Raw genomic sequence first — 41,972 nt, forward strand, 5'->3', positions numbered from 1 at the left:
GCCCGAGATCGCGCCGCAGGGCTGTGAGCTGTGGCTCGACGGCGGGCACAACATCGATGGCGGGCGCGTACTGGCCGCGGCCATGGCCGATCAGAGCGAGCGCAGCGATGCGCCGCTGGTGCTGATCACCGGAATGCTCGGTACCAAGGATTCCCAGGCCTTCTTCAAGAATTTCTCAGGCCTCGCCCGCGAGGTGATCGCGGTGCCGATCGCAGGCCAGATCGCCGCGCGCCCTGCCGAGGAAGTGGCTGCCATTGCTGCGAGTGTGGGACTCACCACTTCCGTCGCGCCGAGCGTGGAATCCGCCCTGGCCTCGCTGCACGACTACGTTTGGGACCGCCCACCCCGTGTCCTGATCTGCGGTTCGCTCTATCTGGCAGGTGAGGTGCTGGCAGCCAATGGAACGCTGCCCGAATAAGGAAAGCGGCCATGGCCACCAAAATCTACGTCAACCTGCCGGTGAAGGACCTGCAGCGGTCGGTGCGCTTTTTTCAAGGGGTGGGTTTCGGCTTCAACCCGCAACTCAGCGACGAGAGCGCCGCGTGCATGGCGATCTCGGACGAGATCTTCGCTCTGCTGCTCACGGAGGCGAGGTTCCGGGAGATCGCCCGCAGGCCGGTCGCAGACACCACGCGGACGACCGAGGTGATCACCTGCCTCTCGGTGGAGAGCAGGACACGGGTGAACCAGCTCGTCGACAGAGCCCTGGCGCAGGGCGGCCGGGAGGTGCGGGAGCCGGAGGATCACGGCTTCATGTTCGGCCGCAGCTTCAGCGACCTGGACGGGCATATCTGGGAGATCATCTACATGAACCAGAACGCCATGGGCCGGGTGTAGAGCATCGGACGTGAAAAGGGCCCCTGAGGGCCCCTTTCGAATCCCGTACTGAGCCGATCAGGCGGAAGCCTGGATCCACTTCGTGAGGTCGCCCTTGGGGGCGGCGCCGATCTTCTGGGCCACTACCTGACCGCCCTTGAACATCATGAGGGCCGGAATCGAGCGGATGCCGAGCTGGGAGGCGATCTGCGGGTTCTCGTCAACGTTGACCTTCGCGATCTTCACTTTGCCGGCCATTTCGTTGGAAATCTCTTCCAGGGCCGGGCCGATCATGCGGCAGGGGCCGCACCATTCGGCCCAGAAATCGACCACGACGGGCTCGGAGGATTGCAGGACGTCCTGCTCGAAGCTCGCGTCGGTCACCTTAACGGTCGCCATCACATCACCTTTGAACTTTTGATACAGCGACTCAGTGCAGAGCCGCTCGACGATAGGGCCAAGGTAAGAACGGCCCGTCCGGGAATCAAGCAAGGGCTGTCCTTCGCTCACGCCGCTTTGATGAGGGTAAGCGCCGTCTCCAGTTCGGGTTCCATCAGTTCGTGGATCACCGGACCCGCGGTCCAGACCAGGAAAGTGCGGATACGCTTGTTCGGATAGATCTCGGACAGCAGCGCCCGATAGAGCGCAAGCTGAGCCACATAGGATTGCGGCGGCATCTGGCCAGACCTCGGCGCCCGGGCCGTGGTCTTGAAATCGGCCACCAGAACTTCCCTGTCCAGCACGGCGAGGCGGTCGATCTGGCCGGAGACTAGGAGTTCCCCATGGGCCGTCAGAACCTTGCCTGCAATGGGAGCCTCGGCCCGGGAGCCCGGTCCGAAGAGCGCCTTGAGATCTTCGTGCTCCAGGACGCCGAGTGCATTGGCGATCACCGTTTCGCAGACCGCAGGCGCCAAACGCGGGGCCCGCGCCCGCACATAGGCGCGCGCCATGGCTTCCCGGTGCTCCGGACTCAAGGCGGGCAGGCGTTCCAGCAGAGCATGGACCAGAGTGCCGCGAAGCCGCGCCTCGGGCGCATAGGGGCCATCGCCCGGCCGCGTCATGCGCTCGGCTGCGCCCAAGGCGCTCGAGGGGCGGACCGGGGGAAGGGGCTCGGGCTCGGGCTTCGCCGGAAGCGCCAGCCAGTCCGGCACATCGAAGGCTTCCAGCGGCGCGATATCGGATTCCGCCGCCAGCGTACGGGCGAGCGGCGATCCTTCGCGCCAGATGTCGATGGGGCCATAGGGCGCTTTGCTGGGCTCCAGGCCGCCTGCCTTCTGCACGAGCCCGTGGCGGATCATTTCGCACCAGGCATCCTGCGGGTTCTCCTTGCCGCTGGTGCGGTATGGAGCGATCACCAGCCGATCCTTGGCGCGGGTCATCGCCACGTAGAGAAGCCGATTGTGCTCCTCGTAACCCTTGGCGTGCAGAAGATCGCGCGCCTCTTCCATCACGCTGCAATCGGCGCTCTTGCCCGGAGCCCAGACGGGAATCGCGTCGCCCGTTTTCGTCTGCAATTGCAGCAGCGGCGGATCGCGGCCCAGCACTTCACAGCCGTCGATGAGAATGACGACGGGCGCCTCCAGCCCCTTGGCTCCATGCACCGTCATCACGCGCACTTCGCTGTTCACCGAATCGAGGTCGCGCTTGATGGTGTGCGAGGCGGATTCGAATCGGTTGATGAAAACCGTGAGCGAAGGCGTCTCCGTCATTTCCGATTGATGCGCGAAGCAAAGAAAGGCGTCGATGGCGTCGCCCGCCTCGCTGCCAAGCCGCGCCACGAGTTTCGAGCGTCCCCCGCGCGGGCCAAGCAGCGTGGCGAAGAAGCCGAAGGGGCCATGCTGCGCGGCGAGGTCGCGCCACGCCTGCAACGCCTCGCATCCGGCCTTCGCCTTCGTGTCGCCCGCTGCACCGTGGCGCTGCAAGGCGGCGTGGAGCGACTCGTCGTCGGCGCGAGTGGCGGCGAGGCGGACCAGATCGTCGTCGTTGAGGCCGACGAGAGGCGATTTGAGCGCGGTGGCGAGCGTGAGGTCGTCGTCCGGCAGAAGCGCCGCGCGTCCCGCCGCCACGAGATCGAGCACGGCAATGTGCTCGCCGATGTTCAGCCGGTCCGCGCCAGCCACCGGCACGCCCGCTCCCTTCAGGGCGCGGATCACCGCCTCGAAGGCAGCACCCCGCTTGCGCACGAGAACGAGCACGTCGCCTGGCGTCCAGACGCGTCCGCTCTCGTCACCCTTGGTGGTCCAGCACTTCACGGCCTGCGCGATGCGCTGCGCCACCACGACCGGTGGCGATTGCTGCTCGGGCTCGTCCACGGGAAGCACCCAGGCCTCCGGCTCCTCGTCCTCGGCGGGCGTTTCCGTCGGCCAGAGTTCCACGAGACCCGGCGCGTGCGGACGCGCGCTCTCGTGGACGGTGCCGATCGCCTTGTCCTCGAAGGACAATCCCTTGAAGTTCCTCTCGACCGCGAAGGTGGCGTCCACCGCCGAGAGAACGGCTTTCGTGGAGCGGAAGGACATGGTGAGCGACACGTCCTCGAAATGAAGCTGCGCGTCTCGCGCCTCCTTCATCCAGCTCTTGCGCGTCAGTTCGAATTCCAGCGGAACCGCGCCCTGGAAGCCGTAGATCGACTGCTTGGGATCACCCACGGCGAAGCGCGTGCGGATGCGGCTCCCACCAGCACCCTCGCCGGCGGTGAAATCCTCCGTGATCTTGCGCAGGATCTCCCATTGCTGCGGATTCGTATCCTGCGCCTCGTCGATCAGCACATGATCGATGCCGCGATCGAGCTTGTAGAGCACCCAGGCCGTATCGCCGCGCGAAAGCAGCGCTAGCGTCTTGTCGATGAGATCCTGGAAGTCGAGGGCACCGAGCCGCATCTTCTGATTTTCGACGCGGTCGTGGATTTCGGCGGCGAGGAGGAAGAGCGCCTGCGTGCGTTCCACGGCGCGCGCGGCTTTGCGCTTGTCGATGAGGTTCCAGAGCCGGCTTTGCTCATCGAGCAGCCTCTCTTTCAAACCGTCATCGATGTCCTTCGTCAGGAAAGCGGATCCCTTGCGGGGCGTCCCGGCATCGGTGAAGAAGACAGAAAGGTAGTGCTCCAGTTTGGCGGAGGGATCGAGTGCCTCCGACGCTGCAATGAGAGAAGCGGCCCGCTTCTGGTCGGTGCTCTTTCCCTGCAAGAGCTCCTGCGCGACGGCAGGCCATTCTTTCGGCGCAATCCCACTCTCCAGCATCGCCCCTTCGATGCTTTCGAGCGTCTCATCAGGCTGCAGCCCGAGCTCCTTCCGCAGGCGCACGATGCCGGCGTCGTCGTGCAGAAAGTCCTTGCAGCGAAGAGCGGCGTTGAGGGCAGCGGTGAGCGCATCGCCCACTGCGTCGACGCTGATGATGTCGAGCGCGTCCTTCAGGTGAGGGAAGTTGCCGTTGGATGCGTCAGCAAGCACGTTCTTCACGGCCTGCGACAGCATCTCGTCGGTCTGGTTCTCGTCCAGCACGGCAAAGCGCGCGGGCACGTTGGCCTCGAAGGGCACGAGATGCAGAAGCCGCTCGCAGAAGGCGTGAATGGTGTCGATCTTCAGGCCGCCCGGCGTCTCGACCGCGCGGGCGAAGAGCGTGCGGGCGAGCTTCAGCTGCTGGCGCGTGGGCTTGAGGCCCTCCAGCTCCGTGAGTTCGGCGACGAGGCTTTCCTCGTCCATGGTCACCCACCGCCCCAGCCTTTCGAACACGCGGATCGCCATATTGGCGGCGGCGGCCTTGGTGAAGGTGAGGCACAGGATGCGGCCGGGCAGCGAGCCCGAGAGCAGCAGGCGCACCACGCGGTCGGTCAGCACCTTCGTCTTGCCCGCGCCCGCATTGGCCGACACCCAGGCCGAGGCGCGCGGGTTGGCGGCGCGTCGCTGCGCCTCCCGGGTATAGTCGGGTATGACGAGATCGTTGCTCATTCGCCGCCCTCGGCCCCGCCGGCGCTCGCCAGCGACCATTCCTTCACGCGCGCCAGATGATCATAGTCGGAGAAGCGCCGCGCATATTTCGGGAAAGGCCGCGAGACATAGGCCGCCTCGCCCTTCACGAAGCGCGTGATCATCCCCTCGAAGCGGCGGCGATGCTCTTCCACGATCTCAGGCACGGAGCGCTCCTCGTCCCGTGTCTGCTTGATCTCGCGCGGCCTGATCGGTTCGCGTCCGCCGGTGGTGTGAACGTAGATCAGATCCGGCGTCTCCTTCGCCATGGGCAGGCCCTTGAAGGCGCCCTTCATCAGCATCACCGCTTCCAGCGTCAGCTGCGGCGAGAAGCCCGCATAGACCTCGCGGATTCCCGGCGGCTGGCCGGTCTTGAAATCGATGATGGTGAAGCCCCCGTCGCGGCGCTGCTCGATACGGTCCGCGCGGGCGCGAAGGTTGAACACCGAGCCGTCCGGCAGCGGGATCGAGAGCCTGCCGGAGCGCTCGGCATGGATTTGCGCGAGGCCGGGGCGGCGCTCCTGCTCCCAGTTCACGAACGCGATGGCGAGCCGCTCGAAACGCGGCCACCATTCGGCATAGAGTTCGGGATAGGCCCGCGCGATCTCGGCGAAGGCCGCCTCGCCAAGACCCAGCAGGATCTCCTGCGCGTGCGCGGGCAGATCCTTCGGGTAGCGCTCGGCGAACTGGCCGATCACATCGTGAATGATCGTGCCTCGCTCGGCCGCGCTCGGCGCGACGGCGATCGCCTCCAGCGCATCGAGCTTCAGGACGTGGCGCGCGAAGATGGAATAGGGGTCGCGCACCAGCGTCTCCACTTCCGTGACGCTCAGAGAGCGCGGGAAGAGAGCGGGATCGGGCTTCGGACGCGGGCGCGGAAGGGCTGGCGCCGGCGCCGGCGTATCGAGGGTGCGCGCGAGGCGGCGGTAATATTCGCCGGACTTCACCATCGTCTCCCACACCGGCTTGCCGGTAAAGGCCTTGAGGCGCTGCAGAAAGCGCGAGGGCACCATAGGCGAACCATCACGCTTCTGCGCGCGGGTGATCACCACGTCGTGCGTGCCGAGCGCCTGCACGAAATCGTGCGCCGTCTGGCCGATGCGCCGCTCCGGCGGCATCAGGCCGACGCGGGCGCGCATGGGACGGTTGAGGAACGCATCCGTCACCGTGCGCGGCGGCCAGGTGCCCTCGTCCAATCCGCCGAGCACGACGCGATCGACGGTCAGAAGACGCGCTTCGAGAAGGCCGAGGATCTTCAGGCGGCGATGCGTGGAGCGCGGGGATGGGCTTAAACTGCGCTGCTTGGCCAGCGCCGTGAAGAAGGCGGGATAATCCACGAAGCGGCCGAGGAGCGGATGGCCTTCCTCCTCGCGGATGTCCGAGTTCTCGAGATCGTCGAAGAGAGCGGCCAGCGGCTCGAGGGACGGTTCGTTGTCGCTCTCGTCGTCCTCCGGCAGTGCGCAGAGGAGTTCGAAGCTCCGGCGATGGTGCTCCACAAGCGCCATGAGATCGAGGCGCCCCTCGCCGTGGGCGGCGGGCGTGAAGGTCTGGAACGCGAGGGCGAGACGCTGCAGCAGCGTGTCGGCGAGGTCCCAATCCGCGTCGGTGAGGCGCGCGCGCGGGCGGGGCGTACGATGGTCCTTCCCGTGACGGCGGGCGGCGAGGGCCGCGCGTATGCCCTCGATGCCGGGGGCCGGCGCGGGGCCGCGCAGCACGCCGATTTCGAGAACGCTGGCAGCATGTTCGATCGCGGAGCGCGTAAAGCCCAGGCGCACGAGCGGATGCGCGACGAGCGAGAGCAGGCGCACGGGGCTCAGGTCCTCGGCCGCCGCCTCCGCCGTCAATCGCGCGAGGCGTCCGGCGGGCGTGTCGGAGAGCGGGATGCCCGCCGAATCCTCCACGCTCAATCCCCAGCGGGCGAGTTCCGCCGTCACGCGGGCCGCGAGAGCGCGGTCGGGCGTGACGAGCGCCGCGGTCCTGTCCGGATGGGCAAGCGTTTCGCGCAGGGCAATTGCGATGGTGAGGGCTTCTTCGCGCTCGTCCGCGGCCTCGATGATCACCAGTCCTTCGCAGCCGCTGCGGCTCATGGCTAGGCGTTCTTCCGGCGTGATGAGCGCCCAGCGGTCCGTGGTATCGGCCGGACGGAGTGCCTCGGAGAGCAGGTGATTGCGCGCGCGCGCCTGTTCCGGCGGCTCGCCGAGGATCACGACCTCGGAGCGCGGAATACGTAGGTGCTTGTCCATGAGACGGCGAAGGGACGCCTGCGGATGGCCGTGCACCGGATCGGTCTCGTCGTCGCCCGCGCCCCCGATGGTGGACCAACTCGCCTCGTCGAGATCCGTGTCGAGGCCGGGGAGCACGATCGCGCCGCGCGGCAGGCGCGCGATGGCGGCCATCAGGCTGGCGGTGGCGGGCACGGAGCCGGTGGAGCCCGCCACGATGATCGGATGGCCCGGCCGCTCGCGGGTGAGCCTGCGCGCTTCCGCCTCGATGAGCGCCGTGCGCCGCTGCGCCGGATCGCTCGCTTGGCGTTCGGCGAGGATCTTCGGCCAGTTCTCGCTCGCGATCTGCACGAAATGGCGCGTGATCTCGAAATACTTCGAGTAATCCGAATCCACGGCGAGTTCGAGCGCGTGCCAATCGACGCCTTCCGTTGTGAAGGCATCCATGAGAGTCTCGAGATCGCCCGCGAGATTGACTGCATCTGCGGGGGAAGCGGGCACCATGAAGGGCACTTCGGGGCCGAGCTGCAGCAGAGCGCGGTCTACTTCCGCCGACCAGCGCTGCACCAGGCGCGTGAGGATGAGGCGGCGCTCCAGCGGCGGAATGGGGGGCTTCAGGCTCGCGGCTTCCGCCAGGGGCGTTCCCTCCAGGCCCGTGAGCTCGAATTCGGCCTCGTCCGCCTCGCCCAGAGGCACGATGCGCGGCAGAAGCTGTGCGCGGCCCGCGCCACGCTCCGCCAGGAGCGCAATCAGCGCGCGGGTGGCGCGGCGGGTCGGAACGTAGATGGTGACGTCGGCGAGCGCGGCTGGATCTTCGGACAGAGGGCCGACGAGGCGGCCATCGAGCAGCGCGTCCACTAGGGCAGGCAGAAAGGCGCAACCCGGAGGGATCGAGAAAACACGCGGCAGGCTCGGCACAACAACACCTCAGCGCTTGCTGGCGGCAAGGCACCTCTCCGCCTCAGCAATCGTGTGAGGCTCTCCAACATGCAGCCATTGGCCCTCCAGAGGCAAGCCGTAGAGGCGGCCCTTCACGATGGCGCGGTCATAGAAAACGTTCGCCGAGAAGGGCCCGTCCGGCGTTCCCGCCACGAGTTCCGGCTTCACGACGGCCACGCCCGCATAGACGAAATCGGCGTGCGGATCGCTCCCGCGGCGTCGCAGACGGCCATCGGCATCGCAGTGAAAATCGCCGAGCCCCTCGTAACCGACACTTGTGGATAACGGGGCGACGAGCATCAGGATGTCCATGCGCCCGGGCTCCCAGGCGGCCACGAGGCGCTTGAGATTCGGGTTCTCGCCCTCGATCCACATGGAGTCGGAGTTGAAGGTGACGAAGGGATCGCTTCCTAGAAGCGGCAGCGCCTTCTTCACGCCGCCGCCGGTTTCGAGCAGCTGGTCGCGCTCGTCGGAGATCTCGATCTGCGGAAAGGTGCGGGTGCGCAGATGCGCTTCCAGCATGTCCGCGAAGTGGTGCACATTGACCACCACCCTGCCGATGCCGGCCTCATGCAGCTTGTCGAGCGCGAAGTCGATCAGGCTTTCGCCCGCCACCTTGACGAGCGGCTTCGGCATGGTCGCCGTGATCGGCAGCATGCGCTTGCCGAGGCCCGCTGCGAGAACGATGGCGGTGTGGGGCTGACGCTGAGGAGAATCGGACACTGAAATGGCTCAAGCGGAAGGAGGCGTCTCATCCTCGAGCGGGATGAGCCGTGGGAGATAGCTCTCATACCAGACCTTGAGCTTCGCCAAAGCGGGATGCGCCAGGTTGCGGGTGAGGTAGGTTTCGACCCGGGGCAGGTGCCTCAGGTAGTGAGGCTTGCGGTCGCGCCTGTCGAGCCGTGCGAAGATGCCGAGGATCTTGGTGGCGCGCTGTGCCGCCATGATTGCGTAGGCGCGGGCGAAGGTCGACACGTCGAAGGCGGGATCCGCGCTCTTCCGCTCGCGGGCATAGAGGCCGATGAGTTTCAGTTCGAGATCGGCCGGCACAGTCACGCGCGCGTCCTGCAGGAGCGAGGCGACGTCGTAGGCCGGGGGGCCCAGAACCGCGTCCTGGAAATCGATGAGACCCACGCGCTGCAAGCCTTCGCGCTGTGACATCCATATCAGGTTGGGCGAGTGGTAATCGCGCAGGGTCCACGTGGTGGGACCTGCGAGAATCTCGCCGAGCGCTTCGGTCCAGAGGTTGAGGAATTCCGCGCGCGCAGAGCCCGAGAGCTGGGTACCGATGATGTGCGGCACATACCAGTCGGCGAGAAGCTCAACCTCGATCAGGAGCGCTTCGAGATCGTAGCGAGGAATCGCGTGCTCGATCCCCTCCGTCACCGGCAGCACCTGCGGCAGCTCGGTAGTGTGGAGCTTGACGAGAAGGCGCGTGGCCTCCGCATAGCGCTCCGGGATCGGGCCGCTCTCGTCTGTGACGGGATCCACGCCGAGATCCTCGATCAGCAGGAGGCCCGTATCAAGGTCCTCGCCGTAGATGTAGGGCGCGCTGAGACCTAACGCGCGCAGACCCTTGTCCATGGCCACGAAGGCATGAACGGTCTCCGCGAGCTTGGCGATGGTCGTGTAGGGCTTGCCGCGCCGCACGGGCGGACCTGCGGGTCGTGGCGGCGATATCATGAGCAGCGCAGTCTCGCCGGTCATCTTGATCAGCCGCTCGTAGGAGCGGATCACGGACGCGTCGCTCGGCATCGGCAGGCGGACCGCATTGGACCAGCCGCAGCTCTCCACCAGGTTGCGGAAGGCCTTGATGCGCTGGAGGCGCGAGGCGAAGGTGCCCGTGCCGGTGAGCATGGCGATGCGCCCTTGGCCTCCGGGCCCGAAATCGAGCCGGATGTCCAGGTGGTCGGGATTCAGCGCACCCTCGGCGCGCTCCGGCCATTCCACGAGCGAGACGGCGTTCTCCGTCACCTCCTCCCAGCCCAGCTCCACCAATTCGTAGCCGCCGGAGAGCCGATAGAAATCCGCATGGACGATGGGACAGAGCGGGCCGTCATAAACCTGCATCAGGGTGAAGGTGGGGCTCGGAACCTCGAGCTCCGGCTCACTTGTCAGGGCGCGGACGAGCGCGCGGGCGAAGGTAGTCTTGCCCGCGCCCAGGCCGCCCGAGAGGGTCACGAGATCGCCGGGCTTCAACTCCTCCGCGAGCTTGCGCGCGAAATCCTCCGTGGCTTCGTGATCGGAAAGCGTCACGATCCACGCGGCTTGGGAAACATCCTGCTCGGACATGAGGGCCAATCCATTCACCATCGCTGCGATCCTACTCGGCAGCCATAGGAGTTAACGCAGATGAGGCCGATCGGCCATCGGAAGGCGATTCCTGCCGCTCATTGGGGAAGATGCAGGTCACCGTGGTGCCCTCACCCGGCGTGGAGGTGAGCTCGATTCGCCCACCATGCAGTTCCACGAAGGAGCGGACGATAGACAGGCCCAGGCCGACGCCCCGGTGGCGGGTGCCGAGCGTATGGCTCTCAAACCGTTCAAAGATGCGCGCCTTGATCTCCGGCGGAATGCCGCGGCCCTGGTCCTTCACGTCGAAGACCACCTCGCTGCCGCGCTTGCGCGCCGAGACCGTGATGGTCTGCCCCGGCGAGGAGAAGCCGACCGCGTTGGAGAGCAGGTTGAACAGGATCTGCCGCACGCGCTTGCCGTCCGCCACGAAGGTGCCGATGTCGTCGGGCGTATCAATGACGAGATGGAGCGAGGATTCCGCCAGCCGGTCCTCGAGCCCGCGCATGGCGGCTTCGATGGTGGAGCGGATATCGACGATTTCCGGCGTGAGTTCGAGTGATCCCGTATCGATGGAAGCAAGGTCGAGAATGTCGTTGAGGATGGCGAGCAGCGCCGCCGAAGAGCGCATGATGTGATCCGCGTAATCACGTTGGCGCGGATTGAGCGCGCCCACGGTCTCGTCGCCGAGCAGCTGCGTGAAGCCGATGATGTTGGTGAGCGGCGAGCGGAGCTCGTAGGATACGTGATGCACGAATTCGTCGCGCAGGCGCGAGGCGCGCTCCAGCGCGTCGTTGCGCTCGGTGAGGGCGCGTTCCACGTTCACGCTCGCGGTCACGTCGGTGAAGCTGAGCAGCGTCGCGCCGTCGGGCAGGGGCTGCGCCGTGCAATCGAGCGCCGTGCCGTCGCGGCGTTCGAAGCGGCATGAATGACCCATGCGCATGTCGGCCAGGCCCACCACGGCACCGCGGATGTCGATCCACGGCTCCTCCTGGGGCGCGAGCTGGCGGCAAATCTTGATGATAGCGTCGACATGCGGGTTCTGCGCCGGCATGTCGGGTGGCAGATCCCACATATCCGCGAAGGCGCGGTTGTGCAGCTTGAGGCGGCCGTCCGAGCCGAACACGGCGACGCCCTCTTTCAGCGTGTTGAGCGTCTCACCCTGAACCTGGGTCAGCGAGTTGACTTGCGAAGCGAGCTCGAAGCGCTCGCTCACGTCGTCGAAAAGATAGGTCACGCCGCCCTGCGGATTGGGATTGATAACGACGCGCAAGGTGCGGCGGTCGGGGAGATGCCACCAGGTTTCCTGCTGCTCGACCGAGCGGTAGCCCGCGAGGAAATCCGCCTTCCATGCGCGAAAATCCGCCTGTTCCGGCAATTTACGCGCAGCACGCAGGCGATCGAGCACCTCGCTGTCCGTCGGGCGCGAGGCGAGGAACGCCGGGTCGAGTCCCCAGAGCTGCTGATAGGCGGCGTTGCTGAAGATCAGGGTCTGTGCGGCATCGAAGATCGCCACCGCCGTCGGCAGCTGATCGAGCGTGCGCACATGCGCATCCATCTGTCGCTGCAGATCGTTGCGCACGGCCTCAAGTTCGGAGACGTCCACCGCGATGCCGGCGCTGCCGCCGGATGTCGGCCGCTCGATCACGTCGAGCACGGCGCGCTGACCCGCGACGACCGCCGTCACGCGTGCGGCGTATGCCGCGCCGTTCTTGCGCTGGCGCTTCGCCTCGTCGCGCGCTCGCTCGCTCAGGAGCTCAACGGAGCGGGAGATCGCATCGTCCAGGCCCGACGCCTCGACGGCCCGCAAGTAGGCCTGGTTCGCCCAGATGAGCTTGTCGTCCGCATCGCGAATCCAGAGCGGATAGGCCACGTCGTCCAGCAGCATGGTCATGGAGCGCAGGTCGCTGCGCGCCGTGGCAAGCTCGCCGCGGGTCTTCAGCAACTCGGCCCTGTCGCCCGTCACGTCGCGCAGGCGCAGGATCGCGCGGCCGCCGATGGTGCGGCCTTCCACGTCGATGAAGCGGTCGAACAGCGTGCGCACCACCTGGCGGAAAGCTTCGCCGCGCTGTTTCAGCTGCTCGAGAGACGCATCCACCGCAGCGGCATCGCCCGGCTGCATCCATGTCCCGAAGGCGAGCGCACGCCGCGCGGGCGCTCCCTCGCCGATGATGGACGGATCACCCTGGAAACGCGGCTCGCTGTCGCGGCCCTGCCAGCTCACCAGCAATTGCCGCTCGGAACCCATGAGCAGGGCCGCGAGATCGTCCGATCCCCGCAGGGCCGCAAGCTCCTTCCTCAGGGCGCGCTCCACGCGCGCGGAGCGGCGGCGTTCCACCATCAGCAGCAGGGAGGTGATGGTGGTGAGCGAAACGAGCCCCATGAAGAGCCCGAAGGCGGCGGCGCTGTGCAGATTCAGGCCATAAAAGTAATCGAGAAGATCGGAGGTCTGGTCCAGAAGCGGAAAGGACGCCTCGGCGCCGAGGGCCGCTTCCGAGGTTCCGGAGAGCAGCATCAGGCTCAAGGGAACATGGGGGAATCCCGCAAGGATTCCTGGCTTGCCCTCGCCCTGTGTCCTGCGCTCCCCTTGCCCGGCCATGCCGCGCGGTCCTCCCGAAGTTGTCCAAGGCCTGCTGCAAGGCCAAATGTGTTCACGCCTCGGGAGCATCGTGAGGGCTCCAGAGGAGATACCGCCTACGCATGAACGGAACTTCCGGCATGGCTTTACGGAAAGCCGCGGTACCGCCGGTCGAATCGCATTCACTCTAGACCACGCTCGACTCCGCCAGGAAGAGGGTTAACGCCGCCTTAATCTTCCTTTGGAGAAGCTGTGAGCAATTGGTGGATGCGTATTGCAATCGCGACACACACATGCCGCTGCGGCATTCTGTCGATTCGAGCGCGGACACCATGAAAAAGCCCGGCGCGACGCCGGGCTTTCAGAGGGCCTTCCGTAGTGGAAGCAGCGATCAGTAACGGTAGTGATCCGGCTTGAACGGGCCGGTTTCGGATACGCCGATATAGGCCGCCTGATCGGGGCGGAGCTTGGTGAGCTTCACGCCGATCTTCTCGAGATGGAGCGAGGCTACCTTCTCGTCCAGGTGCTTGGGCAGGGTGTAGACCTTGCGCTCGTACTTGCCCTGATTCGTGAAGAGCTCGATCTGGGCGAGGGTCTGGTTCGTGAAGGAGGCCGACATTACGAAGGAGGGATGGCCCATGGCGTTGCCGAGGTTCACCAGTCGGCCTTCCGAGAGCAGGATGATGCGGTGCCCGTCAGGGAACTCGATCTCGTCCACCTGCGGCTTGACGTTGTTCCACTTGAGGTTCTTGAGGGCCGCGACCTGGATCTCGTTGTCGAAGTGGCCGATGTTGCAGACGATGGCGCGATCCTTCATCGCGCGCATGTGCTCGATGGTGATCACGTCCTTGTTGCCGGTGGCCGTGACGAAGATGTCGGCGCGGGGAGCGGCGTCCTCCATCGTCGTGACCTCGTAGCCTTCCATGGCGGCCTGGAGCGCGCAGATCGGATCGACTTCCGACACCAGCACGCGGCAGCCGGCCTGACGGAGCGAAGCGGCCGAGCCCTTGCCCACGTCGCCGAAGCCGGCGACCATGGCGACCTTGCCGGCCATCATCACGTCTGTGCCGCGGCGGATGCCGTCGACCAGAGATTCGCGGCAGCCGTAGAGATTGTCGAACTTCGACTTCGTCACGGAGTCGTTCACGTTGATCGCCGGGAAGAGGAGCTTGCCCTCCTTCTCCATGATGTAGAGGCGGTGAACCCCGGTGGTGGTCTCTTCCGACACGCCCTTGATCGCGGCGGCGAGCTCGGCGAACCAGCCCTTCGGCTTTTCCGAGAGCAGGCGCTTGATGAGGGCGAAGAAGACCTCTTCCTCCTCGGAGCCGGGCTTGTCGAGGAAGGCCGCGTCGCCCTGCTCGGCCCGCAGGCCCATGTGGACGAGCATCGTGGCGTCGCCGCCGTCATCGAGAATCATGTTCGGCATGCCGCCGTCGTGCCAGTCGAACAGCTTGGCGGTGAAATCCCAGTACTCCTTCAAGGTCTCGCCCTTGTAGGCGAAGACCGGGATGCCGGCGGCGGCGATGGCGGCGGCGGCGTGGTCCTGGGTGGAGTAGATGTTGCAGGACACCCAGCGGAGGTCGGCGCCGAGAGCCTTCAAGGTCTCGATCAGCACCGCGGTCTGGATGGTCATGTGGAGCGAGCCGGCGATGCGGGCGCCCTTCAGGGGCTGCCTGGACCCGTATTCCTCGCGCACGGCCATGAGGCCCGGCATCTCGGTCTCGGCGATCGAGATCTCCTTCCGGCCGAAATCGGCCAGACCGATGTCTTTGACGATGTAGTCCTGAGCCATGATGGCCTCCTGCACCCGTGGGGTTTCCGTTGGCGCTGTCTCTACCAGAGAGCCGCCCTGGAGGCAATCAAGATATAAAGATGTCTTTATATGTCTCGGCGGCGCCGGAAGGGAGGTTCACTCCTCCTCGCCGAAACGGTTGGCGAGAAGATCGTCGATGGCTTGGAGGCACGCCTGGGCGTCGCGCCCCTTGGCGGTCACGGTAATGGTCGTGCCCTGGGCCGCGGCCAGGGTCAGCAGGCCCATGATAGAGCGCCCGCCCACGGTCTCGCCGCAGCGGGTCACCGTCACGTCGGAGTCGAAGCGCTCCACCGTCTGCACGAACTTGGCCGAGGCACGGGCATGCAGGCCGCGGCGGTTGATGATCGGGAGCTCCCGGACCTCGGCTCCCTCGGGAACAGGAGCAGGGGGGCAATCCTGGTCGAGAGACTGATCCATGGTTCCTATTTTCCCGACAGAACGCGCGAGGCGATGTTGATGTATTTCCGCCCGGCCTCCTGCGCGTGGGAGACCGCGTCGTTCAGGGGCTCCTCATCGCGGACGGAAGCCAGCTTGATGAGCATGGGCAGGTTGATGCCGGCCACCACCTCGACGGAGCCGCCATTCATGCAGGACAGGGCGAGATTCGAGGGCGTGCCCCCGAACATGTCGGTCAGAACCACGACTCCCTGGCCCGAATTGACCCGGCACACGGCGGCCATGATGTCCTTGCGCCGTGTCTCCATGTCGTCATCGGGGCCGATCGTGATCGTCTCAAGCTGCTCCTGAGGGCCCACGACATGCTCAAGCGCGGCTTTGAATTCCGTCGCGAGCTGCCCGTGGGTGACGAGCACCATTCCAATCATAATGTTCCAGGTCCGAATGCTCCGAGAGCGGAGCCGCTATTTTGTGCACCGCGAAGCCAAGCGCAAGAGCATTGAGAGGAAAAGTTCATCACAGTGTCATGACCGTGTCGCAAACACCACTCAGGCGCCCCAGGGCGATGCTCGCGAAACTAGCCCCGGCCCGCATGCGGATGCGAGGGATCATGACGCCGCACAGAACGATATTATCATCCCCGGCCTCCGGGAAGCGTGGAGGGTCTTCGCTCAGGTCGATCACGAGGCGGATCACGGCGGCGGGTTCGTAGGGCTGGCGGGTGATGCCGAGGCCGTGGATCTCCAGGTGACCGGCAAGGGGCTCCACCGGGCTTCCCAAGAGGCGGCCGTGCGCGGCCCGGAGACTGGTCCTGTCGTCGCTAACGAGGCAGCCGAACCGGCCGGCCTGGATCGCATGAAGTACCATCTCGCGCGTCAGCGTCGACTTGCCGGAGCCCGAGCGACCCCGAATCAGGACGCCGGCCTCGCCGATGACGACACAGGACGCGTGGACGGTCTCAGGCGCGCTCAAGGGATTTTCTCTCCTTGGGCTTTTCTCGCCTGCTCCCGCCTTCCGTTCTCTTTCCGTCCCTGGTCCTTCCTGCCCTTCGGGCTCTCCGCCGTGGGGAGGCGGATGATGAAGCGGGCGCCTCGACGGGTCGGCTCGCCGGTCTCGTCGGGCGGGCCGGGACGATTCTCGGCGCGAATGGTGCCGCGGTGAGCCTCCACGATCTGGCGCGAGATGGACAGCCCCAGGCCCGAGTTCTGCCCGAATCCCTGCTCGGGACGATCCGTGTAGAAGCGCTCGAAGATCCGGTCGAGGGCATCCGGCTCGATGCCGGGACCGCTGTCCTCCACGAGGATCTCCACCTCGTTCTTGCGCCGCCGCAGGGTCACGCGCACGGGAGAATCGGGCGGCGAGAAGGAGCGGGCATTGTCGATGAGGTTGTTGAACACCTGCCCGAGGCGGCTGTCGTGGCCCAGCACCATGAAGGCATCGCGGCCGCGCGCGTGGTTTTCAAGGCTGAGCTCGATGAGGGGATCGTGCTCCTGCCGGCGCTCGTTGGCCACCGACACCACCGCCTCCAGCAGGCGCGCCATGTCAACCGGCTCCGCATCGGCGCGGGCGAGTTCCGCGTCGAGGCGCGAGGCGTCGGAAATGTCGCTGATAAGGCGGTCGAGACGCCGCACGTCGTGCTGGATGATCGACATGAGCCGCCCGCGGGATTCGTCGCTGCGGGCGAGCGGCAGCGTCTCCACGGCACTGCGAAGAGAGGTGAGGGGGTTCTTCAGCTCGTGCGCCACGTCCGCCGCGAAGCTCTCGATGGCGTCGATGCGGTTGTAGAGCGCCTTCGTCATGTCGCGCAGCGCGCCGGAGAGGTGGCCGATCTCGTCGGAGCGGTTGGTGAAATCAGGGATCTCCTGGCGGGACTTGGTGCCCCAGCGGACGCGCTCGGCCGCTTCCGCGAGGCGGCGGACGGGGCCTGCGATCGCACCCGCCAGGAAGAGCGAGAGAACGATCATGACCAAAGCCGCCACCAGGAAGACCTGGAGCAGGGCGAAGCGCTCGGAGGCGATGATGGCGTCGATGTCGCCTTCCTGGGTGGAGAGCAGCAGCACGCCCTGGACGGTGCGGAAGCGCTGGACCGGAACCGCCACGGACACGATGGTCTCACCACGCGTGTTCACGCGTACCACGCTCGACTGCTGGCCCGCGAAGGCCTGCTGCACTTCAGGCAGGGTCTTTCCGTTGACGGGGCCGGCCTCCTCCTTCACGGGCCGTTTCGTGCGCCGGAACATCTTGCGGACGCTGTTCCAGGTACGCTCGATGAAGCTTGCGGTGTCTTCCACGTTTCCCACCGGCGGCAGATCCATGCGCAGAATGTCGCCGCGGGAGTAGAAGTTGCGGGAATCGAGCAGGAGCATGCCGTCCCTGTCGAAGATGCGGGCGCGGGTCTGCGTGGGCGTCACGAGACGTCGCAGCAGAGGCGCCACCCGCTCCGGATTGATGGAGAATTCCAGCGAGGAGAGGCCCTCGTCGTGCAGGCGCTCCGTCTCGCCGGCCTGCATCTGCAGGAGCTGGTCGGGATCGAGGGTGATGGTGTTGGTTTCCACCGTCGCGGAGCTGGCGATGGCGCCAGCGATGATCTCTCCCTGGGTAAGCAGGCTTTGCACCCGGGCCTCGATGAGGCCTTCGCGGAACTGGTTGAGGTAGAGAAAGCCCACAAGCAAGGCTACGAGGCCGGCGAGATTGAGCACCACGATGCGCCGCGTCAGGCTCGATGAGGCGCGCTGGGAGAGCATGCGGCCGAAATGCCTCAGCCGTGCCAGGATGCCGCGAGGAGCGGGCGGATCGTCTGTCGCCGCCTCGGTGTGGATGGGATCAGCCTTCATGCCACTCATTCAGTCGCGACCTGCGAGCCCGTCCCGGAACATGGCCTTCTTTCCTGGTTGTCCTTTGCCGCCATGGGGCAGGCATCCCGGCCCATGGGGCGGAAAAGCGGATCCGGTTTTCGCCGGTGCGAGCCCTCGGCCCCGCCTCGAACGCCTTCCATGTCCGATGCTCCGGGATCAGGCTTCCTTAAAGCGATAACCCACACCGTACAGGGTCTCGATCATTTCGAAACTCGGGTCAACCGCTTTGAACTTCTTGCGCAGGCGCTTGATGTGGCTGTCGATGGTGCGATCGTCGACATAGACCTGGTCGTCATAGGCCGCGTCCATGAGGGCATTGCGGCTTTTCACCACCCCGGGACGGGTGGCGAGCGCCTGCAGGATCAGGAACTCGGTGACCGTGAGGGTGACAGGCTCGCCCTTCCACGTGCAGGCGTGGCGCTCCGGGTCCATCTTGAGCTGGCCGCGCTCCAGGGCTTTCGGGTCCGTTTCCTTGGGCGTGCTCTGGTCCTTGGGCGCGAAGCGGCGCAGCACCGCCTTTACGCGCTCCACTAGGAGACGCTGGGAGAAAGGTTTCCGGATGAAGTCGTCCGCCCCCATTTTCAGGCCGAACAACTCGTCGATCTCCTCGTCCTTGGAGGTCAGGAAGATCACGGGCAGGTCCGACTTCTGGCGCAGGCGGCGCAGAAGCTCCATACCATCCATGCGCGGCATCTTGATGTCGAAGATGGCAAGATCCGGAGGTGCATGCTTCAGGCCGTCGAGGGCGGATGCCCCGTCGGTATAGGTCTGAATGCGGTAGCCTTCTGCCTCAAGGGCAATCGAAACGGAGGTCAGGATGTTGCGATCGTCGTCGACAAGAGCGATCGTGGGCATGAACTCTTCCCTATCTTACACGGACGATGGTCGCGTGACGTATCGTTCGATAAACGCAGACGGCCATAAATCGTGCCCAACTGCGCCTTACTAGTGGCATAAATATGGTTGCCCAGAGCCCGAGACCAGGAATGGGCCACCCGATAGTGGTATTTAGGGAGCGTCGGTTCAACGGGGAATGAACAAGGCAGGAGCTCGCCAGACTCCATCCGGCCGCATTTGAAGGGGCGGGCCCGGAGACTTCAAGCCTTGCACGAGACGCCGGTCACCCGTCAGTTCTCCCAAAGAGTCGCAGCGAATGCGAAAAAAAATCCGCGCACGCCATGGCGTGCGCCCTAGCCCTCTCCAAAATAGAATGTCATGGAATGCCTCGGTTGACGGCTTGGCTGTCTGACCTAAACATCCTTGGTTCAGGCGGTTTCGCCGGTAAGTGACACTGGCACCATCTGAATGTAACATTGTAACGGCCATCGGAAAGCGGCGTTTCCGACCGCACGACGATCGGCGACCAGGAGAAGTCTTCCGTGGATAACATCGGCGTCTTCAACAGCGCTCAAGGCGCGGAGGTCATCGGCTTCCGCAATCTCAAGAAAGTCTACTGGAACCTCGAAGCTCCCGCACTCTATGAGCATTCCCTCATCCGGGGCGAAACCAAGCTCGTGAAGGGAGGCGCGCTCCTGGCCGAGACCGGCGTGCATACGGGCCGCTCGCCCAAGGACAAGTTTGTGGTGCGCGACGGGACCACAGAGAGTACGGTCTGGTGGGACAACAACGGCTCCATCACGCCTGCGAATTTCGATGCGCTCCTGCACGACTTCCTGGAGCATGCGAAAGGCAAGGAGCTGTTCGCCCAGGATCTCTACGGCGGCGCCGATCCCGCCTTCCGGGTCAAGGCGCGGGTCTTCACGGAGTTCGCTTGGCACTCCCTGTTCATCCGCAATCTTCTGATCCGCCCGGAGAGGGGCGAGTTGAAGGATTATGTTCCTGGTCTGACCATCATCGACCTGCCGTCCTTCAAGGCGGATCCGGCTCGTCACGGCTGCCGCTCCGAGACGGTGATCGCCTGCGACTTCGCCCGCAAGATCGTGCTCATCGGCGGCACGTCCTATGCAGGCGAGATGAAGAAGTCGGTCTTCACCTATCTCAATTACGTGCTCCCGGCCGAGCATGTCATGCCCATGCACTGCTCGGCGAATGTCGGCAGCGCCAACGACGTGGCCGTGTTCTTCGGCCTTTCCGGCACTGGCAAGACGACGCTCTCCGCCGATCCGAACCGCACGCTCCTCGGTGACGACGAGCACGGCTGGGGCCCGAACGGCGTATTCAATTTCGAAGGCGGCTGCTACGCCAAGACGATCCGCCTGTCCCGCGAGGCCGAGCCCGAGATCTTCGCCACCACCGAGCGCTTCGGCACGGTGCTGGAGAACGTGACCATCGATCCGATCACGCGCATTCCCGATTTCGACGACGCCTCGCGCACCGAGAACACGCGCTGCGCCTATCCGCTCGACTTCATCCCCAATGCGAGTTCCACGGGGCGTGCTGGCATCCCGAAGAACATCGTGATGCTCACCTGCGACGCGTTCGGCGTGCTGCCGCCCATCGCCAAGCTTACTCCGGCCGAAGCCATGTATCACTTCCTCTCGGGCTACACCGCGAAGGTGGCGGGCACCGAGAAGGGGGTGAAGGATCCGGAAGCCACCTTCTCCACCTGCTTCGGCGCGCCCTTCATGCCGCGCCACCCGTCCGAGTACGGCAACCTTTTGCGCGACCTCATCGCCAAGCATCATGTGGACTGCTGGCTCGTCAATACGGGCTGGACCGGCGGCAAGTACGGCGTCGGCCGCCGGATGCCGATCCGCGTTACGCGCCGCCTGCTCACCGCAGCGCTCGAAGGTTCGCTCTCCCGCGCCGATTTCCGCCGCGATCCCTATTTTGGCTTTGCGGTGCCGACCTCGGTGCCCGGCGTCGAGCCGCACATCCTGTATCCGGTCAAGACTTGGGCCGACAAGGCGGAGTTCGCCGAGACCGCGAAGCGCCTGATCGCCATGTTCAACGAGAACTTCAAGCGCTTCGAGGGCCATGTCGATTCCGACGTGCGCTCCGCAGGGCCGCAGATGTCGATCGCAGCCTGAGGGCAGTAAACAGGATAGCAGGAGCGGCGGCTTTCGGGCCGCCGTTTCGCATTGGAGGGGGTGAATGGACGTACTCGTCATCGGTGCCGGCGTGGTGGGGCTCGCCATTGCGCGCGCGCTCAGCCAGCGCGGCCACAGCGTCATCGTCGCGGAAAAGACGGGCGGGATCGGCAACGGCGTCTCCTCGCGCAACAGCGAAGTGATCCATGCGGGCATGTACTATCCGGCCGAGTCGTTGCGCGCGCGACACTGCGTGAAGGGGCGGCGGTTGCTCTATGCCTTCTGCGAGAGCCACGGCGTGCCACATAGAAAATGCGGAAAGCTGATCGTTGCGACGAATGATCTCGAGCAGGCGAAGATCGAGGGCATCTATGAGCAGGGCATCGCCAACGGCGTCGAGGGACTTTCCTTCCTGACGGGCGACGAGGCAACGGCTCTGGAGCCGAACCTCTTCTGCACCGGTGCGGTTCTCTCGCGCGAGACCGGCATCGTCGATTCTCATGCGCTGATGCTGGCCCTCCAGGGCGATCTGGAAGCCGCAGGCGGCGTGATCGCCTTCCACGCGTCCGTCGAGCGGATCGCGCAAGATGGAACGCGGTGGAACGTTCAGGTGGGAGGGGCTGAGCCCGCGGAGATCCCTGTCGATGCGGTCGTCAACGCGGCCGGACTGGGCGCGCAGGCGCTGGCGCGGGCAACGGAAGGCTATGCGCCGGAGCGTGTGCCGTCGCTCGTGCTCGCCAAGGGCAATTACTTCGGCTGCCTCGGCAGGCCCGCCTTCTCGCGCCTGATCTATCCCGCACCAGTGGATGGCGGATTGGGTACGCATGTGACGCTGGACCTCGCCGGACGCATGCGCTTCGGGCCCGACGTGGAATGGATCGACCGCGAGATCTACGAGGTCGATCCGGGGCGCGCGGAAAGCTTCTATGCCTCGATCCGCCGCTACTGGCCGGGATTGCCCGACGGTGCCCTGGTGCCGGACTATTCGGGAATTCGCCCGAAGCTCACGGGCCCCGGCGAGAAGGCTGCGGATTTCATGATCGACGGGCCGGAGGAGCATGGGCTTTCCGGCCTCGTGCATCTCTTCGGCATCGAGAGCCCGGGGCTCACCTCTTGCCTGGCGCTGGCGGAGGACGTGACGGAACGGCTGGACGCCTGAAGCGGCTTGTGTTCTCAAGTCATCACCGACCTCCGTGCCGGTGATCCCGCTTCGGTGAAGCGCCGCGCGTCTCTGTCATGGCCGGGCCTGTCCCGGCCATGACAGAGAAGGGGATCGCCGTCCCACGCCACCTCACCCTCCCCCCTGCAAGCGGAGAGAGGCATGCGCCTGATCCGACGTGCGATCCGGCGCTTTACCCCCGGAAGAACAGAAGCGTCGTCACGAAGAAGATCGGCACCAGGATTCCGCCCGACCACAGGAGATAGCCGAAGAAGCTCGGCATCTTCACACCGCCCTGGCGGGCAATCGCATAGACCATGAAGTTGGGCGCGTTGCCGATATACGAGTTCGCCCCCATGAACACGGCGCCCGCCGAGACGGCGGCGAGGGTCAGCGCCCCCGTGGTCATCAGCGCCTGCGGCTCGCCGCCAGCGAGTTCGAAGAACACCAGGTAGGTCGGTGCATTGTCCAGGAACGAGGACAGGCCTCCCGTGAGCCAGAAATAGGCGGCGTTGTTGGGGCTGCCGTCAGGATTCGTGACCAGGGCGACGAGGGGCGCGAAGGCGCCGTCAGCCCCCGCCTTGAGCATGGCGAGCACTGGAATGATGGTGATGAAGATGCCCGCGAAGAGCTTCGCCACTTCCTGAATTGGCCCCCAGGAGAAGCCGTTCTCGGCGCGGTTCGCCTTCGGCGTGAGCTTCAGGGAGATGATCGTCACCGCGATCATGATCGCGTCGCGCAGCGCATTGGCGAGCTCGATCTCGGAGCCCAGCACGGTGATGCGGCCGAGATCCGCAGTGGCGCTCATGAGGATTGCGGCGATGATGATGAAGATCAAAAGAAAGTTGATGCCGCCCGTCACGCGGACCGGGTTGTCGGGCGTCGGATCGGGAAAGACGTGGCCCTCCTTCCTGTAGATCACCGTATCGACCGCGAAGAAAAGCACGAGCAGAAGACCGGCCACGAAGAGCGTCTCGGAAAGGAGATGGGTGGTCGTCCAGAAGAAATCGACGCCTCGCAGGAAGCCGAGGAAGAGCGGCGGATCGCCGAGCGGCGTGAGCGATCCGCCCACGTTCGACACCAGGAAGATGAAGAAAACGAAGACGTGGACGTTGTGCTTGCGGTCGTCGTTGGCGCGCAGCATGGGCCGGATCATCACCATGGAGGCGCCGGTGGTGCCGATGAAGCTCGCCAGAACCGTGCCGATGGCAAGAAGCACCGTGTTCGTGCCCGGAGAGCCATGGAGATTTCCGCGCACCAGGATGCCGCCGGCTACCGTGAAGAGGGCGAGCAGCAGCAGGATGAAGGGAACGTACTCGAGAAGCGCCGTATGGGTGAGCGCGTGGAGCGCCGTGGTCGGACCGAGGAGGGCGGCCATGGGCACGAGCACCAGCAGGCCCCACAGGGCTGCGATCTTGCCCTGATGATGCTCCCAGAAATGGAGCGCCGTCAGCGGGAAAAGGGCGATGGAGAGCAGGATGCCGGCGAAGGGCAGAGCCCAGGCGAAGCCCAGGGCTGCGCCGTCGAGTTCGGCCGCGAAGGCCGCTTGCGGCAGCATGGTGAGGGCGGCTGCGAGGGCCGCGCACGGAATGCGATGCATGTGTCGATTTCCCCCTCGCCGGGTTCCCGGCAGGCTTGCGATGTTGGGAACCCGTTTAAGGGAAGGCGCGCAGGGCCGCAACGGTGGGGCCGTTAACTGGCTGTTCACCATGATCGAGCGAGAGTAAAACACAATTACAAAGATCTGCCGCAGGGTTGTGGAGCCAATGTGCCGCTTTCTTGCCTACCGGGGAGAACCGATCTTCCTCGACGAACTTGTCTGTGCTCCGGCTCATTCGCTGGTTCATCAATCGCTTCATGCGGCCGAAGCCAAGACCGGAACGAACGGCGACGGCTTCGGGATCGGCTGGTACGGGGAACGCAGGGAGCCTGGCATCTATCGGGAGGTGCGTCCCGCCTGGTCGGACGAGAACCTGAGAAGTCTGTGCGGGCAGGTGCGCTCCGGTCTCTTCTTCGCTCATGTTCGGGCCTCCACCGGAACCTCCACCACGCGAGCCAATTGCCATCCCTTCGCGCAGGGTCGCCATCTCTTCATGCACAACGGCCAGATCGGCGGCTACTTGCGGATCAAGCGCCGGCTCGAGGCCCTGATCCCGGACGAGCTCTACGAGCGCCGCCAGGGCACCACCGATTCGGAGGCGCTCTTCCTCGTAGCGCTGGCCAATGGTTTGGCCGAGGAGCCCGTATCGGCCATGGCGCAAACTTTGAAGCAGGTGCGCAGGCTCATGGACGAGGCGCAGATCGAGGAGCCTCTGCGCTTTACCGCCGCCTTCACCGACGGCGAAAACCTGTGGGCCTACCGCTGGGCCTGCGACGGCAAACCGCCGACGCTCTACTTCCGCGAGGAGGGGAGCAACCTGCTCGTGGTCTCGGAGCCTATCGACGACAAGACGAAGGGCTGGCGCGAAGTGCCGAAGGGTTGCAGCGTCGTGGCGCGGGCAGGCCAGCCGGTGGCCATGTACTGCCTCAACGAGGCCATGGCCCGGATCGCGGCGTAACTTTTCATCCAAGCATCAGTTCAGGGAACTGGCGGCTCCCGACAGAAGCGGCAGGAGCGCACCCTTGAGCGCTTCCATCTGCCGTTGGGTCTCCGTCCGGGCGTTGTCCGCATCGGGATTGACGAGCGCGCGCAGACGCGCGTTCTCCGCAGCGAGGCGGTCGTTCTCGGCCATGAGGATCGCCACTTTCTCCTCGGCGATCCGCAGACGGGTCTGCGCCTCGTTGCGCTCCTGCTCCCGCAATTGCACCCGGTCGCGCCACAGGCGGACCGCAACCGTTTCGGTTTCCTCGATCATGATCGGTCCCTCGCATGGGCGCGTGAAAAAGCCGCTTGCCGGTTCTGAAGAGGCGGCGGACAGAGCAACGCGCCCGGGCCTAGATTGCGTCCGATTGTTTAACAGATCCTTGCCGAAGAAGGTTAACCGTCCAGTTCCGGGTAGTGCCGGAAGATTCCGTCCTCGCTGAAGGGGATCCGGCGCGGGCTCGCGAGATAAGCCTTGATGCGCGGCCGCCGGGCGACCGCCTCGCGCAGGGCCGCGACATGCGGTGCGTCCGCGAGCGCGCGTTTCGTGGCCTTCGGAAAGGCATAGGACAATCCTTCGACCACCTGGAACAGGGACAGGTCGGCATAGGTGAGCCCATTTCCGACGAGATGCGCCCCACCGGAGGGATTGCGGGCGAGGATCGTCTCGAACCAGTCCAGGAATTTCGGGATTCGGTTTTGGCGAAATTCGGCGGACCGCCGGAGCGCTTCCGCTTTCTGGTCCTCGTAATAGAGGCTCACCGCGATCGGATGATGCGTGTCGTGCGCTTCCGCGACGAAATCGGCGATGGTGAGCTGGACCTGGTGCGTCCACAATCCGGCCACCGGATCCTTCGGGGCGAGATCGTGCCGCGCACCGAGGTAGAGAAGGATCGCCGCCGTTTGGGCGATGATCGTCTCCCCGTCCTTCAGAAAGGGAGGTGCGAAGGGCGGATGCGCTGCATGCTCCATCATCCGCATCATCACGGCGACGCCTTCCGACTCCCGCGCCGCGTCGATGTAATCGGCGCCCGCTTCTTCCAGGGCGAGACGCACGAACTCGCCGCGTCCCTGGATCGTGGGCCAGTAGTAGAATTCATAGGCCATGGGCAGCTCCGGCTGGATTCCCGCGATCATGCGCGAGCGGCCCGATTCGTGAAACCCGTCTCCGTGGAACGGCACCAGGAAAAAGCGCCCCTTCCGGGGCGCCTCCCTTTCGACGGGGGAGCCGATACCGGCTCAGATGACGTAGAACTCGGCGTAGGTCATCTTGAGTCCCTTGGCGAGAGTGGCGATCAACACCTGCTTGGAGGCGCCGGTGCCGTCCGCATCGTAATAGAGATAGCCCTTGGCGGGATCGTAGATGATGCGGTCACTGGCATCGTGAGCCTTGGGGCCCTTCCAGAAGGCCGCGGAGGCAAGCTTCTTCGGGCTCGTCACCGAGCCGGAGCCCAGCTTGGTCAGGTACCTGTTGTCGAGATAGATCGAATCGTAGCTCACATTGTAATCGGCGAACTTGTCAAAGTTCGCCGAGGACAGCTTGGTGTCGAGCATGAAGATGTCCTTGCCCGATCCGCCGTAGAGCGTGTCCTTCCCCAATCCGCCGGAAATCTTGTTGGTGCCGGCATTGCCCTTGATAATGTTAGCCTGCGCGTTGCCGGTAAGGCTGATCGCGCTCGTGCCGGCGGCATAGAGCCTCTCGATGTAAGCGGACAGGGCGTAGCTGACGCTGGTATAGACCGTGTCCGCCGTGCCGCCGCTGGAGGCCTCTGCGGCCCTGTCGGACCTATTGTCGACATAATAGATATCGTTGCCCGTGCCGCCGACCATGAGGTCGGCGCCGGCGGCGCCGTACAGGATGTCATTGCCGGCGCCTCCGTTGAGCCTGTTGCCGGCGGCATTGCCGTACAGCTTATTGCTCGAGGTGTTGCCGGTGAGCGTGATCGCGCCGCTCCCGGTGGCGTAAAGATGCTCGACGTAGGCAGACAGGGTATAGGTGACGTCGGTGTAGACCCGGTCTGCCGTGCCGCCTGTAGCGGTCTCCGACACCTGATCGGAGGCGTTGTCGACATAGTAGATGTCGTTGCCGGATCCACCAATCATGACGTCCACATCCGCACCGCCATTCAGGCGGTCGTTCCCGGAACCACCCTCCAGCCTGTTGGCTCCGGCTCCGCCCGTCAGGGTGTCGTCGAACTTCGATCCGATGACGTTCTCGAAGCCGAGATAGGCGTCGCCCGCGGCGTCGCCCGCGGAACCGGATTCCGCACCGAGGTTGAGCGCAACGCCGCCAGTCGTCGTTCCCTTGAAGGTCAGCGTGTCGATGCCTCCGCTCCCGTTCAGGAAATCGCCGGTATGCTCGGAGGGAGCATAGACGTCGTTGTGGGCGGTCCCGATCACCGAGATGCTGGCGGTGCGCGCATCGACGATCGTCGTGGACGTCAGGCCGTTGCCGATCGTCCAGTCGTTCCAGGACAGGGCGAGGCGGCCGTCGGCCATTTCGGAAATCGCGGGTGTCTTCTGGGCGCCGAAACCGTCGGCGGCCGCTCTTGCATTCACCTTGAGGGCGGGCCCTGCGATGCCGTTCGCATCGACGACACGGACATAGACATCGCCCTGGTCGTTCGCGGCCGCATCCGCCGCGATAAAGGCGACCGCGAAGCCGCCGCCCTTCAGGGCGGTGACGCTGACGCAATCGAAATCCGAGTTCGGCTTGGTTCCCGCGATATCCACCGTGCCGAGGAACCCTCCACTTGCATCGTAGAGACGCGTCTCGACGCCCATTGCACCATTGTCGACGATGACGGCGAATGCCCCGCTCAGCGCCCCGGAGACGGGATCCTTCAGCGCCACGATGTCGCCTTTGACACCGGGGGCGACGGTCGTCGCGGGCCCAACCTGGTCGCCGTTGACGATGGAGAAGGTGATATTGCCGTCTGTGACATAGGAGACGACATGCGTCGTTCCTCCGAGCCAGGCGACATCCGGATCGCGGACCCCGGAGGCTGAGGAGACGCTCACGGCCGCGCCGAATTGCGTGCCGTCGGCGGCATGCTGAAGAAGCCTGATCGTGTTCGTTCCGGACACCTTTTCGACATAGGCCGTCGCCCAACCGTTCCGGTCGTTGGACGCCATCTGCGCCCCGTCCATTTGAACGCTCGCATTCTCCGTCAGAGCGCCGTTCGGGGATCCGTCGACATTGAAGGTCTGGCTCCGCATGAGCCGCCCGCCGGTTGCCAGTGTCTCAGTCCATGTGATGGCAAGAGCGCCGTCGGTGCCTATCGCAATGACATCGGCGAATTGCTGAAACAGGCTGGATGACGCGACGAATTGGACATTGCCGCTCTTGACGCCATTGCCGTCGTAGCGCTGAAACGCGATTGTGCTGTTCTCGCGCCAGGTCACCACGAAACCGCCGTTCGGCAGCATGGCGACGGCATCCCGGTCGGTGCCGGAAAGTCGGGCGGAGCTCTCCGCGCCCCAAATCTTGAACGTCATGTGGGTCTCCTGAAACGAAGGCTGTTCGGCTTGCCGCGAGGTGCTGAACGCCACGTTGGTCTGCTTCTCAGTGTTCGGGCGCTCGGTATGTCTGCGTCGGTGGAAAGACACTCGACGGATTGCGTAGGTCGTTGCGCACGCGGCCCGGGACACCGCGAGAACACGCGGCGGCAAGACCATCGGAGCAACTTGATGATGGGGTATAGGAGGTGGCTTCAGGGCCGCAACTCTCCGTTCAGAGAGGTGCGGCCGTAAGGAAGGGGATTCCCGTAACGGAAAAAGCCGCCTGATCCCGCCGTTGCCCTTGTATCGGAAGGACCCTTCTTCGTTGCAAGGAACGGATACGGCTCATGGGCAGGTGCGGCTCTGTGTGAAAGCACACGGTCCGCTTCTTGTGATGAGGATCAGATATTCCGTAAGGGTAGGGTCACGGATGACGGTTTGAACGATCGCCCTTCGGCGCAGCCGATACGCTGCGCCGTCAAAACGTCAATGCGCCTCGTCCCAGTTCTGCGCGGCGCGGGCTTCCACGGCGAGCGGGACCTTGAGGTTCACGGCCGGGAAGGGGGCTTCCGTCATCACTCGGGAGATCACCGGAAGCGTCGCCTCCACTTCGTCGTCGGGAGCCTCGAAGACGAGTTCGTCATGCACCTGCAGCAGCATGCGCGCGGACAGGCGCTCGGCCCTGAGCGCGTCCTCCATGCGGATCATGGCGCGGCGGATGATGTCGGCGGCCGTGCCCTGGATCGGCGCGTTGATGGCCTGGCGCTCCACGCCCGCGCGCTCGGAGGGATTGCTCGACCGGATCTGCGGGTAGTGGCACACGCGCCCGAAGAGCGTGGTCACATAGCCCTTCTCCTTGCAGGCCTTCTTCGTCTCGTCGATATAGGTGCGGATGCCCGGGAAGCGCTCGAAATACTGCTTGATGAAGGCGGAGGCTTCCGCGTTCGGAATGCCGAGGCGCGTGGCGAGGCCGAAGGCCGAGATGCCGTAGATGATGCCGAAATTGATGGTTTTCGCCTGACGGCGCAGATCCGGCGTCATCTGATCGAGTGACACGCCGAACATGGCGGAAGCGGTCGCGGCATGAATGTCCTGCCCCTTGGCAAAAGCGTCCTGCAATTGCGGGATGTCGGCGATATGGGCAAGGATGCGCAGCTCGATCTGGCTGTAATCGGCCGAGATGATCTTGTGCCCCGGCGGCGCGATGAAGGCGGTGCGGATCTTGCGTCCCGCTTCCGTGCGGATCGGGATGTTCTGCAGGTTCGGGTCGGACGAGGAGAGACGGCCCGTCGTCGTGGCCGCGAGGGAGAACGAGGTGTGCACCCGCTTGGTGTCGGGGTGCATGTGCTCCTGCAGGGTATCCGTGTAGGTGGATTTCAGCTTGGCGAGCTGGCGCCATTCGAGAATCTTCGCCGGCAGCTCGTGACCGGACTGGGCCAATTCCTCGAGCAGGGTCGCAGGCGTCGCCCATTGGCCGGACGGGGTCTTCTTCGCACCGGGCAGGCCCATCTTGCCGAAGAGGATGTCGCCGATCTGCTTCGGGGAGCCGAGGGCGAATTTCTCGCCCGCCATCTCGTGGATCTCGTCCTCGAGGCGCGCGAGCGTCTGCGAGAAGTCGCCGGACAGACGGCTCAGGATCTGCCGGTCCACGAGAATGCCGCGCATCTCCATGCGCGCGATCACGTCGACGAGCGGGCGCTCAAGGGTCTCATAGACCGTGGCGCGGTGCTCGGCGATCAGACGAGGCTTGAGGATCTGCCAGAGGCGCAGGGTGACGTCCGCGTCCTCCGCCGCGTAGGCCGTGGCCTTGGAGATGTCGACCTTGTCGAAGGTCAGCTTGTTCCGGCCCGTTCCGGCGACCTCCGAGAAGCTGATCGGCGCATGGCCGAGATGGCGACGGGACAATTCGTCCATCCCGTGCGAGCCCTTTCCTGCGTCGAGCACGTAGGAGATCAGCATCGTGTCGTCGATGGGGCGCACATCGATATTGTGGCGCTTGAACACGATCCAGTCGTATTTCAGGTTCTGCCCGATCTTGAGGACGGACGAATCCTCGAGCATCGGCCGGATCGCATCGAGCGCGTCCGTCACCGGAAGCTGGCCCTTCACGAGCCCGCCGCCGAAGAGATCGGACTCGTCGCGGTGCTGAAGCGGCACGTAGCAGGCCTTGCCGGGCTCCAGAGCCAGCGAGAAGCCCACGATATCGGCCCGATTGGCATCGAGGTCGCTCGTCTCCGTATCGACGGCGACATAGCCCTGTTCACGGGCCTGCGCGACCCATTCCTTCAGCCGGTCGAGACTGGTGACGGTCTCGTAGGACGACACGTCGAACGGAAGCGACGACGCTTCCGTCGCACGCTTCCCGGCCAATTGCGAAGGCGTGCCGACGCCCTCCACGGGTTTGCGGGCCGCGCCCGTTTCCGGCAGGTCGATGCCGGCGAAAGGATCGGCGTCACCTGCAACCGCCTCGCCCTTTTCGAAGAGCGGAGGTTCGTCATCCCTTCCCGCCATTCCACCGTTGCGCTCCCACCGGATCGCCTCGCCGCCGGGCATCAGGCGCGGGTCCGGCTCGATAGCGGCGGGATCGGCATCGTAGAGTTCCGCCACGCGGCGCGTGAGCGTGCTGAACTCCATCGCCTTGAGGAAGCCGATGAGCGTCTTGGGATCGGGTTCCGGCACGCGCAGATCGTCGAGGGGGACGGGCACCGGCGCGTCGCAGTCGAGCGTCACGAGCTTCTTGGAAAGCCGTGCGGCTTCCGCGTTGTTGATCAGCGTCTCGCGGCGCTTGGGCTGCTTGATCTCGCTCGCGCGCTCCAGCAGCGTTTCGAGATCGCCGTATTCCTTGATGAGCTGCGCCGCGGTCTTGAGGCCGATGCCCGGAACGCCCGGCACGTTGTCCGAGGTGTCGCCCATCAGGGCCAGCACGTCGCCGATCTTCTCCGGCGGGATGCCCTCCCACTTTTCCATCACCGCGGCCTCGTCGAGATTGCGCTCGGGCCGATAGCCGGGCCTGCCCTTGGAGCCGGATTCGAAGTCGTAGAAGCACACCTTGGGGCCGACGAGCTGCATCAGGTCCTTGTCGGAGGAGATGATGAGCACGTCCGCGCCGCGGGCCTTGGCCTGCTGCGTATAGGTGGCGATCAGGTCGTCCGCCTCGTAGCGCTGCAGTTCCACGGGCTCAAGGCCGAAGGCGCGGATCGCCTCGCGCATCAGCGGCATCTGAACCTTCAGGTCCTCCGGCGCATCGGGGCGGTGGCCCTTGTAATCCTCGTAGAGCTCCTTGCGGAACGAGCCCTCGGACTTGTCGAGCACGATGGCCAGATGCGTCGGCTTCAGACCCGCTGCCCCGTCGCGCATGAACTGCAGGAGCTTGCTCACGAACAGGCGCACGGCCCCCGTCGGCATGCCGTCCGAGCTGCGGGAATTGTACTTCTGGTCCTGGTTCATGGACTGGAAGTAGGCCCGGAAGATGAAGGAGGAGCCGTCGACGAGGAAAATATGGTCGCCGGCTTGGACGGAACGGGAAGAGGCCATGGGTCTCGTTCGTGGAGGAAATGGACCCCATACAGATAGTGGTTTCGCAGCCGCATGGCTACGTCCGGCATTCCGTTATGCAGCCTTCAGGCGCGCCAGATCGAGATCGAGCTCCCTGAGCGCCTGCATCACCACGCCTTCGGTGAGGAGGTCGAGGGACGATTCCACCACGTGGATAGCGGCGAGCGCCCTGAGTTCCGGAATGGTCTGTGATTCGAGGGCGGCCTCGAACGAGGGGCGCAAGAGGTCCATGGCCCGGGTGCCGGGGCCGCAGAGCACGATATGGTCCGGCTCCAGGGTCTGGATCAGGATGCTCACCGCGTCTCCCAGAACCTCGCCCGCTTCACGGAACAGGTTGAGCAGGGCGGGATCGCCCGACCGGGCCTGCCTCACCACGGCGTTCATGGCCTCTTCGCCCGGCAGAAGCAGGGTGGGGGCCGGGCGGTGGTCGATGAGCTGGGCATCCCGGTGCAGGGCGTAATCGGCGAGATAGGCCTCGATGCAGCCTCGCCCGCCGCAGCGGCATTGCGGACCGCTGCGGCGCAGGCGGACATGGCCGAATTCGCTGCCGCCGAACCGTGCGCCGCGATAGAGTTCCCCCTGGATCAGGAATCCCAGGCCGACGCCGTCGCCGACCATCAGGCAGGCGGTTCTTCCCGAGCGGAAATCCGGGTTGCGCTGGGCTATGGCGAAGGCCATGGCGCTGGCGTCGTTCTCGATCAGTACGGGTTTGCCGAGCCGCTCGCTCAGGCCCGCCGCGAGGGGCAGGTCGCGGGTGCCGAGCACCGGACTCCAGGCGACGACGCCGTCGCGGGTGTCCACATAGCCCTGGCAGGCAAGGCCAACGGCCTTCACGTCGGCGGCGCCGGTTACCCTGGCGAAGGTCGTGATGGTATCGTCCAGAACGTCCATCAACTCCTCGGCCCCGAGATTCCTCAGAGGGCGCTCGATGTGACGGCTCGCCCGGTTGCGGCCCGCGCTGTCCACCAGACGAAGCTCGATGCGGTTGAAGCCGGTCCAGACGCCGATCACGGAACCCAAAGATCCGGCGAAGAACAGGCGGACCTTGGGCCGTCCCCGGATCAGGCCCGTCCCCTGATCCGCCGCCTCTTCGGCGACGAGAATGCCCTCATCGAGGAGGCTGGCGGTCAGCTCGGAGACGCTCGCCGGGCTCATGCCGAGATGCTGCCCGATTTCCACCCGCGCCATGGGCCCCTCGCGGCGCAAGGCGTCCAGGAGACGGCGTCGGGCGGTTTCACGGGGGGAGAGGGGGAGCATGGACATGGAGGTTATTTATTCACGCAACGAATAAATCATCTCCGGTTAAAAAGGATATCCAACCAAATAATGAGAGCTTTGCGGCTTGAAGGCCGATCCGGGAGGGATAATTATTTCCCCGCTCGAAAAATAAAGCATGGCAGCGTGAGCCACGTCTGTCGATCTGCTCGGGAAAGACAACCTGCCATGAGCACAGGGCCGAGAGGGAACATGGCCCAGGAGGAAACCAATGGTATCGAAGAAGCACGCTCTCATCAGCCTTGCCGCCTTGGCCCTTTCGGCTGGCGCGGCTTTTGCCCAGGGCGATGGCCCGGTTGTCGGCGTCAGCTGGTCGAACTTCCAGGAAGAGCGCTGGAAGACCGATGAAGCCGCGATCAAGGCGGCCATCGAGAAGGCTGGCGGCACCTATGTGTCAGCAGATGCCCAATCCTCGCCCGCCAAGCAGCTCACAGACATTGAAAGCCTGATCGCGCGCGGCGCCAAGGCGCTGATCGTGCTCGCCCAGGATGCGGATGCGGTGCGCCCGGCAGTCGAGAAGGCCGTGGCCGAGGGCATTCCGGTCGTGGGCTACGACCGCCTCATCGAAATCCCGCAGGCCTTCTATCTCACCTTCGACAACGTGGAGGTAGGCCGCCTGCAGGCGCGCGAAGTGTTCAAGGTGAAGCCCGAGGGCAACTACGTATTCATCAAGGGCTCGGGCTCCGATCCGAACGCCAACTTCCTGTTCCAGGGCGCGATGGAAGTGCTCAAACCCGCCATGGACGCGGGCAAGATCAAAAACGTGGGCGAAGCCTATACGGACGGTTGGCTCCCGGCCAACGCGCAGCGGAACATGGAGCAATTCCTCACCAAGAACAACAACAAGGTCGATGCAGTGGTCGCCGCCAATGACGGCACCGCGGGCGGCGCCATCGCGGCGCTCGCCGCTCAGGGCCTCGCGGGTTCCGTGCCTGTCTCGGGCCAGGACGCCGACAAGGCCGCTCTCAATCGCGTCGCCCTCGGCACGCAGACCGTGACCGTGTTCAAGGATGCCCGCGAACTCGGCCGGAATGCGGCCGAAATCGCGCTGCAGCTCGCCGGCGGCAAGAAGCTCACCGAGATCCAGGGCGCGAAGCCCTGGAACCTGGGGCCGAAGAAGCAGAACATGACGGCGCTCTTCCTCACGCCCGTCGCGATCACGAAGGACAACCTCGACGTGGTCATCAATGCGGGCTGGGCCTCGAAGGAGGTCGTCTGCCAGGGCGTGAAGGCAGGCACCGTGAAGGCCTGCGACTAGGCTCGCAGCACCCTCGTCGCTGCCTCCGCGCCATCCCCGGCTGGAGGCAGCGAAGCCGCTGGATGGAGGGGAGGGAATCCGTCGGCGTTGCATGATGGGTCCTCTTCTCTCGATCGCTCAGCCTTGAAATGACCTTTCATCGATCATTTGCGTGACGCCATGAACGCACCCGTTGCCACAACCGCGCCGCCACCGAGCACCGCTTCCGGCTCGCTTCTCTCGAAGCTCGAGATCGATGTCCGCATGCTCGGCATGCTGGCAGCCCTCGCCGTGATCTGGATCGGGTTCGATCTCCTGTCGGGCGGCGTCTTTCTCACGCCGCGCAATCTCTGGAACCTGTCGGTGCAGACCGCCTCCGTCGCGATCATGGCGACGGGCATGGTGCTCGTGATCGTCACCCGCAACATCGACCTTTCGGTAGGCGCGATCCTGGGAGTCGTCGGCATGATCGTCGGCGTCGCGCAGGTGCAGTGGCTGCCTGCCTATCTCGGCCTCGAGCATCCGCTCACCGCGCCTCTCGTGGTTCTGCTCGCGCTCCTCGTCGGCGGATCCATCGGTCTGTTTCAGGGCTGGCTCATCGCCTATCTCGGCATTCCGTCCTTCATCGTCACCCTCGGCGGCCTGCTCGTCTGGCGCGGTGCCGCCTGGTGGGTGACGGCGGGCCAGACCGTTGCGCCCATGGACGGTCGCTTCAAGGCCTTCGGCGGCGGCGTCGAGGGTGCGCTCGGCGCGACGGCCACCTGGATCATCGCGGCCGTCGCCTGCGGCCTCATCGTCGTGGGACTCGGCCTGTCCCGCCGCCGCCGCCTGAGCTTCGGCTTCCCGGTGCGCCCGGGCTGGGCGGACGCGGTGATCGCCATTGTCGCCTGCGGCGCGGTGCTGTCGGCCGCCGCCATCGCCAACGCCTATCCCCTGCCCGTGGGAACGGCCCGCAATTGGGCGGAGGCCAACGGCATTCCATGGCCGGAGGGCGGCCTGTTCATTCCGCACGGTGTGGCGCTGCCGGTGCTGATCGCGGTCATGGTCGGCCTCGCCATGACTTTCATCGCCACGCGCCGCCGCTTCGGTCGCTATGTATTCGCCATCGGTGGCAATCCGGAAGCGGCGGAGCTGTCAGGCATCAACACGCGCTGGGCGCTGATGAAGGTGTTCGGCCTCATGGGCCTGCTCTGCGGCATCTCCGCCTGCATCTCCACAGCGCGCCTCAACGCTGCCACCAACGCCGCGGGCACCCTCGACGAGCTTTACGTGATCGCCTCCGCCGTGATCGGCGGCACCTCGCTCGCGGGCGGCATCGGCACCATCGCGGGTGCGATGCTCGGCGCCCTTGTCATGCAGTCGCTGCAATCGGGCATGGTGCTGCTTGGCGTCGATACGCCCCTGCAGAACATCGTCGTCGGCGCGGTGCTCGTGCTGGCGGTGTGGGTGGACGGCCTCTATCGCCGCCGCATCAAGTAAGGGGGAGGGGCGTATCATGCAAGCCAACGGAACGACGCCTCTCGTCGAGATGCGCAACATCTCCATCGCCTTCGGCGGCATCAAGGCGGTAGACGATGTATCCATCGATCTGCGCCCCGGCGAGGTGGTTGGCCTACTCGGCCACAACGGCGCGGGCAAGTCGACGCTCATCAAGATTCTCTCCGGCGCCTACAAGCCGGATGCGGGCGAGATCTACGTGAACGGCGAGCGTGCCGATATCTCCACGCCGCGCGACGCCAAGCGCTACGGCATCGAGACGATCTACCAGACGCTGGCGCTCGCCGACAACATCGACGCGGCGGGCAACATCTTCCTCGGCCGCGAAGTGCTGACCCCTTACGGCACCCTCGACGATGCCGCGATGGAAGCCGAGACCCGCAAGGTGATGGCGCGCCTCAATCCGCATTTCCGCCGCTTCAAGGAGCCGGTGAAGGCGCTGTCCGGCGGGCAGAGGCAATCGGTGGCCATCGCGAGAGCGATCTATTTCAACGCGCGGGTGCTGATCATGGACGAGCCCACCGCCGCGCTCGGCCCGGCCGAGACGCAGCAGGTGGCGGATCTTGTGCTGCAGTTGAAGAAGGAGGGCATCGGCATCTTCCTCATCAGCCACGACATCCATGACGTGTTCGGCCTCGCCGATCGCGTGAGCGTGATGAAGAACGGCAAACTGGTGGGCTCCGCCAGCGTGCAGGACGTCACGCAGGACGAGGTGCTCGGCATGATCATCCTGGGCAAGTGCCCGCCCGGCGCGACACCGGGGCCGGGAGCGGACCGAACATCCCATCCGGAAGAGCGCAGCGGTTCATGAAAGCGGGATCACCGGAACGAGGCCGGTGATGACGAGGAGTTGGTGTTCAAGCCCGTGATCCCACGGCCACGGATGCGGAATCCATGCGTGCCTCCGCCTCCTCCTTCTGCCGCACCGTTTCCACCGTATCCCGCCGCACGACGAGGCAGAGGATCGCGAGGGGAATGCCGAGCGCTGCCGTGCCGGTGAAGAGCAGCGGATAGCCGTAAGAATCCACGATCGCGCCGGATGCGCCGCCGATCAGCTTTCCGGGCAGTGCATAGAGCGAGCTGAGGAGCGCATATTGGGTGGCTGCGAAGCCCGGCGAGGTGAGGCCCGACATGTAGGCCACCAGGGCTGCGCCCGCGAACCCTTGCGCGAAATTATCGATGCTGATGGTGAGCGTCAGCCCCGTGAGAGTGGCGTTGCCCGCGGCGAGCCAGGAGAACATCACGTTCGACCCGGCAGCGAGGCTCGCCCCGATCAGCAGGGTCCACCAGAGTCCGAGGCGCGTCAGCGCGAGGCCGCCGCCGAAGGCGCCGACGATGCCGATCCACACGCCGTAGAGCTTCGAGATGCTGGCGATGTCGGCCTTGCTGAAGCCCAGGTCGATATAGAGCGGGTTCGCCATGATGCCCGCCATGAAATCCGGCAGGCGGTAGCAGGCCACGAGCGCCAGGATCGGGATCAGCATCATTCGTTTGCGCTGGAAGAGATCGGCGATGGGCTCGGCGATGGCCTGGGAGAAGGGGGGATTCTGGCGGACCCGAACCTCGTCGATGCGCGGCGCGAGCAGGGTGCCCACGAGACCCACCCCCATGAGGGTGGTCATGGACAGATAGGCGGCAGGCCAGTTCACGAGCTCGGCGATGTAGAGTGCGCCCGCGCCCGCGCAGAGCAGCGCCAGGCGGTAGCCGAGCTGGAGGCTCGCCGCCATCATGCCCTGGCGCTCGGTGGGCGCCGCGTCGATGCGCCAGCCGTCGATCACCACGTCCTGCGTGGCGGAGAAGAAGGCGATCATCACCGCCGAGGCGATGGTGAGGGGCAGGCTGACCGTCGGCCCGGTCACGGCCATGCTCAGAAGAGCGGCCATCACGCCGAGTTGCGCCAGAGCCATCCACCCGCGGCGGCGGCCGAGAAGACGGGCGAGAACCGGCACGTCGTAGCGGTCCACGACGGGCGCCCACAGGAACTTGAGGGAGTAGGCCAGGCCCACCCAGCTCATCAGGCCGATGACCGTGAGCGAAATGCCCGCCTCCCGCAGCCAAGTCGAGAGCGTGCTGAAGACGAGCAGGAAAGGCAGGCCCGAGGAGAACCCCAAAGGCAGCATGAGCGCGATGCGCCCGTCGGTCAGAACATCTTTGAGCGAGAGACGGCGTTTGGCTTGGACCATGGACGGCTCGATTGTGTTGCGGCGGAAGCGGTCGTTAGGGCAACGCGCCAGCAAACGCTGACGCGCGGGCCCCGCGGAGGCGTTAACGCGCCTTGGCGACTTGGTTCGAGGTGACCTGCCCGGAGTGGCGAGCAGGGGATACCAGGGATTGGATCGCCTCTGCCACCTGGTCGGCAAGGCAATCGTATCCCTTGTCGCTCATGTGAAAACCATCGCCCGAGAGCATGGAGCGCAGCTCCTCGGGCGATTGGCTGTTCCAATCCAGCATGAGGGCATACCGGGAAAAGACGGCAACCTTCCGTTCACGCGCCAGGGTGCCCACCATTCCGACGAACCGCTCGTAGCGGCCCAGGTTGCGGATGGTGGGGAAGTACTGCTGATCGAGGAGCATCAGGCTGGCTCCGCTTGCCCTCACTGACGCGATTCCCCGTTCCAGGATGGCCCGGAAGTCCTCTTCACTCACACCCTTGATGGCATCGTTGGTGCCCACTTGCCAGATCACGAGATCGAAGCTCTGCGCCTTGAGCGCGGCTTCGAGCCTCTCAAGGGTTTGGGCGCCGGTCTCACCGCCCTTGCCCGCATTGACGACGGTGACGCCGCTCTTCCAGTCCTCGCGCAACTCGTCTTCGAGCTGGGCGGGATAGGAATGCTCGGGGGAGGAGGCGCCGATGCCTTCCGTCGAGGAGGAGCCGATGGCGAGGACACGGACAGGCTCGCGGCGGGCGAGCTTGGCGCCGACCGTCGTGGCCGCTTCGTGCGCCGTGAAGATCTGGCGGGTCACATCGCAATCGCCATTGCTCGAAGATGCCGCCGCCGGCGGGCCGAACAACACGGGACTTAAGGCGAGAGCCGCCCCGATGATGACGATAGTCCGAGCCCCTTCGCCTGCCCTTGTTGGCGGGCGGACAGGTTGTTTTTGTTCCATTCGAGATATCGCGCCAGTGCCAGAAGACCAATGATACCCAGAAGCGTGAATACCATGCCGATGATCTGCGGACTAGCGGAGGATTTGACGGCGGCCAGCGTCATGACGACTTGCCCCAGCGCGCTCAACAACGATCCTACGGCAAAGATCGTGAGGCTGTGCTGTCCAAGCCGGACCAGGTCCGGTCCAAGGAGCGTCGTTTTCAGAACGGCTCCGATCCGGAACTGCGTCAGCAGATAGGCCAAAGCCAGGAAGTGGATGATCCGGGCCAAGCCGAGATCTTGCTTCACGAGATCGAGCTTGGCGAAGGCGATTTCCTGAAGCCAAGGGAACAGGCCGAAGCCGGCGGTCCGCGCGACGAACGAGAGGGTCACGATCGCCAGAGCAGCGATGGCAAGGAGCCGATTGTAGGGAACGGGACTCGCCAGGACCAGAATGCCGGTCACGATTCCGCCCGTGAACAGGAATTGCCATGCGAAGGGGTTGAAGAACCAGGTACCGGGCTCCGGCCAGCTGTGCAGGGTCGCGATGCCCATGCGGGCCAGAATATAAACCGCGCCGGATACGAGAAGGGCAAGCCCCACATGCACCCGCGCAAGGACGAGCGCCACGGGAGCCCAGAACATGAGGGCGATGTAGAGCGGGAGGATATTGAAATAGCCGAGCTGGTGGCCGAGCAGGATGATGCCGGTGACACCTTTGGCCGTATCGCCGAAGACGGCGCTGCGCCCGTGTTCCTCAATGAGTCCGATCTCCTCGCTCAGCTCGTAGCCGACCGAAAAGAGAACGATCGCCCCGGCCGTCAAGGCCAGGTGCACCCGATAGAGTTTGAAGGCGCGCTGCAGGCATTGCGCCACGACGCTGAACAGGTCGCCTTGAGGCAGGCGTGGTCCGTAAACCAGTGCGATCGACATGCCAGAGATGAAGATGAAGGCCTCCGTGGAATCGGAGAAGCCGTAATTGCGCGGTGTGATGTGCTCGATGAGGTTGCCCGGGATGTGATTGACGAAGATGATCAGGAGGACGAGGCCTCGCCAGAAATCAATCGTCGTATTCCGAATCGAAGCTGCCATCGACCTGCTCTTCCATCCATCAGCTGTTCTGAAACGCCAAGCTGGCAAATGGGGGTGCCTCGGCACATCGCAAAGGACGATGCCGTCGAACGCATCTATGAACGATTCGAATCTGTCACTGAGGCAATGGAGGATCGAATTACAAAAAGTTCATGGCCGCGGCAACTCGAGATGGCGCGCCTCATCAGCTTTCTCGACCGACGCGCAGAGCTTCGTCAGGAAGACCTCGAGGGCTTTCTCCGGCGGACAGTCCTTTTCCGTGAGCACCCTGAGCCCCCATTGCTCCAGAACCGCCTGCTCCACCGGATTTGAGCGCAACATGAAGACGTAGGATTGCGGCCGGTCGCGCTCGTAGCCCGATCCGTTCCAGGTTTTCCAGAGCCGGTGCATGAGAAACCGGATGTTGAGGTCCGTCATGCTGTAGCCGATGAACAGTATGGTCTTGCCGAGAGAATCCGAGCGGAACTTGATGTCGAGCGGGGACTCGAAGGATAGGCGGTCGAGATAATCGGTCTCGGCGATCACGATCGAACCGTCGTCGTCGAAATCGCCGTGGTACTTCACGATCTGCGGCACGCCCTCGCGAATGCGGGCGATATCCTTGGCGTTGACGATCTTCACGTAGTCCTTGCCGTGGAGATCGAAGGCGGTCTCCAGGTTCCGGTCGAAATTGGTCGTGTAGATGATCGGAAAGTCGAGCTTGGAAATAAGCTCGTGGACCTTCGAGGCCTTGAGCTTCTCCTCGGGAAGCGTCCAGTGCCGGTCCATCCAGCTGCGCAGGGGGCCGATGCTGCCCTGCCTGATCCGGTAATATTCGGCAAGCGTCAGGTAGTTCAGCTCGCCCTCTCTGAAACTGGACGTATCAAGATCGAGCTCTTCTGCCACATGCTCGATGAGCGTGCTCCAGGAGGGCAGCCCCACGGTCATCGATACTCCGGCTCCGGCGAAAAGGATGGCCTGTCGTTTCCGGATGGCCCCGACCAGATCTTGCAGCACATGAACACTCCTCGTGACAGAACTCCTGTCCATAACGTCCGAAGCGGGCTCTCGGGCTCAAAGAAGATGGATAACGTGGGCGTTCCAGTTGTTGTCTTCAGGCATTGTCCTGGAGAATCAGATTTCAGCCATAAAGGAAGCCGACGTGACCGCCTATCGAATCAAGCAGATTGACACCGTCTACGAGGGATGGCGCAAGCTCCTGAACCTGACGGTTCAGATGCCGGACGGACGGACCATGATCCGCGAGATCCTCAACAGCGGGGATGCCGCTGCCGTGCTGCCTTATGACGTGGAGAGGCGAAAAGTCATCCTCGTCCGGCAGTTTCGCGCGCCCGTCATGCATCGCGAAGGGCACCCGGATTTTCTCGAAGCGATCGCGGGGCTTCTCGACGAGGACGAGCCCGAGACCTGCGCCCGCCGCGAGAGCATGGAGGAGGCGGGTCTGCGCGTGGTGCGCTTGGAGCCCCTGGGACGATTCTGGTCCGCGCCCGGAGCCACGACGGAGCGGCTGCACCTCTTCCTCGCGCCCTATACGGAGGCGGACCGGATCGCCGAAGGCGGCGGCTTGGCCGACGAGCACGAGGAGATCGAGGTGCTGGAGGTCGGCTTTGACGACGTCGTGGACTTCATCGCCGATAACACGATCGCCGACATGAAGACCATGGTGCTCGTGCAGGCGCTGCAATTGCGGCACCCGCGTGCTTTCGGCAGGGATTAAGGGCGTCCGGCAACGCCGCTATGGGCCGCATCATGAGAAATTTGCTCTCATGATGCGGCCCATTTTTCTCCCCCTCGCGGCGAGGGGTGAGGGACCGAGGCGCAAAGTCAGGGCGCCACGCCAATTCCGGACTGCACGGCAGCCCTCCATGTCAGGGCCGGGCCTGTCCCGGCCATCTCACCCTCACTCTTCTGTCCCTGCCTTAAGGGGAAGAGGAAAGCGGGGCACGCCACCGATGAGCAGACGCTCAGGGAGGGGCCGATCGGACACTTCTAGCCGAGGCGCGTGGCGTGCCAGCGGAGGTGGTCCTCGATGAAGGTTGCGATGAAGAAGTAGGAATGGTCGTAGCCGTCCTGGCGGCGCAGGGTGAGGGGCTGGCCGGCTCTTGCGCAGGCCTCCTCCAGAAGCT

At 64.9% G+C, this 41,972-nt stretch carries 31 protein-coding genes and 1 pseudogene (1 of these 32 only partly in view); 9 read left to right on the top strand and 23 right to left on the bottom strand.

The annotated features are described in order from the left end of the window. Window positions 1-418 carry the end of a bifunctional folylpolyglutamate synthase/dihydrofolate synthase gene (locus GR328_RS11215; RefSeq protein ID WP_160884611.1) on the top strand. It extends 908 nt beyond the left edge of the window, so only the last 418 of its 1,326 coding nucleotides appear in the window; its start codon lies off the left edge, out of view; its stop codon occupies window positions 416-418. Window positions 419-429: 11 nt separating this feature from the next. After that, entirely contained in the window at window positions 430-837 is a 408-nt protein-coding gene (locus tag GR328_RS11220; RefSeq protein ID WP_160884612.1) for a VOC family protein, read from the top strand. Window positions 838-894: 57 nt separating this feature from the next. Here the strand turns inward: GR328_RS11220 and trxA are convergent, their stop codons facing one another. The 12 genes from trxA to GR328_RS11280 all read right to left on the bottom strand — a co-directional run bounded on the left by trxA (window position 895) and on the right by GR328_RS11280 (window position 18,725). Further along, a complete protein-coding gene (trxA, locus tag GR328_RS11225; RefSeq protein ID WP_160884613.1) occupies window positions 895-1,215 on the bottom strand; it encodes a thioredoxin in 321 nt (106 codons plus the stop codon). 107 nt (window positions 1,216-1,322) lie between these two features. Beyond that, complete coding sequence (gene addA, locus GR328_RS11230) at window positions 1,323-4,757, bottom strand: double-strand break repair helicase AddA (protein WP_160884614.1); 3,435 nt, start codon at window positions 4,755-4,757, stop codon at window positions 1,323-1,325. Next, on the bottom strand, window positions 4,754-7,915 hold the full coding sequence (gene addB / locus GR328_RS11235) for a double-strand break repair protein AddB (RefSeq protein ID WP_160884615.1): 3,162 nt from the start codon (window positions 7,913-7,915) through the stop codon (window positions 4,754-4,756). Before addB ends, addA begins: the two co-directional genes overlap by 4 nt. 9 nt (window positions 7,916-7,924) lie before the next feature. Further along, window positions 7,925-8,659, bottom strand: coding sequence for a sugar phosphate nucleotidyltransferase (locus GR328_RS11240; RefSeq protein ID WP_160884616.1), 735 nt, complete (start codon window positions 8,657-8,659; stop codon window positions 7,925-7,927). A gap of 9 nt (window positions 8,660-8,668) precedes the next feature. Next, entirely contained in the window at window positions 8,669-10,228 is a 1,560-nt protein-coding gene (gene tsaE, locus GR328_RS11245) for a tRNA (adenosine(37)-N6)-threonylcarbamoyltransferase complex ATPase subunit type 1 TsaE (protein WP_170304117.1), read from the bottom strand. Window positions 10,229-10,259: 31 nt separating this feature from the next. After that, a complete protein-coding gene (locus tag GR328_RS11250; protein WP_246215805.1) occupies window positions 10,260-12,827 on the bottom strand; it encodes a PAS domain-containing sensor histidine kinase in 2,568 nt (855 codons plus the stop codon). Between the two features lie 370 nt (window positions 12,828-13,197). Continuing rightward, window positions 13,198-14,598, bottom strand: a complete 1,401-nt coding sequence (gene ahcY, locus GR328_RS11255; protein ID WP_160884618.1) for an adenosylhomocysteinase — start codon at window positions 14,596-14,598, stop codon at window positions 13,198-13,200. Window positions 14,599-14,715: 117 nt separating this feature from the next. After that, on the bottom strand, window positions 14,716-15,036 hold the full coding sequence (locus GR328_RS11260) for an HPr family phosphocarrier protein (protein ID WP_160884619.1): 321 nt from the start codon (window positions 15,034-15,036) through the stop codon (window positions 14,716-14,718). A 5-nt stretch (window positions 15,037-15,041) separates the two neighbouring features. Further along, window positions 15,042-15,443 carry a PTS sugar transporter subunit IIA gene (locus tag GR328_RS11265; RefSeq protein WP_047188137.1) on the bottom strand — a complete coding sequence of 134 codons (402 nt, stop codon included), beginning with the start codon at window positions 15,441-15,443 and terminating at the stop codon, window positions 15,042-15,044. An 88-nt stretch (window positions 15,444-15,531) separates the two neighbouring features. After that, on the bottom strand, window positions 15,532-15,987 hold the full coding sequence (locus tag GR328_RS11270) for an HPr kinase/phosphorylase (protein WP_160884620.1): 456 nt from the start codon (window positions 15,985-15,987) through the stop codon (window positions 15,532-15,534). Then, complete coding sequence (locus tag GR328_RS11275; protein ID WP_160884621.1) at window positions 15,984-17,849, bottom strand: sensor histidine kinase; 1,866 nt, start codon at window positions 17,847-17,849, stop codon at window positions 15,984-15,986. The genes GR328_RS11270 and GR328_RS11275 overlap by 4 nt, the downstream gene beginning before the upstream one ends. A gap of 177 nt (window positions 17,850-18,026) precedes the next feature. Continuing rightward, complete coding sequence (locus tag GR328_RS11280; protein ID WP_160884622.1) at window positions 18,027-18,725, bottom strand: response regulator transcription factor; 699 nt, start codon at window positions 18,723-18,725, stop codon at window positions 18,027-18,029. A gap of 524 nt (window positions 18,726-19,249) precedes the next feature. Here GR328_RS11280 and GR328_RS11285 point away from each other — a divergent pair. Both GR328_RS11285 and GR328_RS11290 read left to right on the top strand, forming a co-directional pair. Further along, on the top strand, window positions 19,250-20,860 hold the full coding sequence (locus GR328_RS11285; RefSeq protein WP_160884623.1) for a phosphoenolpyruvate carboxykinase: 1,611 nt from the start codon (window positions 19,250-19,252) through the stop codon (window positions 20,858-20,860). A gap of 64 nt (window positions 20,861-20,924) precedes the next feature. Next, the gene (locus tag GR328_RS11290) at window positions 20,925-22,019 is read left to right on the top strand and encodes an NAD(P)/FAD-dependent oxidoreductase (RefSeq protein WP_160884624.1); all 1,095 of its coding nucleotides are present in this window, start codon (window positions 20,925-20,927) and stop codon (window positions 22,017-22,019) included. A 193-nt stretch (window positions 22,020-22,212) separates the two neighbouring features. Here the strand turns inward: GR328_RS11290 and GR328_RS11295 are convergent, their stop codons facing one another. Further along, the gene (locus tag GR328_RS11295) at window positions 22,213-23,619 is read right to left on the bottom strand and encodes a sodium:proton antiporter (protein ID WP_160884625.1); all 1,407 of its coding nucleotides are present in this window, start codon (window positions 23,617-23,619) and stop codon (window positions 22,213-22,215) included. A 166-nt stretch (window positions 23,620-23,785) separates the two neighbouring features. Here GR328_RS11295 and GR328_RS11300 point away from each other — a divergent pair, with 166 nt between their 5' ends. Continuing rightward, window positions 23,786-24,577 (top strand): class II glutamine amidotransferase, encoded by a 792-nt coding sequence (locus GR328_RS11300; RefSeq protein ID WP_160884626.1) that lies wholly within the window; start codon window positions 23,786-23,788, stop codon window positions 24,575-24,577. Window positions 24,578-24,592: 15 nt separating this feature from the next. Here GR328_RS11300 and GR328_RS11305 read toward each other — a convergent pair whose 3' ends face one another. From GR328_RS11305 to GR328_RS11325, 5 genes are all read right to left on the bottom strand, one after another. Further along, window positions 24,593-24,874 (bottom strand): hypothetical protein, encoded by a 282-nt coding sequence (locus tag GR328_RS11305; protein ID WP_160884627.1) that lies wholly within the window; start codon window positions 24,872-24,874, stop codon window positions 24,593-24,595. Window positions 24,875-24,996: 122 nt separating this feature from the next. After that, on the bottom strand, window positions 24,997-25,707 hold the full coding sequence (locus GR328_RS11310; RefSeq protein ID WP_160884657.1) for a glutathione S-transferase: 711 nt from the start codon (window positions 25,705-25,707) through the stop codon (window positions 24,997-24,999). Window positions 25,708-25,839: 132 nt separating this feature from the next. Further along, window positions 25,840-28,098, bottom strand: coding sequence for a calcium-binding protein (locus GR328_RS11315; RefSeq protein ID WP_160884628.1), 2,259 nt, complete (start codon window positions 28,096-28,098; stop codon window positions 25,840-25,842). Between the two features lie 489 nt (window positions 28,099-28,587). Then, window positions 28,588-31,635 carry a DNA polymerase I gene (gene polA, locus GR328_RS11320; protein WP_160884629.1) on the bottom strand — a complete coding sequence of 1,016 codons (3,048 nt, stop codon included), beginning with the start codon at window positions 31,633-31,635 and terminating at the stop codon, window positions 28,588-28,590. A gap of 75 nt (window positions 31,636-31,710) precedes the next feature. Then, window positions 31,711-32,919 carry an ROK family transcriptional regulator gene (locus GR328_RS11325; RefSeq protein ID WP_160884630.1) on the bottom strand — a complete coding sequence of 403 codons (1,209 nt, stop codon included), beginning with the start codon at window positions 32,917-32,919 and terminating at the stop codon, window positions 31,711-31,713. Between the two features lie 223 nt (window positions 32,920-33,142). Here GR328_RS11325 and xylF point away from each other — a divergent pair, with 223 nt between their 5' ends. The 3 genes from xylF (at window position 33,143) to GR328_RS11340 (ending at window position 36,476) form a co-directional block, all read left to right on the top strand. Beyond that, a complete protein-coding gene (gene xylF, locus GR328_RS11330; RefSeq protein ID WP_160884631.1) occupies window positions 33,143-34,189 on the top strand; it encodes a D-xylose ABC transporter substrate-binding protein in 1,047 nt (348 codons plus the stop codon). Between the two features lie 159 nt (window positions 34,190-34,348). Then, entirely contained in the window at window positions 34,349-35,647 is a 1,299-nt protein-coding gene (locus GR328_RS11335; protein WP_160884632.1) for a sugar ABC transporter permease, read from the top strand. Window positions 35,648-35,663: 16 nt separating this feature from the next. Continuing rightward, a complete protein-coding gene (locus GR328_RS11340; RefSeq protein ID WP_160884633.1) occupies window positions 35,664-36,476 on the top strand; it encodes an ATP-binding cassette domain-containing protein in 813 nt (270 codons plus the stop codon). A 46-nt stretch (window positions 36,477-36,522) separates the two neighbouring features. Here GR328_RS11340 and GR328_RS11345 read toward each other — a convergent pair whose 3' ends face one another. The 4 genes from GR328_RS11345 to GR328_RS11360 all read right to left on the bottom strand — a co-directional run bounded on the left by GR328_RS11345 (window position 36,523) and on the right by GR328_RS11360 (window position 40,842). Next, a complete protein-coding gene (locus GR328_RS11345; protein WP_246215806.1) occupies window positions 36,523-37,848 on the bottom strand; it encodes an AmpG family muropeptide MFS transporter in 1,326 nt (441 codons plus the stop codon). A gap of 82 nt (window positions 37,849-37,930) precedes the next feature. Continuing rightward, a complete protein-coding gene (locus GR328_RS11350) occupies window positions 37,931-38,629 on the bottom strand; it encodes a GDSL-type esterase/lipase family protein (protein ID WP_160884634.1) in 699 nt (232 codons plus the stop codon). 56 nt (window positions 38,630-38,685) lie between these two features. After that, window positions 38,686-39,846, bottom strand: a complete 1,161-nt coding sequence (locus GR328_RS11355; RefSeq protein ID WP_160884635.1) for an OpgC family protein — start codon at window positions 39,844-39,846, stop codon at window positions 38,686-38,688. A gap of 150 nt (window positions 39,847-39,996) precedes the next feature. Continuing rightward, complete coding sequence (locus tag GR328_RS11360) at window positions 39,997-40,842, bottom strand: SIR2 family protein (protein ID WP_160884636.1); 846 nt, start codon at window positions 40,840-40,842, stop codon at window positions 39,997-39,999. 145 nt (window positions 40,843-40,987) lie between these two features. Here GR328_RS11360 and GR328_RS11365 point away from each other — a divergent pair, with 145 nt between their 5' ends. Beyond that, window positions 40,988-41,563, top strand: coding sequence for an NUDIX domain-containing protein (locus tag GR328_RS11365; protein WP_343039355.1), 576 nt, complete (start codon window positions 40,988-40,990; stop codon window positions 41,561-41,563). Between the two features lie 272 nt (window positions 41,564-41,835). Here GR328_RS11365 and GR328_RS11370 read toward each other — a convergent pair. After that, window positions 41,836-41,972: pseudogene (locus GR328_RS11370) on the bottom strand (S-formylglutathione hydrolase); the annotation flags it as partial.

Source organism: Microvirga makkahensis (assembly GCF_009830105.1).
In the GTDB taxonomy this organism is placed as follows: domain Bacteria; phylum Pseudomonadota; class Alphaproteobacteria; order Rhizobiales; family Beijerinckiaceae; genus Microvirga; species Microvirga makkahensis.

Excerpts from the sequence above, each read along its gene's own strand:
- ahcY (WP_160884618.1), bottom strand. The coding sequence starts at position 14,598 with ATGGCTCAGGACTACATCGTCAAAGACATCGGTCTGGCCGATTTCGGC.
- GR328_RS11335 (WP_160884632.1), top strand. The coding sequence starts at position 34,349 with ATGAACGCACCCGTTGCCACAACCGCGCCGCCACCGAGCACCGCTTCC.
- GR328_RS11340 (WP_160884633.1), top strand. The coding sequence starts at position 35,664 with ATGCAAGCCAACGGAACGACGCCTCTCGTCGAGATGCGCAACATCTCC.
- GR328_RS11345 (WP_246215806.1), bottom strand. The coding sequence starts at position 37,848 with ATGGTCCAAGCCAAACGCCGTCTCTCGCTCAAAGATGTTCTGACCGAC.
- GR328_RS11275 (WP_160884621.1), bottom strand. The coding sequence starts at position 17,849 with ATGAAGGCTGATCCCATCCACACCGAGGCGGCGACAGACGATCCGCCC.
- tsaE (WP_170304117.1), bottom strand. The coding sequence starts at position 10,228 with ATGTCCGAGCAGGATGTTTCCCAAGCCGCGTGGATCGTGACGCTTTCC.
- GR328_RS11310 (WP_160884657.1), bottom strand. The coding sequence starts at position 25,707 with ATGGCCTATGAATTCTACTACTGGCCCACGATCCAGGGACGCGGCGAG.
- GR328_RS11325 (WP_160884630.1), bottom strand. The coding sequence starts at position 32,919 with ATGTCCATGCTCCCCCTCTCCCCCCGTGAAACCGCCCGACGCCGTCTC.
- GR328_RS11250 (WP_246215805.1), bottom strand. The coding sequence starts at position 12,827 with ATGGCCGGGCAAGGGGAGCGCAGGACACAGGGCGAGGGCAAGCCAGGA.
- GR328_RS11280 (WP_160884622.1), bottom strand. The coding sequence starts at position 18,725 with ATGCCCACGATCGCTCTTGTCGACGACGATCGCAACATCCTGACCTCC.
- GR328_RS11305 (WP_160884627.1), bottom strand. The coding sequence starts at position 24,874 with ATGATCGAGGAAACCGAAACGGTTGCGGTCCGCCTGTGGCGCGACCGG.
- GR328_RS11315 (WP_160884628.1), bottom strand. The coding sequence starts at position 28,098 with ATGACGTTCAAGATTTGGGGCGCGGAGAGCTCCGCCCGACTTTCCGGC.
- GR328_RS11300 (WP_160884626.1), top strand. The coding sequence starts at position 23,786 with ATGTGCCGCTTTCTTGCCTACCGGGGAGAACCGATCTTCCTCGACGAA.
- GR328_RS11355 (WP_160884635.1), bottom strand. The coding sequence starts at position 39,846 with ATGGCAGCTTCGATTCGGAATACGACGATTGATTTCTGGCGAGGCCTC.
- GR328_RS11220 (WP_160884612.1), top strand. The coding sequence starts at position 430 with ATGGCCACCAAAATCTACGTCAACCTGCCGGTGAAGGACCTGCAGCGG.
- GR328_RS11265 (WP_047188137.1), bottom strand. The coding sequence starts at position 15,443 with ATGATTGGAATGGTGCTCGTCACCCACGGGCAGCTCGCGACGGAATTC.
- GR328_RS11290 (WP_160884624.1), top strand. The coding sequence starts at position 20,925 with ATGGACGTACTCGTCATCGGTGCCGGCGTGGTGGGGCTCGCCATTGCG.
- GR328_RS11295 (WP_160884625.1), bottom strand. The coding sequence starts at position 23,619 with ATGCATCGCATTCCGTGCGCGGCCCTCGCAGCCGCCCTCACCATGCTG.
- GR328_RS11260 (WP_160884619.1), bottom strand. The coding sequence starts at position 15,036 with ATGGATCAGTCTCTCGACCAGGATTGCCCCCCTGCTCCTGTTCCCGAG.
- xylF (WP_160884631.1), top strand. The coding sequence starts at position 33,143 with ATGGTATCGAAGAAGCACGCTCTCATCAGCCTTGCCGCCTTGGCCCTT.
- trxA (WP_160884613.1), bottom strand. The coding sequence starts at position 1,215 with ATGGCGACCGTTAAGGTGACCGACGCGAGCTTCGAGCAGGACGTCCTG.
- addA (WP_160884614.1), bottom strand. The coding sequence starts at position 4,757 with ATGAGCAACGATCTCGTCATACCCGACTATACCCGGGAGGCGCAGCGA.
- polA (WP_160884629.1), bottom strand. The coding sequence starts at position 31,635 with ATGGCCTCTTCCCGTTCCGTCCAAGCCGGCGACCATATTTTCCTCGTC.